The 55,319-nt window shown below is 46.8% G+C and carries 60 protein-coding genes (1 of these 60 running past the window's edge); 37 read left to right on the top strand and 23 right to left on the bottom strand.

Features of this window, described 5'->3' with window-relative positions; all coding sequences use genetic code 11:
• Window positions 1-123: 123 nt before the first annotated feature.
• A complete protein-coding gene (locus A2X74_RS07345) occupies window positions 124-951 on the bottom strand; it encodes a pyruvate, water dikinase regulatory protein (RefSeq protein ID WP_293624258.1) in 828 nt (275 codons plus the stop codon).
• Window positions 952-1,058: 107 nt separating this feature from the next.
• Here A2X74_RS07345 and ppsA point away from each other — a divergent pair, with 107 nt between their 5' ends.
• Window positions 1,059-3,461: a phosphoenolpyruvate synthase gene (gene ppsA, locus A2X74_RS07350; RefSeq protein WP_293624257.1), complete on the top strand. Its 2,403-nt coding sequence runs from the start codon at window positions 1,059-1,061 to the stop codon at window positions 3,459-3,461.
• Between the two features lie 80 nt (window positions 3,462-3,541).
• Here the strand turns inward: ppsA and A2X74_RS07355 are convergent, their stop codons facing one another.
• The 5 genes from A2X74_RS07355 to smpB form a co-directional block, all read right to left on the bottom strand.
• The gene (locus tag A2X74_RS07355; RefSeq protein ID WP_293624256.1) at window positions 3,542-4,423 is read right to left on the bottom strand and encodes a proteasome-type protease; all 882 of its coding nucleotides are present in this window, start codon (window positions 4,421-4,423) and stop codon (window positions 3,542-3,544) included.
• Window positions 4,424-4,459: 36 nt separating this feature from the next.
• The gene (locus tag A2X74_RS07360; protein ID WP_293624255.1) at window positions 4,460-5,257 is read right to left on the bottom strand and encodes a transglutaminase family protein; all 798 of its coding nucleotides are present in this window, start codon (window positions 5,255-5,257) and stop codon (window positions 4,460-4,462) included.
• A gap of 8 nt (window positions 5,258-5,265) precedes the next feature.
• Window positions 5,266-6,273 carry an alpha-E domain-containing protein gene (locus A2X74_RS07365; RefSeq protein WP_293624254.1) on the bottom strand — a complete coding sequence of 336 codons (1,008 nt, stop codon included), beginning with the start codon at window positions 6,271-6,273 and terminating at the stop codon, window positions 5,266-5,268.
• A 15-nt stretch (window positions 6,274-6,288) separates the two neighbouring features.
• Window positions 6,289-7,701 (bottom strand): circularly permuted type 2 ATP-grasp protein, encoded by a 1,413-nt coding sequence (locus A2X74_RS07370; protein ID WP_293624253.1) that lies wholly within the window; start codon window positions 7,699-7,701, stop codon window positions 6,289-6,291.
• 108 nt (window positions 7,702-7,809) lie between these two features.
• Window positions 7,810-8,262, bottom strand: coding sequence for an SsrA-binding protein SmpB (smpB, locus tag A2X74_RS07375; protein WP_015421400.1), 453 nt, complete (start codon window positions 8,260-8,262; stop codon window positions 7,810-7,812).
• Between the two features lie 26 nt (window positions 8,263-8,288).
• Here smpB and A2X74_RS07380 point away from each other — a divergent pair, with 26 nt between their 5' ends.
• The 14 genes from A2X74_RS07380 to A2X74_RS07445 all read left to right on the top strand — a co-directional run bounded on the left by A2X74_RS07380 (window position 8,289) and on the right by A2X74_RS07445 (window position 19,971).
• Complete coding sequence (locus A2X74_RS07380; protein WP_293624252.1) at window positions 8,289-8,723, top strand: type II toxin-antitoxin system RatA family toxin; 435 nt, start codon at window positions 8,289-8,291, stop codon at window positions 8,721-8,723.
• 4 nt (window positions 8,724-8,727) lie between these two features.
• Window positions 8,728-9,063, top strand: a complete 336-nt coding sequence (locus A2X74_RS07385; protein WP_293624251.1) for an RnfH family protein — start codon at window positions 8,728-8,730, stop codon at window positions 9,061-9,063.
• A gap of 26 nt (window positions 9,064-9,089) precedes the next feature.
• The gene (gene guaB, locus A2X74_RS07390; protein ID WP_293624250.1) at window positions 9,090-10,556 is read left to right on the top strand and encodes an IMP dehydrogenase; all 1,467 of its coding nucleotides are present in this window, start codon (window positions 9,090-9,092) and stop codon (window positions 10,554-10,556) included.
• A gap of 36 nt (window positions 10,557-10,592) precedes the next feature.
• Window positions 10,593-12,200: a glutamine-hydrolyzing GMP synthase gene (gene guaA, locus A2X74_RS07395; protein WP_293624249.1), complete on the top strand. Its 1,608-nt coding sequence runs from the start codon at window positions 10,593-10,595 to the stop codon at window positions 12,198-12,200.
• 5 nt (window positions 12,201-12,205) lie between these two features.
• Window positions 12,206-12,583: a hypothetical protein gene (locus tag A2X74_RS07400; protein WP_293624247.1), complete on the top strand. Its 378-nt coding sequence runs from the start codon at window positions 12,206-12,208 to the stop codon at window positions 12,581-12,583.
• Entirely contained in the window at window positions 12,583-13,434 is an 852-nt protein-coding gene (locus tag A2X74_RS07405) for a ferritin-like domain-containing protein (RefSeq protein ID WP_293624245.1), read from the top strand. The genes A2X74_RS07400 and A2X74_RS07405 overlap by 1 nt, the downstream gene beginning before the upstream one ends.
• Window positions 13,431-15,326, top strand: coding sequence for a B12-binding domain-containing radical SAM protein (locus A2X74_RS07410; RefSeq protein ID WP_293624243.1), 1,896 nt, complete (start codon window positions 13,431-13,433; stop codon window positions 15,324-15,326). The genes A2X74_RS07405 and A2X74_RS07410 overlap by 4 nt, the downstream gene beginning before the upstream one ends.
• A gap of 46 nt (window positions 15,327-15,372) precedes the next feature.
• On the top strand, window positions 15,373-16,071 hold the full coding sequence (locus A2X74_RS07415; protein WP_293624242.1) for a hypothetical protein: 699 nt from the start codon (window positions 15,373-15,375) through the stop codon (window positions 16,069-16,071).
• Window positions 16,072-16,076: 5 nt separating this feature from the next.
• The gene (locus A2X74_RS07420) at window positions 16,077-16,775 is read left to right on the top strand and encodes a hypothetical protein (protein WP_293624241.1); all 699 of its coding nucleotides are present in this window, start codon (window positions 16,077-16,079) and stop codon (window positions 16,773-16,775) included.
• A gap of 28 nt (window positions 16,776-16,803) precedes the next feature.
• Window positions 16,804-17,457, top strand: coding sequence for a 7-carboxy-7-deazaguanine synthase (gene queE / locus A2X74_RS07425; RefSeq protein ID WP_293624240.1), 654 nt, complete (start codon window positions 16,804-16,806; stop codon window positions 17,455-17,457).
• Window positions 17,458-17,498: 41 nt separating this feature from the next.
• On the top strand, window positions 17,499-17,963 hold the full coding sequence (queD, locus tag A2X74_RS07430) for a 6-carboxytetrahydropterin synthase QueD (RefSeq protein WP_293624238.1): 465 nt from the start codon (window positions 17,499-17,501) through the stop codon (window positions 17,961-17,963).
• 8 nt (window positions 17,964-17,971) lie between these two features.
• Entirely contained in the window at window positions 17,972-18,427 is a 456-nt protein-coding gene (gene tadA / locus A2X74_RS07435) for a tRNA adenosine(34) deaminase TadA (RefSeq protein WP_293624236.1), read from the top strand.
• A complete protein-coding gene (locus tag A2X74_RS07440; protein ID WP_293624234.1) occupies window positions 18,424-19,368 on the top strand; it encodes an LD-carboxypeptidase in 945 nt (314 codons plus the stop codon). Before tadA ends, A2X74_RS07440 begins: the two co-directional genes overlap by 4 nt.
• A 72-nt stretch (window positions 19,369-19,440) precedes the next feature.
• Window positions 19,441-19,971, top strand: coding sequence for a heme-binding protein (locus A2X74_RS07445; RefSeq protein ID WP_299765125.1), 531 nt, complete (start codon window positions 19,441-19,443; stop codon window positions 19,969-19,971).
• Between the two features lie 18 nt (window positions 19,972-19,989).
• Here A2X74_RS07445 and rlmJ read toward each other — a convergent pair whose 3' ends face one another.
• From rlmJ to A2X74_RS07470, 5 genes are read right to left on the bottom strand one after another with little or no spacing between them, the layout of a single operon-like run.
• Window positions 19,990-20,856, bottom strand: coding sequence for a 23S rRNA (adenine(2030)-N(6))-methyltransferase RlmJ (gene rlmJ, locus A2X74_RS07450; RefSeq protein WP_293624231.1), 867 nt, complete (start codon window positions 20,854-20,856; stop codon window positions 19,990-19,992).
• 1 nt (window position 20,857) lies between these two features.
• The gene (locus A2X74_RS07455; RefSeq protein ID WP_293624229.1) at window positions 20,858-21,655 is read right to left on the bottom strand and encodes a phosphatase PAP2 family protein; all 798 of its coding nucleotides are present in this window, start codon (window positions 21,653-21,655) and stop codon (window positions 20,858-20,860) included.
• 5 nt (window positions 21,656-21,660) lie between these two features.
• Window positions 21,661-22,920 (bottom strand): glycosyltransferase family 9 protein, encoded by a 1,260-nt coding sequence (locus A2X74_RS07460; protein ID WP_293624228.1) that lies wholly within the window; start codon window positions 22,918-22,920, stop codon window positions 21,661-21,663.
• Between the two features lie 17 nt (window positions 22,921-22,937).
• A complete protein-coding gene (locus A2X74_RS07465) occupies window positions 22,938-23,981 on the bottom strand; it encodes a lysylphosphatidylglycerol synthase transmembrane domain-containing protein (RefSeq protein WP_299765131.1) in 1,044 nt (347 codons plus the stop codon).
• Window positions 23,982-24,029: 48 nt separating this feature from the next.
• Window positions 24,030-25,526: a glycosyltransferase family 39 protein gene (locus A2X74_RS07470; protein ID WP_293624226.1), complete on the bottom strand. Its 1,497-nt coding sequence runs from the start codon at window positions 25,524-25,526 to the stop codon at window positions 24,030-24,032.
• 47 nt (window positions 25,527-25,573) lie between these two features.
• Between A2X74_RS07470 and A2X74_RS07475 the strand changes: the two genes are divergently transcribed.
• Window positions 25,574-26,380: a DUF3047 domain-containing protein gene (locus A2X74_RS07475; protein WP_293624225.1), complete on the top strand. Its 807-nt coding sequence runs from the start codon at window positions 25,574-25,576 to the stop codon at window positions 26,378-26,380.
• Here A2X74_RS07475 and A2X74_RS07480 read toward each other — a convergent pair.
• Window positions 26,373-28,670 carry a heavy metal translocating P-type ATPase gene (locus A2X74_RS07480; protein WP_293624224.1) on the bottom strand — a complete coding sequence of 766 codons (2,298 nt, stop codon included), beginning with the start codon at window positions 28,668-28,670 and terminating at the stop codon, window positions 26,373-26,375. The two genes, A2X74_RS07475 and A2X74_RS07480, sit on opposite strands and share 8 nt — an antisense overlap.
• A gap of 73 nt (window positions 28,671-28,743) precedes the next feature.
• On the opposite strand from A2X74_RS07480, the gene A2X74_RS07485 reads away from it, so the two are divergent.
• From A2X74_RS07485 to A2X74_RS07540, 12 genes are all read left to right on the top strand, one after another.
• The gene (locus tag A2X74_RS07485; RefSeq protein ID WP_293598581.1) at window positions 28,744-28,938 is read left to right on the top strand and encodes a heavy-metal-associated domain-containing protein; all 195 of its coding nucleotides are present in this window, start codon (window positions 28,744-28,746) and stop codon (window positions 28,936-28,938) included.
• Between the two features lie 127 nt (window positions 28,939-29,065).
• On the top strand, window positions 29,066-30,154 hold the full coding sequence (gene apbC, locus A2X74_RS07490) for an iron-sulfur cluster carrier protein ApbC (protein WP_293624223.1): 1,089 nt from the start codon (window positions 29,066-29,068) through the stop codon (window positions 30,152-30,154).
• 6 nt (window positions 30,155-30,160) lie between these two features.
• Window positions 30,161-30,700 carry a DUF3305 domain-containing protein gene (locus A2X74_RS07495; protein ID WP_293624222.1) on the top strand — a complete coding sequence of 180 codons (540 nt, stop codon included), beginning with the start codon at window positions 30,161-30,163 and terminating at the stop codon, window positions 30,698-30,700.
• Complete coding sequence (locus tag A2X74_RS07500; RefSeq protein ID WP_293624221.1) at window positions 30,700-31,260, top strand: DUF3306 domain-containing protein; 561 nt, start codon at window positions 30,700-30,702, stop codon at window positions 31,258-31,260. Before A2X74_RS07495 ends, A2X74_RS07500 begins: the two co-directional genes overlap by 1 nt.
• Window positions 31,261-31,270: 10 nt before the next feature.
• On the top strand, window positions 31,271-33,361 hold the full coding sequence (locus A2X74_RS07505; protein ID WP_293624220.1) for a 4Fe-4S binding protein: 2,091 nt from the start codon (window positions 31,271-31,273) through the stop codon (window positions 33,359-33,361).
• Window positions 33,358-34,002 (top strand): molecular chaperone TorD family protein, encoded by a 645-nt coding sequence (locus A2X74_RS07510; RefSeq protein WP_293624219.1) that lies wholly within the window; start codon window positions 33,358-33,360, stop codon window positions 34,000-34,002. Before A2X74_RS07505 ends, A2X74_RS07510 begins: the two co-directional genes overlap by 4 nt.
• A 115-nt stretch (window positions 34,003-34,117) precedes the next feature.
• Complete coding sequence (locus tag A2X74_RS07515; RefSeq protein ID WP_215386027.1) at window positions 34,118-34,339, top strand: formate dehydrogenase; 222 nt, start codon at window positions 34,118-34,120, stop codon at window positions 34,337-34,339.
• Between the two features lie 62 nt (window positions 34,340-34,401).
• Complete coding sequence (locus A2X74_RS07520; RefSeq protein ID WP_293624217.1) at window positions 34,402-37,386, top strand: formate dehydrogenase subunit alpha; 2,985 nt, start codon at window positions 34,402-34,404, stop codon at window positions 37,384-37,386.
• Window positions 37,387-37,413: 27 nt separating this feature from the next.
• On the top strand, window positions 37,414-38,073 hold the full coding sequence (fdh3B, locus tag A2X74_RS07525) for a formate dehydrogenase FDH3 subunit beta (protein WP_293624216.1): 660 nt from the start codon (window positions 37,414-37,416) through the stop codon (window positions 38,071-38,073).
• Window positions 38,070-38,306, top strand: coding sequence for a hypothetical protein (locus A2X74_RS07530; RefSeq protein WP_293599073.1), 237 nt, complete (start codon window positions 38,070-38,072; stop codon window positions 38,304-38,306). The genes fdh3B and A2X74_RS07530 overlap by 4 nt, the downstream gene beginning before the upstream one ends.
• Before the next feature lie 47 nt (window positions 38,307-38,353).
• Window positions 38,354-39,409, top strand: coding sequence for a formate dehydrogenase subunit gamma (locus tag A2X74_RS07535; protein ID WP_293624215.1), 1,056 nt, complete (start codon window positions 38,354-38,356; stop codon window positions 39,407-39,409).
• Between the two features lie 10 nt (window positions 39,410-39,419).
• Window positions 39,420-39,692: a hypothetical protein gene (locus A2X74_RS07540; RefSeq protein WP_293601457.1), complete on the top strand. Its 273-nt coding sequence runs from the start codon at window positions 39,420-39,422 to the stop codon at window positions 39,690-39,692.
• On the opposite strand, the gene A2X74_RS07545 is transcribed toward A2X74_RS07540, so the two are convergent.
• Together A2X74_RS07545 and A2X74_RS07550 are read right to left on the bottom strand one after the other, a co-directional pair.
• On the bottom strand, window positions 39,693-40,403 hold the full coding sequence (locus A2X74_RS07545) for an ATP-binding cassette domain-containing protein (RefSeq protein WP_293624214.1): 711 nt from the start codon (window positions 40,401-40,403) through the stop codon (window positions 39,693-39,695). It lies immediately after the preceding gene.
• Window positions 40,396-41,091: an ABC transporter permease gene (locus A2X74_RS07550; RefSeq protein WP_299765144.1), complete on the bottom strand. Its 696-nt coding sequence runs from the start codon at window positions 41,089-41,091 to the stop codon at window positions 40,396-40,398. Before A2X74_RS07550 ends, A2X74_RS07545 begins: the two co-directional genes overlap by 8 nt.
• 65 nt (window positions 41,092-41,156) lie before the next feature.
• On the opposite strand from A2X74_RS07550, the gene A2X74_RS07555 reads away from it, so the two are divergent.
• From A2X74_RS07555 to cls, 3 genes are read left to right on the top strand one after another with little or no spacing between them, the layout of a single operon-like run.
• Entirely contained in the window at window positions 41,157-41,357 is a 201-nt protein-coding gene (locus A2X74_RS07555; protein WP_293624212.1) for a (2Fe-2S)-binding protein, read from the top strand.
• The gene (locus A2X74_RS07560) at window positions 41,357-42,109 is read left to right on the top strand and encodes an endonuclease/exonuclease/phosphatase family protein (RefSeq protein WP_293624211.1); all 753 of its coding nucleotides are present in this window, start codon (window positions 41,357-41,359) and stop codon (window positions 42,107-42,109) included. Before A2X74_RS07555 ends, A2X74_RS07560 begins: the two co-directional genes overlap by 1 nt.
• Window positions 42,106-43,581 (top strand): cardiolipin synthase, encoded by a 1,476-nt coding sequence (gene cls / locus A2X74_RS07565; RefSeq protein WP_293624210.1) that lies wholly within the window; start codon window positions 42,106-42,108, stop codon window positions 43,579-43,581. Before A2X74_RS07560 ends, cls begins: the two co-directional genes overlap by 4 nt.
• Here cls and A2X74_RS07570 read toward each other — a convergent pair.
• Window positions 43,578-44,762, bottom strand: coding sequence for a CaiB/BaiF CoA-transferase family protein (locus tag A2X74_RS07570; RefSeq protein WP_293624209.1), 1,185 nt, complete (start codon window positions 44,760-44,762; stop codon window positions 43,578-43,580). The genes cls and A2X74_RS07570 overlap by 4 nt on opposite strands.
• A 45-nt stretch (window positions 44,763-44,807) precedes the next feature.
• Complete coding sequence (locus A2X74_RS07575) at window positions 44,808-45,977, bottom strand: acyl-CoA dehydrogenase family protein (RefSeq protein ID WP_215301157.1); 1,170 nt, start codon at window positions 45,975-45,977, stop codon at window positions 44,808-44,810.
• A 179-nt stretch (window positions 45,978-46,156) separates the two neighbouring features.
• On the opposite strand from A2X74_RS07575, the gene A2X74_RS07580 reads away from it, so the two are divergent.
• The 4 genes from A2X74_RS07580 to A2X74_RS07595 all read left to right on the top strand — a co-directional run bounded on the left by A2X74_RS07580 (window position 46,157) and on the right by A2X74_RS07595 (window position 48,824).
• Window positions 46,157-46,660 carry a YqaA family protein gene (locus A2X74_RS07580; protein ID WP_293624208.1) on the top strand — a complete coding sequence of 168 codons (504 nt, stop codon included), beginning with the start codon at window positions 46,157-46,159 and terminating at the stop codon, window positions 46,658-46,660.
• A 52-nt stretch (window positions 46,661-46,712) separates the two neighbouring features.
• A complete protein-coding gene (locus A2X74_RS07585) occupies window positions 46,713-47,489 on the top strand; it encodes a 3-hydroxybutyrate dehydrogenase (RefSeq protein WP_293624207.1) in 777 nt (258 codons plus the stop codon).
• 127 nt (window positions 47,490-47,616) lie between these two features.
• On the top strand, window positions 47,617-48,195 hold the full coding sequence (sodB, locus tag A2X74_RS07590; RefSeq protein WP_293624206.1) for a superoxide dismutase [Fe]: 579 nt from the start codon (window positions 47,617-47,619) through the stop codon (window positions 48,193-48,195).
• Between the two features lie 35 nt (window positions 48,196-48,230).
• Window positions 48,231-48,824: a urate hydroxylase PuuD gene (locus tag A2X74_RS07595; protein WP_293624205.1), complete on the top strand. Its 594-nt coding sequence runs from the start codon at window positions 48,231-48,233 to the stop codon at window positions 48,822-48,824.
• Between the two features lie 99 nt (window positions 48,825-48,923).
• Here the strand turns inward: A2X74_RS07595 and A2X74_RS07600 are convergent, their stop codons facing one another.
• The 3 genes from A2X74_RS07600 to A2X74_RS07610 all read right to left on the bottom strand — a co-directional run bounded on the left by A2X74_RS07600 (window position 48,924) and on the right by A2X74_RS07610 (window position 50,857).
• On the bottom strand, window positions 48,924-50,093 hold the full coding sequence (locus A2X74_RS07600) for an FAD-dependent oxidoreductase (protein ID WP_293624204.1): 1,170 nt from the start codon (window positions 50,091-50,093) through the stop codon (window positions 48,924-48,926).
• A 48-nt stretch (window positions 50,094-50,141) separates the two neighbouring features.
• Window positions 50,142-50,309: a rubredoxin gene (locus tag A2X74_RS07605; RefSeq protein ID WP_215385997.1), complete on the bottom strand. Its 168-nt coding sequence runs from the start codon at window positions 50,307-50,309 to the stop codon at window positions 50,142-50,144.
• 62 nt (window positions 50,310-50,371) lie between these two features.
• Window positions 50,372-50,857 carry a rubrerythrin family protein gene (locus tag A2X74_RS07610; RefSeq protein ID WP_293624203.1) on the bottom strand — a complete coding sequence of 162 codons (486 nt, stop codon included), beginning with the start codon at window positions 50,855-50,857 and terminating at the stop codon, window positions 50,372-50,374.
• 141 nt (window positions 50,858-50,998) lie between these two features.
• Between A2X74_RS07610 and A2X74_RS07615 the strand changes: the two genes are divergently transcribed.
• Window positions 50,999-51,946 carry a hydrogen peroxide-inducible genes activator gene (locus tag A2X74_RS07615; RefSeq protein ID WP_293624202.1) on the top strand — a complete coding sequence of 316 codons (948 nt, stop codon included), beginning with the start codon at window positions 50,999-51,001 and terminating at the stop codon, window positions 51,944-51,946.
• 77 nt (window positions 51,947-52,023) lie between these two features.
• Window positions 52,024-53,124 carry an alkene reductase gene (locus A2X74_RS07620; protein ID WP_293624200.1) on the top strand — a complete coding sequence of 367 codons (1,101 nt, stop codon included), beginning with the start codon at window positions 52,024-52,026 and terminating at the stop codon, window positions 53,122-53,124.
• A gap of 43 nt (window positions 53,125-53,167) precedes the next feature.
• Here A2X74_RS07620 and A2X74_RS07625 read toward each other — a convergent pair whose 3' ends face one another.
• From A2X74_RS07625 to A2X74_RS07640, 4 genes are all read right to left on the bottom strand, one after another.
• Window positions 53,168-53,344: a hypothetical protein gene (locus tag A2X74_RS07625; RefSeq protein WP_215385992.1), complete on the bottom strand. Its 177-nt coding sequence runs from the start codon at window positions 53,342-53,344 to the stop codon at window positions 53,168-53,170.
• Window positions 53,345-53,365: 21 nt separating this feature from the next.
• Complete coding sequence (locus tag A2X74_RS07630) at window positions 53,366-53,557, bottom strand: hypothetical protein (RefSeq protein ID WP_293624198.1); 192 nt, start codon at window positions 53,555-53,557, stop codon at window positions 53,366-53,368.
• Entirely contained in the window at window positions 53,554-54,162 is a 609-nt protein-coding gene (locus tag A2X74_RS07635; RefSeq protein ID WP_293624196.1) for a hypothetical protein, read from the bottom strand. Before A2X74_RS07635 ends, A2X74_RS07630 begins: the two co-directional genes overlap by 4 nt.
• Window positions 54,163-54,355: 193 nt before the next feature.
• Window positions 54,356-55,319, bottom strand: the 3' portion of a protein-coding gene (locus A2X74_RS07640; protein ID WP_293624195.1) for an alpha-hydroxy acid oxidase. 182 nt of this gene lie beyond the right edge of the window; 964 of the gene's 1,146 nt are visible here — the last part of the coding sequence; its start codon lies beyond the right edge, outside the window — the gene reads right to left on this strand; its stop codon occupies window positions 54,356-54,358.

The raw sequence follows: 55,319 nt of genomic DNA on the forward strand, positions 1-55,319 counted from the left end.
AGCTGTGTAATAGATTCGAGGTCGTTGTTTCATGAGCAACACTCCTTGCGCTTACGCAGTTTGTAGTGTGTTGCATCGACGGGTTGAAATCAAGGTCGAAAGCAGACCTTGAAGAATACTTTTCTAACCTAGTATTGTTTTATCCGACTTGATAGATTGCAATACAGTTGTAGCAATCTCTTCAATCGATTTGCTGGTTGTTGCCACCCAAGGAATGGATTCTTTTTTCATCATCGCGGTGGCTTCATTGATTTCGTAGCGACAGTTTTCTAGCTTGGCATAGTTACTGCCCGGGCGTCGCTCATTACGAATCTCCGATAAACGTTCAGCATCAATCATTAAGCCAAAAATCTTATTGCGATAGGGAATCAAATCTTTTGGTAATTGCCCGCGTTCAAAATCTTCAGGAATAAGGGGGTAGTTTGCGGCTTTCATGCCGTATTGCATCGCTAAATAGAGGCTGGTTGGCGTTTTGCCCACACGAGAAATGCCCACCAAAATGACATCGGCCTCAGCAAGGTTCTTGTTTGACTGACCATCATCATGGGCTAGGGAGTAGTTAATAGCCTCAATACGGTTTTTATAGGCTTCGGTATCGGCATTATGGTGAAGGCGGTTCATGGCATGAGTCGATTTGACACCTAGAGCTTGCTCCAAGGGGGCCACAAAAGTCTGGAACATGTCCAAAATCAAGCCATTGGCCTTGCCAACAATCTGATTGAGCTCGGGATTCACCAAAGTGGTGAAAACAATCGGCTGAACCTCGTATTTAGCAGCCGCCTGATTGATGCTAGAAACTGCGTCATGCGCTTTTTCAGGGCTATCCACAAAAGGTACCCGAATGTGCTTAAAAGTGGCTTCAAATTGGGCCAAAATCGACTGGCTGAAGTTCTCGGCAGTGATTCCGGTGCCATCAGAAACGATAAAAACAATACGGGCTGGGGTAGACATGAGATTGGCCTAAAAAGTCGTTGTCAGCACTACAATATGTAGTTAATGAAGTATGCCGTATTGTATTCGGCCGCCCGACCAGTTTCCTTATCTTTAGAGAGTATTTTATGTCCAACCAACAGCAACAAAATAGCAATGTAGCAAATGCCTATGTTTTGCCTTTTGAGCAGCTCCGCATGACTGACGTTGAGTCAGTCGGTGGTAAAAACGCTTCACTCGGTGAAATGATTTCTCAGTTGTCCTCCACAGGTGTTCGTGTGCCGACTGGATTTGCAACTACCTCATTAGCATTTCGTGATTTCTTAGAACACAACAATTTGACTGAGCGCATTCAGAAGCGTTTGGAGAATCTCAATATTGATGATGTTCGCGCTCTGGCTGAGGCTGGTAAAGAGATCCGTGGCTGGATTGAAACTGCCCCATTTCAGCCACGCCTTGACGAAGAGATTCGTACAGCATTTAAAAAATTAGATGATTCCGGCAAAGGCTCTTTTGCAGTGCGCTCCTCTGCAACTGCAGAAGATTTGCCTGATGCTTCATTTGCTGGGCAGCAAGAAACTTTCTTGAACGTTGAAGGTATTGACGATGTTCTGAAGAAGATTCGTGAAGTATTTGCATCCTTGTATAACGATCGTGCGATTTCCTACCGTGTTCACAAGGGCTTTGCTCACGCTGAAGTAGCCTTATCTGCTGGTATCCAGCGTATGGTTCGCTCTGACCTGGGTGCAGCTGGAGTGATGTTTACTCTGGATACTGAATCTGGCTTTGAAGATGTCGTATTCATCACCTCTAGCTACGGCTTGGGTGAGACGGTGGTGCAGGGTGCAGTAAACCCAGATGAGTTTTACGTATTCAAAACAACCTTGGCACAAGACAAGAAGGCGATTATTCGCCGCTCTTTAGGTTCTAAGTTAATTCAGATGCAATTTGCCCCAGCAGGTTCTGCTGAGAAGGTAATGACTGTGGATGTGGCTCCAGAAAAACGCAACCGTTTTTCACTGGAAGATGCTGACATTACTGAGTTGGCTAAATATGCCGTCATCATCGAGAAACACTACGGTCGTCCAATGGATATCGAGTGGGGTAAGGATGGTCAAGATGGCCGTATCTATATCCTGCAAGCGCGCCCTGAGACAGTGAAGAGTCAGGCTGCTGGCCAAGTAGAGATGCGCTACAAACTCAAGGGCACATCTAAGGTCCTTGCTAAAGGTCGTGCGATTGGTCAAAAGATTGGTGCTGGCCCGGTTCGTGTGATTCGCGATCCGAGCGAGATGGACCGTGTCCAGCCAGGCGACGTCTTGGTTGCGGACATGACTGACCCTAACTGGGAGCCGGTCATGAAGCGCGCTTCCGCGATTGTGACTAATCGCGGTGGTCGTACTTGCCACGCAGCGATTATTGCTCGTGAATTAGGCGTTCCTGCGGTAGTAGGTTGCGGTGATGCAACTGAGCATTTACAAGACGGCATGATGGTGACGGTTTCTTGCGCAGAGGGTGACGAAGGCCATATTTATGACGGCTTGATCGAAACTGAAGTGACTGAAGTATCTCGTGGCGTATTGCCAGAGATCCCAGTAAAGATCACCATGAACATTGGTAATCCTCAGTTGGCATTTGATTTCTGCCAAATCCCAAATGCGGGTGTTGGCTTGGCTCGTCTCGAGTTCATTATCAATAACTACATTGGCGTACATCCACGTGCTGTATTGGAGTACCCAAACATTGATCCCGATCTCAAGCGTGCTGTTGAAAGCGTTGCTCGTGGCTATGCTAGCCCACGTCAGTTCTATGAAGATAAATTGGTTGAGGGTGTAGCAACAATTGCTGCTGCTTTCTATCCAAAACCAGTAATCGTTCGCTTGTCCGACTTTAAGTCAAACGAGTACAAAAAACTGATTGGCGGTTCACGCTATGAGCCGGATGAAGAGAATCCAATGCTGGGTTTCCGTGGCGCATCCCGTTACGTATCAGCAGATTTCGGCGAAGCCTTTGCCTTAGAGTGCGCTGCAATGAAGCGTGTTCGTGAAGATATGGGCTTGGATAACGTTGAGATCATGGTGCCGTTTGTTCGTACCATTAAGCAAGCTGAGCGTGTGATCGACATGATGGCTAAGTTTGGTCTCAAGCGTGGTGTCAATGGCTTGCGCCTGATCATGATGTGCGAGATTCCTTCTAACGCCATCTTGGCAGATCAATTCCTCGAGCATTTTGATGGATTCTCAATCGGTTCAAACGATATGACTCAATTAACACTGGGTCTAGATCGCGACTCCGGTATGGAATTGCTGGCAATTGACTTTGATGAGCGTGATCCTGCGGTTGAGTTCATGATTGCTCGCTCCATTGAGGCTTGCCGCAAACAAAACAAATACGTTGGTATTTGCGGTCAAGGCCCATCAGACCACCCAGACTTTGCACGTTGGTTGGTAGCTAAGGGCATCACTTCAATCTCCCTCAATCCGGATAGCGTAGTGGCTACTTGGGAAATGTTGGGTAAGACAGAAGCCTAAGCTCTGAGTTGCTAATCGCTAGCAATATGCAAGAAGGCCTGGAGAAATCTAGGCCTTTCACCTTTTGAGCGCTAACCCAATTAACGCTTAGTTTTTGCAGTCACTTTCTTCTTTGGGCTAGCTTTAGCCACCGCCTTAACTGGTGCAACAACCTTTTTTACGACCTTGCTATTGCGATGGATAGGCACTGCACCCATCTTCTTGGCAGGGGATGCAATCGAGCGGGAGGGGGTTGCTCCCGACCAGCTAGGTTCCGCGATGGAATTAAATGCAGCGCGTAATTTCTCGCCCCACAATTGGTGAATCATCTGGAAGTAGGGGTTGGACTCATCCATCGTGACCAGCTTACTCGCTTGCAAAGAATTCTTTTCGTAAACCATGAGGTCTAGCGGCAGGCCAACAGAGATATTACTGTTGAGTGTTGAATCCATGGAGATGAGGGCGCACTTAGTGGCCAAGTTGAGTGGGGTATCAAAGCTAATAACCCTGTCTAAGATTGGCTTGCCATATTTGGACTCACCAATCTGGAAGTAACAAGTCTCAGGCGTGGCCTCAATAAAGTTGCCGGCTGAATAAATGTTAAAAAGTCGTGGACGCTCACCCTTAATCTGACCACCAAAGATCAGATTACAATTGAAATCAATGCCAGCCTTTTCCAGCGCCTTGTGATCCCGGTCATAAACTTGCTTTATGGCATCGCCAATGACAACGGCTGCATCGTGAGTGCTCTCCACATTCCACAAATTCTTCCCATTGAGGAGTTGGCCTTGTAATAGGATTTCTTTCACGGCTTGAGTAATGGCAAGATTGCCAGCGCTCATCAGGGTAAAAAAGCGATCCTTATCCTTCTGGAATAAAGACATCTTTCTAAATGTGCCGATCTGATCAACACCCGCATTAGTGCGAGTATCCGATAAAAATACCAAGCCATCCTTTAGGCAAAGCCCAACGCAATACGTCATCCTGCAACCCCTTTAATTATTTCTCTGGATTATCTCTTACTTGGCTTGGGTAATCGAGATGCTAGCGCTTAACTCTTCGCCACCTCCGCCGGAGCGAACCCCTTTAACCGGAGCTGCTGAGTAGTAGTCTCGGCCAATCGCTAAGCGAATATGACGTGCATCAGTAAAGCAGGCATTGGTGATATCAATACTGGTCCATAGACCTTTATCAATATCAGTACAGAAATCAATCCAGGCATGGCTTGCGAGGTTAGGCGCATCTTCAGCAAAGAAATAGCCGCTGACATAACGCGCTGGAATGCCTGAGGCACGACACAGACCCAGCATGATGTGCGCATGATCCTGGCAAACACCGGATTTCATGGCAAAGGATTGGGCAGCAGTGGTTGCAAAATTAGTTTGCCCTGGTGAGTACAGAATTGCCTCTTGTACTGAGGCGGCTAAGGCTAAAACCTGATCAATTGAGTTTTTCTTGGGAAGAGAGTCTGCAAAATACTCCAGCATTTCTGCTGTTGGTTCAGTCAGGTTGGTTTGTTGAAGTAAGTGGTAAGGCGAAACTGCCTTGGGCTCATCAATAAACTCAAAAGCATCTTGAGTATGAATATCGCCCTCAGCCTCAATCATCATGGAGGTGTATGCGTTCTCTTGAACAAAAACGCTGTAGAGGTTTCCAAATGCATCAAGTGAAGTGCTTGCCTTAATCGGTGTGCTGACTTTCCACTTATCAATTGTTTGGCCGGCCACATCGGGTGGCGTGAGGCGCAACTCTTGAATAGAGTAGCGTACCGGTGTTTCATAGCGGTATTCTGTGCGGTGACGAATCTTCAGGTGCATGGTGATCTTTAAGCTACAGCTAATGGTATGAGGTAGGCGTTACTGAATTCATCAGCAATATGATTGATGCGCTCTAAGAACTCTTCAATGAACTCTTCTAAGCCCTGCGAGAAGACCTCATCAATATCGGAGTAATCAAGACTTGCCTTGAGCTTACCAAGCAGGCGTTCAATTTCTTTGGATTGCTGGTTCTTCATCTCTGCAATCAGAGGAATAAGCTCATTGACACAGCACACCAATGAGCGTGGCATTTGCTTATTGAAAATCAAGAGTTGCGCTACTTGCTTGGGGGTTACTTGATCAGAGTAGATCTGCCGATAGATCTCAAAAGCAGAGACAGAGCGAAGTAGAGCGGCCCAGTGATAAAAATCAAAGAAGTTGCCATCTGCTCCATCGATAGCTTCTGCAACATCGCCATCAACCGCCTTACCTTTTTTATTCGCACTCAATCGCTTCAGTGCGGCTTGGCCCTCATACTTAGTTTCTAAAATACGTGCAGTGTTATCAGCTCTTTCTAGTAGGGTGCCAACATTCATAAAGTAGAAGGCTTCGTTCTTGAGCATGGTGCCATGCATAACGCCCCTAAAGAGGTGGCAGCGATGCTTCACCCATTCCAGTAATCTGCTGGGGTCAGCTTGAGTACGCGCTTCCAGAATACGTTGCAACTCTAACCAAGTCGTGTTTTGAGTCTCCCATGCTTCAGAGGTAATCTTGCCTCGAATAACGCGAGCATTTTCACGGGCGGCAAATAGACAAGACACGATGCTGGAAGGATTGCTGGTTTCATAGATCATGAAATCCAAGACATTCTCACGAGTGACTACGTCGTATTTCATCAAGAACGATTCTTCGAGCTTCGAGATGGTGAGTAGCTTCTTCCAACTTTGTTCTAAAAACTCTGCAGGCTGCGGGAGTAGGGAAGTTTGGTGATTGACGTCCAGCATACGGGCAGTATTTTCTGCTCGCTCTGTGTAGCGGGCCATCCAGTAAAGGCAATCAGCGGTGCGACTCAACATATTTACTTATCCCCTTTATTCTTCTAGAACCCAGGTGTCTTTAGTGCCGCCACCCTGTGAGGAGTTCACAACTAAAGAGCCTTCTTTGAGGGCAACACGAGTAAGACCACCCGGAACCATCTTGATTGTTTTTCCTGATAAAACAAATGGCCGTAAATCAATATGGCGTGGCGCAACACCAGACTCAACAAAAGTTGGGCAAGTGGAGAGTGCGAGGGTTGGTTGTGCAATGTATTTATCTGGATTGGCAATCAGATGACCGCGGAATTCTTCGATCTCTGCCTTGGTGGAGGCTGGTCCAACCAACATGCCATAGCCACCAGCACCATGGGTTAGCTTCACCACCAACTTGTCTAAATTAGCCAAGGTATATGCGAGATCATCTGGCTTACGACATTGAAAGGTCGGCACATTATTCAGAATCGGTTTCTCGCCCAAATAGAACTCAATCATGTCTGGTACGTAAGGGTAGATTGACTTGTCATCAGCGATGCCAGTACCAATAGCATTAGCTAAGGTTACATTGCCCGCACGATGTGCAGAGAGTAATCCGGCAACCCCCAATGTGGAGTCAGAGCGGAATGCGAGCGGATCCAAGAAATCATCATCAACGCGGCGATAAATCACATCCACACGCTCAGGACCTTGAGTAGTGCGCATAAAGACTTGCTCGTTCTTTACAAACAAATCTTTGCCTTCAACCAACTCAACGCCCATTTGCTGTGCAAGGTAGCTATGCTCAAAATAGGCGGAGTTATACATGCCCGGTGTGAGCACGACGACATTGGGTTTTTTGACATCATCGGGTTTAACGGACTTGAGACATTCCAATAGAAAATCAGGGTAGTGCTCGACGGGTGCAACTCGATATTTCTGAAATAGATCTGGGAAGAGGCGCATCATCATCTTGCGGTCTTCAACCATGTAAGAGACGCCAGATGGAACGCGTAAGTTATCTTCTAGAACGTAGAACTCGCCTTCGCCAGCGCGCACGATATCAATTCCAGCGATCTGGGCGTAGATATCTCGCGGCACACTAACGTTACGCATCTCTGGACGATATTGCGCGTTGTTATAAATTTGCTCAGCTGGAATGATCCCCGCTTTGATGATTTCTTCTTCGTGATATACGTCATAGATAAAGCGATTGAGCGCTTTAACCCGTTGACGAAGACCGGCTTCGAGCTGCTCCCATTCTTTGGCGGTAAAGATTCGGGGCACTTGATCGAAGGGAATAGTTCTCTCAGATCCAAGATCGTCTCCATAGACAGCAAAGGTAATGCCAACTCGTCGGAAGATGAGATCAGCTTCAGCGCGCTTGAGGCCCATGAGGGTATCGCTTTGCTGCTTAAGCCAGTTATGGAAAACTTGGTAATGGGGACGCGCTTTTCCGCTGGCGTCGAGCATTTCATCAAAAGGCAATTTCATAGTTACAAACTAATGCCTTCGGGGTTAACTGCTATGGTGGGAATGTGGCAGCTTGGTGCTATATGCACTTTATTGGTGCATTAATGGCTAAGTAGCCTACTCCAGGTCTTAGGCGTTCAAGTCGCCTCTAGCAATTCGTCCTTTTTGGACTTCCCATTCGCGCTCTTTGGTTGCTGCGCGTTTGTCGTGCTGTTTCTTGCCTCGAGCCAGCCCAATTTCACACTTCACATTTCCTTTGGAGAAATGCAGATTTAGTGGGACGAGGGTGTAGCCCTTTTGCTCCACTTTACCGATAAGCTTTTTAATCTCAATGGCATTTAGCAAGAGTTTGCGGGTACGGGTACTGTCGGGAACAATATGAGTGGAGGCTGATAGCAGGGGGGTAATATGGCAGCCGATTAGGAATAGCTCCGCCCGACGGATGACAACATACGCTTCTTTAATGTGGACTCGACCGGCGCGAATGGCTTTTACTTCCCAGCCTTCCAGAACCAGTCCTGCCTCGAACCGTTCCTCGATAAAATAATCGAAGAAGGCTTTTTTGTTATCGACGATACTCATATTTATTTAGCTTCTCAAGATCGATTATGGCAGACGTCTACAAGACCGTTTTAATTGGCCAATCAGCCGACCGCATGTATGGCTTAGTCACTGACGTTGCACGTTACCCAGAGTTCTTGCCCTGGTGCGGCGGCGTGGAAATTTTTGAGCAAACCGAGACTGTTTTGGATGCCAAAATCAATATCCACTTTAAGGGCATTGATCAGTACTTTCATACTCGAAACATCAACCACCGCCCTGAAACCATCGATATGGTCTTTGTAGATGGGCCATTCAAGCATTTTTCTGGGCAATGGAACTTTATCCCCCTTAAGGAGGATGCCTGTAAGGTGGAATTTAAACTCTATTGGGAGTTTAAGAGCCTCATCCTCGATAAGATCATTGGCCCAGTATTTGGCCATATAGCTGGCACCTTTGTAGATTGCTTCGTCAAACGGGCTGAAGACCTGGATGGTAAGTAAGTCTATGAAAATTTTGATTTGCGATGCGCGCCTAGGTGAGCCCAAATTAAACCCCTTTACGCTCCATTTATCGCCCTCTGAGGCTCCCACAGTGGGTCTAACCTTGGTGAAAGCCGGAATCGCTCAAGGCCCCGATGATCCTGTCTTGGCTAGAAAAGGCTGTTTTGGCGTCTTTGGCAAGCGCAAGGACTGGGATAGTCCTATTTACGACGGTGATCGTCTGGAGCTGTATTCACCTCTTCTAGTCGACCCTAAGGCTGTCCGCCGCAAGAAGGCTAACCAGAACCAAGATGCCAAATTCCAGGCTGCCGCAGCTAAAAGAAAGGCTAGGAGGCTATAATCGGTTTTTGCGACTAGGGGTTTTGCATGCGACTCATTCAAAAAGCACTCACTTTTGACGATGTGCTCCTCGTACCGGCTTATTCTTCGGTACTTCCTCGAGATGCCAGCTTGGCAAGTAAGTTAACTCGAGATATTTCACTCAATACACCATTGGTGTCCGCTGCGATGGATACCGTCACTGAAGGTCGTTTGGCTATTGCCATGGCTAGTGAGGGTGGTATTGGTATTGTTCACAAAAATCTCAAGCCCGCTGAACAGGCTAGGGAAGTGGCCAAGGTCAAGCGTTACGAATCCGGCATTTTGCGCGATCCGATTACGGTAGGTCCCGATGCCACGCTTCGTCAAGTAATCCAACTTTCTCGTGAGCATGGTTTCTCTGGATTCCCAGTGCTGACCGGTAAAGAAGTAGTGGGAATTATTACTAACCGCGACTTGCGCTTTGAAGAAGACTTAGATGCGCCAGTGAAATCCAAGATGACTGCACGTGAGCGCTTGATTACGGTTAAAGAAGGTTGCTCGCTAGAAGAAGCGAAGCGCTTAATGAGTCAGCATCGCTTAGAGCGCGTGCTAGTAGTCAACGACAAGTTTGAATTGCGCGGCCTCATCACGGTTAAAGATATTTTGAAAGCTACCGAGCATCCAAATGCTTGTAAAGATAGCGAAGGTAAATTGCGCGTTGGTGCAGCTGTTGGCGTAGGTCCTGACAACGATGAGCGAATTGAGCTTTTAGTTCGTGCAGGCGTTGATGTGATTGTGGTTGATACCGCTCATGGACATAGCCAAGGTGTTTTAGATCGCGTCAAATGGGTTAAGAAAAATTATCCTCACGTGCAAGTCATTGGCGGAAACATTGCTACTGGCGATGCCGCTAGAGCGTTGGCCGATCATGGTGCTGATGGCGTGAAGGTAGGTATTGGCCCGGGCTCTATTTGCACAACCCGAATTGTTGCAGGCGTAGGCGTTCCTCAAATTAGCGCGATTGTGAATGTGGCTGCTGCACTCAAGGGCACAGGCATTCCATTAATTGCTGACGGCGGTGTACGTTACTCTGGAGATGTTGCAAAAGCTTTAGCTGCTGGAGCAAGCTCCGTCATGATGGGTGGTATGTTTGCTGGAACTGAAGAGGCTCCTGGTGAAGTATTCTTGTATCAAGGTCGTTCATACAAGAGCTATCGCGGCATGGGTTCTTTAGGTGCGATGGCTGATGGTTCTGCAGATCGTTACTTCCAAAGTGATATCAGTGCAGCCAATGCCGAGAAGCTCGTACCTGAGGGTATTGAAGGTCAAGTGCCTTACAAAGGTAGTGTCCTTGCCATCTTGCATCAACTGACTGGTGGTATCCGTTCTTCAATGGGTTACTTGGGTTGCAAGACGATTGATGAGCTTCATGAAAAAGCGAATTTTGTGGAAATCACTTCAGCGGGTGTACGCGAGTCACACGTTCATGATGTGAAGATCACGAAGGAAGCCCCGAATTACCACATTGACTAAGAAGTAAAAGCAGGCTGAATTTAAGGTAATCCTTTCGTGCACGACAAAATACTGATTCTCGACTTTGGTTCACAAGTCACCCAATTAATTGCCAGACGAGTGCGTGATGCGCGTGTCTATTCTGAAATCCATCCCTACGATTGCGATCCAGAATTTATTCGTAAGTTCATTCAAGAGCAGGGTGGTAAAGGCATCATTCTTTCTGGTGGGCCAAGTTCCGTTACTGAAGAGGGGAGTCCTCGCGCACCACAAATCGTTTTTGAATTAGGCGTACCTGTTCTTGGTATTTGCTACGGCATGCAAACCATGGCAACCCAATTGGGTGGTGCGGTTGCTTCTGCTGAGTCCTTAGGTAAGGCCCGCGAGTTTGGTTACTCAGAGGTACGCGCTCATGGCCATACCAATTTGCTTAAAGGTATTCAAGACTTCTCTACGAGCGAGGGCCACGGCATTCTCAAAGTGTGGATGAGTCATGGTGATTCAGTTACTACACTGCCACCAGCATTTAAGTTAATGGCTTCAACAGAGTCTTGCCCTATTGCAGGTATGGCTGATGAAGAGCGCCGTTTCTATGCATTTCAGTTCCATCCAGAAGTAACTCACACCTTACAAGGCGAGGCTATTTTGAGTCGCTTTGTACATGAGATCTGTCAGTGCAAACCAGATTGGGTGATGGGTGACTACATAAGCGAAGCAGTTGAGCATATTCGCAAACAAGTTGGCGATGAAGAAGTTATTCTTGGTTTATCTGGCGGCGTTGACTCTAGCGTAGCGGCCGCATTAATCCATCGTGCGATTGGTGAGCAACTCACCTGCGTATTTGTTGATCATGGTTTGCTTCGTTTGAACGAAGGCGACATGGTGATGGAAATGTTTGCTCGTAATCTCGGTGTCAAAGTAATTCGAGTAGATGCTAAAGACAAATTTATGTCTGAGCTTGCTGGGGTTTCGGATCCAGAAGCTAAGCGCAAAATTATTGGTAAAGAATTCGTTCAGATCTTTCAAACTGAGTCTGGCAAGATTCAAAATGCCAAGTGGCTTGCTCAGGGAACTATTTATCCAGACGTGATTGAGTCTGCTGGTAAGGGCAAGAAGGGCGCGCATACGATTAAGAGCCATCACAATGTGGGTGGTCTACCTGAAGATATGCACCTCAAGCTGCTTGAGCCATTGCGCGAGCTATTTAAGGATGAAGTGCGTGAACTCGGCGTTGCTTTAGGTCTGCCACGTGAGATGGTCTATCGCCATCCATTCCCGGGGCCTGGTCTTGGCGTGCGCATCTTAGGTGAAGTTAAAGCAGAGTTCGCTAGCCTCTTGCAGCGTGCAGACGCGATCTTTATTGAAGAGCTGCGTAATACGATTGATGAAGCAAGCCAAAAATCTTGGTATGACCTTACCAGTCAAGCCTTCGCAGTGTTCTTGCCAGTGAAATCTGTTGGCGTTATGGGTGATGGCAGAACCTATGAATACGTTGTTGCGCTCAGAGCCGTTCAAACCCAAGACTTTATGACTGCGCACTGGGCTCACTTGCCTCATGATTTGCTGGGCAAGGTATCCAATCGCATTATTAACGAAGTGCGCGGCATCAATCGCGTGGTCTACGACATTAGCGGAAAACCTCCAGCAACTATCGAGTGGGAATAACGCCAATGAAGAGGATGATTTATATCTCCCTCATCATTAATGTGGTAGTCTTGATTCCCGTCTGCATTGGTCTTATTTCGAATGCATCTTGGGTTGAGCATGGCTATGGTCCGGCTAGCCCTGCAAGAGGCATTCTTTTATCTATCTACGGTTCTATATTGCTGGTATCGCTGGGCTTACTAATCAACCCTTTGCCAATGCTGGTTGCGCCTTTGCTTCTGGTTCAGGTGCTCTATAAATTAACAACGCCATTTACAGTAGGCAACTTCACAAACCCGGTAGTCATTAGCAATATCCTGGTTGCTTTAGTTCATTTATTCGCCTTGTGGCTCATCTTCAAAGTTTCACAACAGCCAGCTACTGATCGTGGCCTACTCGATTGATGGCGCCCAACACTCTACAGTCTCCTATGCTTGAGTTGCGTGAAGCCTCCCTCGCAATACTGGCAAATACCGATGTGCAGTCCAAGGTTAGCCAGTTAGCTAATTTGTTTGCTGAGCATCAAGCCGGACGTATTGCTATAACTCCTTCTAGCAAGCTTAATAGTCAAAATCATTGCCTCCCTGGACGACCTGCTAAACCAGACTTAGTTGCACCCAAATTTGTTCCCAAAAGAAAAATGGATACGGTTGAGGGCAGGGCGATTCTTTGGCACTCCTTGGCGCATATCGAATTTAATGCCATGAATTTAGCCTTAGATGCTATTTGGAGATTTCCAAATATGCCTCAGGCTTATTACGAAGATTGGCTTAGGGTCGCAAAAGAAGAGGCCTACCATTTTGGTTTGATTAATGACCATTTAAAAACCTTTGGGTTTTGCTATGGTGATTTCCCGGCTCACAATAGTTTGTGGGAGATGGTCGAGAGAACAACAGATTCAGTGATTGCGCGGATGGCCTTGGTTCCTCGAACAATGGAGGCTAGAGGTCTTGATGCGGTTCCAGAGATTCGGGATCGGTTTAAACAAATCAAAGATGAGCGCGCTGTAGAAATTCTGGAGATCATTCTCCATGATGAGATTGGGCATGTGCTTGTTGGTAATCGCTGGTTTAACTTCTTGTGTGCCAATGACAACCTATCCCCAATTGCGACTTATCGAGAGTTGGCCGAAAAATACCGTGCACCCACTTTGAGGGGGCCATTTAATTTTGATGCGCGTGAGCAAGCTGGTTTTACTTCTGAGGAGTTGGAGATATTAGAATCCCTGAGTGAGAAACGGACTCAAGCAGCATGAAGATTCTCAGCCTCATTCCACCGATGACGCAGCTTAATACGCCGTATCCATCAACTGCCTATCTCACTGGATTTCTGCGCTCACGAGGTTTTGACGCTGTTCAAGAGGATTTGGCCTTGGCCTTGGTTCTAGGCTTCTTTACTCCACAGGGCTTACTGGAGATTAAAGATCAGGCGTTGAAAGTTCCCGAAGAAAATCGTAGCGCTAGCGTCAATTTCTTTCTCGACTACTTTGCGGATTATCAAAGCACCATCACTTTAGCTATTGCATTTTTGCAAGGGCGCGATAGTACTCTTGCCCATCGCATCAACAGTCGTACTTTATTGCCTGAAGGCCCGCGATTTGCATCTCTAGATGCCTATGACGAAGAGGAGGGCGGTGATTCATTGTTCTGGGCATTTGGTGCACTGGGTTCTCAAGATCGGGCGCGTCATCTATCCACTCTCTATCTCAATGATTTATCCGATGTCCTGCGTGATGCGGTAGATGAGCGCTTTGGGTTTGTTCGCTATGCGGAATCTTTGGCAGGTAGTCAGCCTACGTTTACGCCTTTGGCGGATGCTCTAGCGGCAAGCCCAACATTGATGGATTTGCATTTGCAAGATTTAACAAAGTCCTCGATCGAAAAGCATCAACCTGGCTTGGTATTGCTTTCGGTGCCATTCCCTGGGGCAATGTACGCTGCATTAAGAATCGCCCAAACCATCAAACAGCATTACCCTAAGATCAAAATTGCTCTTGGTGGCGGCTACGTCAATACTGAATTACGTGAGCTGACTGATGCACGTATATTTGATTTCGTGGACTTCATCACCCTAGATTCTGGTGAGCGACCTTTGCTTGCTCTGCTCGAGCATTTGAATGGCAAGCGTTCGGCCGAAAGATTAGTGCGTACATTCATCCGAACGGCTAGTAATGAAGTTCGTTATATCAACTGGCAGGAGCCAGATATACCTTTTGAGGATGTCGGCACTGCTACTTGGGACGGACTGCCACTCAATTCCTATTTATCTTTACTAGATATGCTCAACCCCATGCATCGCCTATGGAGTGATGGGCGCTGGAATAAGCTCACCGTTGCTCACGGTTGCTATTGGAAAAAATGCAGCTTCTGTGATGTGAGTTTGGATTACATCTCTCGTTATGAAACTGCTTCTGCAAGTCTTTTGGTTGACCGCATTGAAGCTATCGTTGCAGAAACTGGTCAGACGGGATTTCATTTTGTGGATGAGGCGGCACCACCCAAAATATTGAAAGCCCTTGCTGAGGAATTAATACGTCGCAGGGTAGTGATTTCTTGGTGGGGGAATATTCGCTTTGAAAAGACGTTTACACCCGAGTTATGTGAGTTATTATCGCAAAGCGGTTGCATTGCAATGTCTGGAGGCCTAGAGGTTGCCTCCGACAGACTCCTGGATCTGATGAAAAAAGGTGTTTCAGTCGAGCAGGTTGCCAAAGTCACCAAAGGCTTCTCAGATGCTGGAATCCTCGTACATGCCTATCTCATGTATGGTTTCCCAACGCAAACCGTCCAAGAGACAGTTGACTCACTGGAATACGTTCGTCAGCTTTTTGAAAATGGCTGTATCCAGAGTGGCTTCTTCCATCGGTTTACTTGTACGGTTCACTCTCCTGTGGGGCTTGATCCGGCAGCCTATGGAATTGAACTTATTCCATTGCCACCTATTAGCTTTGCCAAGAATGATGTTGCCTTTATTGACCCCACTGGAGTCGATCATGATCTTCTTGGTGTTGGTCTCAAAAAGGCAATTTACAACTTTATGCATGGCGTAGGCTTTGAGGAAGATGCTCATAAGTGGTTTGATATTCGAGGCATTCCAAAGGCCTCAGTGGGGCGCAATAATATAGCCAAAGCTCTCAAGCATGTATAAACTTTATTCATTCAACTCATTTATTTAAATTACTGTGGGTAGCAATATGAATTTATCTCGTCGAACTTTTATCGTCTCAGCCGCCTTGGCTCCAGTTGCTTGCGGTGGACTTTCTTATGAGCGTGGCATTCCTGTAGCTCAACCAAAGCCGCTGCCAGTAGTTCGTCCCCCACAAATTGGGCAAGAGTGGACCTATATCAAGAAAAATATCTTTGATGGCAAAACTCTGGATGTGATTACTGAGCGCGTTTCTAATATTGGCTCCACGATTGTGCTCGATCGCATGACTGCCGATGGCGCACGCTTGCCTAGTGAAATTCAGACTTCATGGGGAATGGTTGCCACGGATACTCAGTGGTCACGCTTGCTCAACTTCAGTCCATCTTTACCGCTTTGGCCTGAGCAGCTATCGACTACCTGGGCAAAGCAGTTCAACACGAAGTACAGCATTGCTGGTTACTCGGATTCAGGAATGAACTGGCAAGAGTATATGAGCGTGCAAGGTTGGGAAAAAATTACAGTGCCTGCAGGAGAGTTTGTAGCACTGCGTTTTCAGACTCTGATTAACTATGAGAGTGAAGATCCTAATAAGGTAGATTGCATCCGCAAAGAATCAGTTTGGTTTGCTCCGCAGATTGGCCGCTGGGTTGCGCGTGAGGCTTCTGGCTCCTATCAAATCCAGGGGCAAATTGGCGCGGTCATTCTAGAAGGCAGCTATCAATGGCAACTCAGCTCTTACAAATAAGCACTATGCGAAGATTGCTTGTATTGCTAATACCAGCCTTATTAGTGGCATGTATATCTGGTCAACCATATCCTGCTTCAACACCTTTACCTCAGCCCGTTAACCCTCCGAAGGTGAGGGCGCCACAAGTAGGACAGCAGTGGGTCTACAACGTGCGCAATGTCTTCAACCAAGAGTTGGTAGATATTGTTACTGAGCGAGTGGTTTCTGTTGGGCCCCAGGTTCGGATTGAGCGTAGTGGACTAAAAGCAGGGCAGCTCCCCGATGAAATCCAACAACCTTGGGGTTATGTCCTGCAGGATCCGCACTGGAATCCTCCCCAAAAGTTTTTGAAGCCTCTCCCCTTATGGCCTGAACAACTCGTTCCAGGGTGGTCTGGTTTCTATCGCGACCGCTATCAAGTCGTGGGCTACCCAGATAACGACTATTACTGGGGATTAAATGTAACGGCACTTCAGTGGGAGGGTGTCAGCGTGCCCGCAGGCCAATTCCCTGTCTTGAAGTATCAAAATGAGGCGCCTTACTTCACCAGTAATGACTTTTCTCGCGTGGCTAACTATCGCCAGGAGGATGTGTGGTTTGCCCCAGAAATCGGCAGATGGGTTATTCGACGTGGCTATGGACGCTATTTATGGGCTGGTATGTTTTGGAACAACGCTCTCTGGGAAGATTACTTAGAGTGGGAGCTTGTGTCCTGGAAGTAAGCAAAGCGCTTAAAATCAGCACATAGCTATGTATACAGTCAAAGAACTCTTTCCAACCCTTCAGGGTGAGGGCGCCCATGCAGGGCGAGCAGCCGTATTTTGCCGTTTTGCTGGCTGCAATCTCTGGAGCGGTCGCGAAGAAGATCGAGCGACCGCAGTGTGCCAATTTTGCGATACCGACTTTGTTGGAAGTGATGGCGTCGGTGGTGGCAAGTTTGAAACCGCCCCACAATTAGCGGACGCCATAGAGGAGGTCTGGACCAGTACTTCGGCAGGACCACAGCAGCGTTATGTTGTCTTTACTGGTGGTGAGCCATTGTTGCAACTCGATACTGATTTAATCGACGCTTTACATGCCAAAGGCTTCACTGTTGCCATTGAGACCAACGGCACGATCAAGGTTCCCAAAGGCGTTGATTGGGTATGTGTCAGCCCTAAGACCGGCTCTGAGTTGATTGTTTTGCAAGCTGATGAAATTAAGCTGGTGATTCCTCAGCAGGGTCATGTTGCCATTGAGACCTTATTGGCTCGATTTGAGAAGATGGATTACCGCAATCGCTTCTTGCAGGCCATGGACGGTCCAAACCTCCAAGAAAACCTCGCACTGGCAGTTCGCCTCTGTCAAAAGCGACCTTTGTGGCGTTTGAGTGTTCAGACCCATAAAATGATCGGTATCCGATAGTAGCGTTATCAAGCAATATTTAAGTATTTAGAAAAGCAATCATGACCAACAAGCAAGAAGCCATCTCCATTACCCGTAGACTTGAGTTTGACTCGGGTCACCGCATTCCGAATCATGATGGCCAGTGCCGTCATTTGCATGGCCATCGCTATGCCATTGAAGTCACGCTGACCGGAGTGATTGCGGATCATCCAGGCAAGGCAGACGATGGCATGGTCTTAGATTTTGGAGATATCAAGCGTCTCACTAATCAATACGTAGTGGAGCCTTGGGATCACGCATTTTTGGTCGCCAAAGAAGATGCTGGATTAGTGGATTATTTAAACTCTATTCCGAATCATAAGACGGTAGTGATGGAGCATGTTCCTACTGTTGAAAACTTAGCTAGTGCAGCCTTTAGGGTTCTGCAACCTGTTTTTGAAAAAGCCTTTGATGGTCGGCTCAAGCTGGCATCCATTCGTCTTTATGAAACCCCCAATTGTTGGGCTGACGTTTCTCATTCTTAAGAAGTAATATGCAAGCAGAGCTTGATCGCCAATTTATGCAGCAAGCTTTGGATCAAGCTAAGCTCGCTGCGCTTGCTGGTGAAGTGCCGGTCGGCGCTGTATTGGTTCGTGATGGTCAGGTTATATCAACTGGTTTTAATCAACCCATTACCAATAGCGATCCTAGTGCCCATGCCGAGATGATGGCCTTGCGCGCTGCAGCCCAGGATGAATCTAATTACCGGCTACCAGGCACTACTCTGTATGTCACCTTAGAGCCTTGTACTATGTGTGCTGGAGCTATGCTGCATGCTCGGGTTGATCGTGTTGTATTTGGTGCAACTGATCCTAAAACGGGTGCCGCAGGAAGCGTGCTCAATATATTCTCAGAAAAACAGATTAATCACCAGACGCAGGTTGAAGGTGGCATCATGGGTGAAGAGTGTGGTCAGATACTGCGAGATTTTTTTAAGGAGCGGCGTTGAAGCAAATTCATTTGATTGCTCCTTCAGGGACTAGTCTAGATACTCGCAGTCCATTACAAGGAATCCAGTGGTTGCAAAAGCAGGGTATTGAAGTTCTCAATACGGCTTGTGTAGACCGTGTTGAGCAACGTTTTGCTGGCGCCGATGCTGAGCGTTTAGCTGAAATCAATCAACTCGCCAAGCTCTCTCCCGAAGTTACTGTTGTTGCTATGCGCGGTGGTTATGGATTGCATCGCCTGCTCCCAGATATTCAGTGGGATGCGATTGCCAATGCTGTCAAGAATGGTCTGCAGATTTGTGGGCACAGTGATTTCACAGTCTTCCAATTGGGTTTATTGGCAAAGACTGGCGCAGTCACTTTAGCGGGCCCTATGCTCAATTTTGATTTTGCTTGTCAGGGTGAACAGGGCAAGGGAGTTGCTCCCAATACATTCATGTGGACACATTTCCAAAAAGCCATTCATGAGCGTAAATTAGATTGCACCATTAAAACCAATCAACCCTTCTTAAAACATTCTGTCGCAGGCCAAATTTCCGGAATGCTTTGGGGTGGTAACTTAACAGTGCTGGCGGGTCTAGTAGGAACACCATACTTGCCAAGCAAAGAGCAAACTCAAGGCGGCATTTTGTTTCTAGAGGATGTCAATGAGCACCCCTACCGAATTGAGCGCATGTTGATGCAATTATTGGATGCGGGTATATTGAGCAATCAAAACGCCATACTATTAGGTGGATTCTCGGCATACCGTCTTTACGATAATGACCGTGGTTACACCCTGGAAAGTGCAATTGAGGCTATTCGTAAACGTCTTCCTGACAATATCCCGATATTGACCGGATTACCTTTTGGGCATCAAGCTGAAAAACTGACTTTGCCAGTAGGTGCGCAAGCACACATTCAATACGATAGCTCGGGTTTTACTATTCAGTCTCAGTGGTAGTTATTTCAAATTAAGGATATCTCCTTGCGAGTTTTGGTATTTCTCACCAGCATATTGATTGCGAGCGCTGCAATGGCAACCGAAGAACCAAAATACACTCTTCTAGGGAAATCTGAGCCATTTGAATTGCGTGCCTATGCACCTCAGATTGTGGCGGAAGTTAAGGTAGACGGTGATTTGGATGCCGCATCCAATCAAGGGTTTCGCTTGATTGCCGCCTTTATTTTTGGAAAAAATCAGGTATCTGAAAAAATTGCCATGACTGCTCCCGTAGGAATTGAGAGCAGCAAGTCTTCTGAAAATGCAGGCAATCAATGGACGGTATCGTTTGTCATGCCTGCAGAGTACACCTTAGCTAGCTTGCCAAAACCATTAGATCCGCAAGTCAAAATAAGAGAGTTGCCCGCAGAAAATAAGGCAGTAATTGCTTTTTCTGGCTTTTATAACGAAGAGAAGGTCAAAGAAAAAACTCAAGCACTGCGAGACTGGATGCAGACCAAGAATTTAAAGCCAAGAGGAGAGCCGCAGTTTGCACGCTACAACCCGCCTTGGACTTTACCTTTTATGCGTCGCAATGAAGTGATGATTCAAGTCCAGGAGTAATGCCCTGAGGTTTAAGACTTAAGCCTCAAAACTCTTTAAAACAAATCCAGCGCCACCATCTTGCCCCAGCGCTTTAACCAGAATGGGCAGACTTTCAGCCAATTGCTTTTCTAAGGTCCATGGTGGGTTGATGATGAACATGCCACTAGCCTGAAGTCGACGTTCTTTAGGTGCATTCTCGACCCGCAACTCAACATGCAACCAAGAGCGTTTATGGGCTGCCGCAATCTTTTTCATGTGATCGGGTAGGGCTGCTGATTCTCGTCTAGAGAGACATGGATACCAGATTGCATAACATCCAGTGGCAAAGCGATGTAGCGCTTCTTCCATCGTAGTTTCGAGATAACGGTAGTCTTGCTTATCCTCGTAAGAGGGGTCAATCAAAACAAGTCCACGCCTACTAGGTGGCGGCATCAATCCTTTTAATCTCGCAAAACTGTCATCTGCAAAGATATCAATTTGCCTTGATTGCTTAAGCTCGCTGATATTGTGGCGCAAGATATCAATCTCTTTGGGATGCAACTCAAAAAGCTTCAAGCGGTCTTGTGTTCTCAGTAATCGTGCCAAAATAAATGGGGAGCCTGGATAGATCGTGATCTCATCGCCAGCATTCTCGGCCCGAATACACTCGAGATAATTGGTAATGCCTGGACTTACAGGATTAGTCTCTGCAAATTTGGCTAAGCGATAAATGCCTTGATATGCTTCTTTGCTAACTGCCGCAAACCCGTCAATCAGACTATAGATACCAGCACCAGCATGGGTGTCGACAATGGTCAGGGCGCCTGGTTTTTCTTGTAGATACTCCACCAAATGCATCATCACAAGATGTTTCAGGATATCGGCATGACTACCCGCATGAAAAGCATGGCGATAACTAAACATCTTAGATAGCCCTAGGTTTTTGCGCTTTAATAAATAAAGCTAGAGTAATACTGATTAATGCTACGCAAGCGTATTGCAAGGATTGATTGAGCTCTGAGTCTAGAGTTTGGGTGAGAAGTACATAGATCGTGGCAAGCCCACCAATAGCAAGTAGGCGTGGCCCGATTTGATTGGCGGCTAGTTTCGCCTCTGGAATTAATCTGGCCAGCCCCGCCCCAAGCATTCCAGACCATAGTCCAATAGCGGAACCCGCCAAGACATCAGTTAGCCAGTGAGCGCCAAGCGCATTTCGAGATAAGCCAGCAAAGCCAGCAATGATAAAGATCCACCATAAAGAAGACCTGTTATTTCGATCGCTGGCAAAGTAGATTCCAGAAACAACTGCAAAAGCAGTAATCGTGTGACCTGATGGCATTGCTCTATGCAGTAAAGGCTCACCTATGCGATAAAAATCTTCTAAAGCCAAGACTCCGGCAGGACGAGGAAGCGCTAAAAAAGGTTTGATGATTTGACTAAAAGCACCACCAATGAGAGATGCTAGTAGTCCGGCGTAGAGCAATCGAGGTGCTAGTACCAAGAGAGGGAAGCACAAAGCAAAAATACCCCAGCCATTACCAATAAAGGTAAGCCAAGACCATAGGGTGTCAGGCAGAAGCTGGGTATAGCGATTGACAAATAAAAACGTGGGAGTTTGCAGCTCACCAAAGTAAATGGCAATTGCTAGGCCAAGCGGCAGAATTGGAATGCACCAAACCCAAATGGATGCGATAGCAAAAATCGATTTGCGCTGCTCAACCATTCTAATTAGCGTGCTCGCTCTTGATCAGCTTCATTGAGCTGATGGACCATTTTTTCTACTACTTGAGCTACAGTAATTGCTTGCATGCACACGTTGTCATGGCATGGTGTCTTGCGATGATTGGCGGCACTGACGCAGGGTGAGCACGCTAGGTTGGCCGTGATTGCAATTGACTTGCCAACAGAGCCATAGAGTGCTGGAGTTTCTGGTCCAAACAGGACGACTGTGCGCAGTGGAGTAACCGCAGAGAAATGACCGGGCCCAGAATCATTGGTCACCATCACATCTGACAGTGTGTAGAGCGGTGGCAGTTCTGCGAAGCTCACTTGGCCAGCAAAGTTCAGTGCATTTTTAACGTTAGCAACTGCGCGGACTTTTTCAACATACTCAAATTCGGCAGGAGAGCCCGTGATCAAAATAAGATCATTGGGATAAAGCTGATTCAAGCTTTGAATTAGTTCCGAGAAGCGCTGTTGTGCCCAGCGTCTTTGTGGCAATAAATCGCTGGCATTGGGATTGACCAAAATCAGACGTTGCCCACCTTGCTTAAATTGAATACCAAAAGTTTCACTGAGCTTCTCAATACGCTCACGAACCTTGCTCAATGCTGTCGAATCAATCACTGCTTGTTCTAAGCGGACCTCTGAATCTGCAATATGTATTTTGCTAAAAGGCACTTCAATCTCTTTGGCAAATGCAGCATGAATGAGGGAGAGGAAATTCTTGGTAATGTGGATGTGTGGGTTGTAATGAACTTTGCGAGTCAGCATGAAGCCACGCCACAAACCTTCACCATGAAAGATGTGATAACCCACGCGACGACGAGCACCACAAAGGCCGGTAAGTAGTGCAGTAAAGCGAGAGAAAAGCTCTAAATCAATCACCGTATCAATACGATGCTTGCGAGCCACCAGTAAAAATTTGAGCGTGTCTTTAATTAATCCGCCCAAGCTTGAAGAGTCAATCGTAAAAATATTCTCTGGTTTGACGGTATTTAGTAATGTGAGGCTGGCACGATTGCTTTTAAAGATGAGGAAAAATAATTCAGCACCACGAGCCTGTGCATTGCGCATGGCTGGGTCAACTAAGATTGCGCTACCCATCTCGGATAACTCAATAAAGAGTAATTTACGCGGCTCACTTGGACCGCGGCTAAATATATTCTTGATGCCATCAATCAGAGCAACTACTGGGCTCGCTACTGCGCAAAGTGGCACACCAACCCAATGGTCAATGGCGCGCATGGTGTTGACGCTAATACTCATAGTCTGACTCTAAAAAATTACTTCCGTTTTAATAAAAAGTAAGCACCGGGCAATACTGATAAAACAGTAATGGCGCCGTAGCTAATGGATGCTAATACAGTCATAGATGGGCTAACACCCCACAATGCCAGTACTGAAGAGAGTGTGGCTTCCCGCAAGCCCCAGCCTGAGATGCTAATCGGTAGCATTAAAAGGAGGCTAAGTGCAGGCAAGCCAATCATGAGCGCTTCAATGGGGGCATCAACTCCATAGGCCTTGAGACAGAAGAGCAGCGTCAAGATTGTGAAAGCATGAATGCCAATTGCAAATATCGCTTGAGCGATATTCATGGGCCAAGAAAAAGCGAACTTAATTCCGGGCAGAGCATGGCTCATTTTTAGGCGGTCTAATAATTTTTGCAGCAAGTTGCAGCTCGGACCCCAGGCCAAAACTACAGCAATAAATACACCGGCAAAAATCATGATGCCAGTGACGGCGTAACCTAAGTCTGTTCCCCAAGCGGCCAGGGTAGCGCCACCCAAAATGAGACCCAGTCCACCCAATAAATTGTTTCCTGCCAAGCCAAGTAGGCGATCAACTAGAACCATAGAAAAACTCAGACGCAATTTAGGGGTTGCATGCTCTAAGTCAACCGAGTGATGAAGCTCCTCATTCAAGTCTTTTTCTTCAGTCAATTTGCCGCTGCTATTCAAATGAGTGGCGGTAATGGCGCGATAGCTGTCACCACCAAGCGTGCTTGGCAATCCCTGATTGATCAGTCCACCAGCAAAATAGAGGGCTACAAAGTTTGTGAGACTTCCTTGGAATCCAACTTTGCGCATTAGAAATCCCCAGCGCAGTCCACCGCAAATAAACGCTGATAGCATCATCAAAAACGCAGCCAAAAACCACCAAGGCTGCATTCGGATTTCGGAATTGAATAGGGTATGCCAATCAATTCCACTCGTAGCTTTCCAGAGTAGGGCAACTGACAAAACAACGCGAATGGTAGGCCAAGCCCGTTTGAGGATTGCTTTCCACCCAGATGTGGCTTTTGGGGTGGCTTGGGGTTGTGAACTCATAGGCATAAGGATAATGCCTATGGCTCCTAAGGTCTTGAATTTGGGGAATTAACGTGCCGTACCAGCGTCCTGCCAGTTGCGGCAAAGACTATAGTCAAATTTAGATAAAACCTGCCCAAAACGGATGATTTCTAGGCTATCCAGGGGCTCGCAGAGCTCAAAGCCGGGATTTCCGCCAACTGGCGGCTTAAATGTCATGCCCGACCAATTGATTAGTAGCACGTTTGCACCAGCTGGTAATTGCCCAAACCAGAGGTCAAACTGATCCTGTCGCTGGTCCAATACAAAGACTGGTACTGGTTGAGCATACCAAGCGGCGCGACTACCCAATGTCCAGTTTTGTACTGCAATACCGTTTGCCTTGGTAGCTTGCGCCAATTGAGACGCTTTTTCGCCTGCAATCTTCCATCCGTAGAGGTCAGCAATTGGATTGGACTTTAGGGCTGCTGTATTCATGCCTCCCGATAGAACGTAGCCAAAGCCTATTAAGCAAACGAGCAGTTGCCCTACAAACAAGATGCGGATTGCCATGCGATGTTGCATGGCCCATGCCTTTGCTAGCCCAATACCGGCAAATGGCGCTAGACAAAACCAGGCGGGTGTAGTCCAGTGGGGAAGACTGCCGCCTCCAGAAAGTGAAGCAAAAATCATGAAAGGGATCATGAAGAAGCTCAGCAAGGCAATAAGAACGAGCTTCTGGGAGTGAAGGCAATGCTTAATAAATGTATAGCCGCCTAAAAGTAATAGAGGTCCAAAGCAGGCAATCTGAATGCCAATGAAGGCGCCAACTCTACGCCACGCCCAAGTGCCACCGCTACCATGGGCAATTTGATATTTGAATGAGATCCAATCATTGATCCAGTTCCAATACAGCACTGGGCTAATCACAATTAAGGCAACTGCTGCCGCAATCCAGAAGCCCGCTTTAGTAATCCAAGGTTTCTTTGGTAAGGCCAAGAAAACAAAGAGCAGGGCAAATGCAGTAAATGCGGCGGTGTATTTGCTCAGACCTGCTAGGCCCAGTAGCAAGCCAGTAATCATCCAGTCAGAAACAGTGAAGTAATCATTTTGGATCCAGCGCAAAGCCGTCAATATTAAACCCAGACTTAAGGGTGCGAGCAAGGTGTCAGGCAAAAGACCGATTGCTAAAACATGCGGTAGTGGGGCTGCAATGATTGCTAACACAGCCATCAATCCACATAGATTGGCAGAAGGTAGGGCGGTGGTTAGGTAACCCGCATTACGTCCCTGCATGAGGTGATGAATTTCAATAGTTACCTGATATACCAAGCAAGCAGAAAGTACCCAAAGTAATTCTGGAATGAGGCGAATGATCCCCTCGGATGAAGTGAGAGCAACTAATGGCCACTGGATCCAGCCAACTAATGGTGGATGATCAAAGTAACTCCAGGCGAGATGCTTTGCGTATAAAGCGTAATGTGCTTCATCAACAGAGAACTCAATCGAGAAGCCGAGGGCAAGGTGAGCCACCGCAGCAATACAGATGCTGATAGCGGCCCAGCTTGAGGGGGATTGATGGCGCATCACGCAATTTTAGACTTAGCACTCCATTCTTTGGGACAATTCAAGGAATGCCTACAAAAAACTGCTTTCGATCCCTACTGCTGTTGACTGCCATTTCAATCTCTTTGGCAGGTTGCGCGGGCTTCACAGGGAATTCAATTGAGAATGAGGCAGGCCAAGCATTTAATGCCGATCAGTTGCCAGCTCAAGAAGATCTGCCGAAATTTTCTGTGGAGAAGCCGAAAGATGGGATGCCAAGTGGTTGGCATTTTTATCGCATAGCACCCTATAAAAAGCACACGATTTACAGGCTTGAGAATTATCAAGGTCGTACGGTGCTTGCTGCCAACTCTAAAACATCAGCATCTGGTCTTGCGGTAAAGCTTCGACCACGTTCAGCGCAAAACCTATGGCTGCAGTGGGAGTGGAAGGCGGTAGGAGCAATTCCTCAAGCAGACAATGCGGAAAGCCAGAATGACGATGCACCGCTACGTATTTTGGTGGCCTTTGATGGTAATAAATCCAAACTCCCTTTAAAAGAGAAGCTCACCTTTGAGATGGCTAACTTGATTAGTGGTCAAGAGATGCCATATGCCACAGTGATGTATATCTGGTCAGGAAAGAATCCAGTCAATACGGTTTTGAATAACGCTCACACCTCTCGTGTGAAGATGATTGTGGTCGACTCTGGCTGGAATGGCTTGGGGGAGTGGAGCAAGCACGAGCGAGACTTGGCTGCAGACTACAAGTTGGCCTATGGTGAGGCACCAGGCAATGTGATTGGTATCGCACTTCTGACTGATACCGATAACACCAAGTCAGAAACCCGTGCCCTTTACGGCGATATTGAATTAGTTCGCAAGAATCTTAAATAACTTCAGACTGCATAGGGCGCCAACGCTTGAGCAGTAGGGCATTACTCAAGACGCAGAAGCTGGAGAGTGCCATGGCACTACCAGCCAGCATGGGTGATAAATAACCCAAAGCTGCCATCGGTATGCCAATCGTATTAAAAGCAAACGCCCAAAATAAATTTTGACGAATCTTGCCCCAAGTTTTTTTGGAGATATCAATTGCAGCTGCTACTAGTGTTGGGTCTCCGCGCATGAGAGTAATTCCAGCTGCCTGCATTGCCACGTCAGTTCCGGTTGACATCGCCATACCCACATCGGCCATTGCCAATGCTGGGGCATCATTCACACCATCACCAACCATTGCCACGAAATGTTTTTTGCCTTCAGAGTTACTCTGCAGATCTCGAATGATTTCTGCCTTATTGCTTGGCATGATTTGGGCAAAGACTTCGTCAATGCCAATAGTCTTTCCTACGCGGTTTGCAGCCGCTAAGTTATCACCAGAGAGCATCACCGTCCGAATATGTAATGCATGAAGTGCAGCGACTGCTGATTTCGCATTAGGCTTTAGCTCATCACCAAACGCAATCACAGCAATTGGCTTTGACGCTTGCTCATCCTGACCACTCACGCTCATCAAGACGGAAACAGTTTGACCCTGCTCAAAACAGCCCTGAGCCTTTTGCAAAACGATATCGTGTTGCAGACTTCCTTCAAGTGAGGCTACGCTTTGTAGGCGAAGCGTTTCGCCTACAAAGGGGCCGGAGCTTGGCACGCCTTCAATCCCAATACCAGGCAAGCCCTTGCTTGATGAGGTAGCAATTGGTGTTATACCTTTTTCTTTGGATGCGTCCAGCAGTGCTTTAGCCAAAGGATGTTCGCTCCCCAGTTGTAAGCCTGCGGCTGTAGCGAGAATGCCTTCAGTATCGGCAGATGATTGATCAAAAGGGAGTAGGGCTAGCATGCGTGGCTTGCCAATAGTGAGTGTCCCGGTCTTATCAAACGCGACGATATTGAGTTTGTGCGCCAACTCCAATACTTGAGGATCCTTAATCAAAATGCCAAAGCGTGCGGCGATACCAGTGCCCGCCATGATCGCAGCTGGAGTAGCAAGTCCAAGTGCGCAAGGGCAGGCAATTACAAGGACGGCGACAGCCCGCAAGATTGCGATCGATACGGAGTCAAAGTAGAGCCAGTTCCCAATACCGGTAGTCAGCGCAAGAATAATCACAGTGGGCACAAATATTGCGCTCACCTGATCAACTAACTTTTGAATAGGCGCCTTTTGTGTTTGAGCTTCCTCTACTAAATTAATAATTTGCGAGAGCACGCTTTCAACACCAACTGCTTGAGCAGTCACTATCAGTACGCCTTCACCATTTAAGGCGCCACCAATGACCTTCGATCCAACTAATTTTTTAATTGGCTCGCTTTCACCAGTGAGCAGGGATTCATCGACATGGCTAGACCCAGAAATAATCACGCCATCTACTGGGATGCGTTCACCGGGAAGTATCAATATCCGATCCCCTGGCAGCACTTGATCAAGGGGTAAGTCACGGCGTTGATCTTCGCCTACACCTGTATTGCCTTGAGGCTCAGCATCCGCGTTTAACACTTTCGCATGCTCGGGCCAAAGTTTTTGCAGGGCGCGAATCGCTTCGCTGGTTTGTTTCTTGGCACGCGACTCTAGCCATTTGCCTAATAAGACCATGCAGATAATGACCGCAGATCCTTCAAAGTAGAGTTCATGCGTATGGTTTGAGGCGAACAAGAGGTACAGGCTAAGTCCATAGGCAGCACTGGTGCCTAGAGCAACCAGTAAGTCCATATTGCCAGCACCAGCCATCAAAGATTTATAGCCTGCCACGTAGAAGCGCCAACCTAAAATGAACTGCACTGGTGTGGCCAGAGCTAGCTGCCACCAGCCCGATAGAGACCAGTGAATGCCAAAAGGCATGAAGAACATGGGTAAGAAGAGTGGGGCGGAAAGCAGGAAACTCAGAATCACCCGACCTAAACCATCATCAGCCCAAAAGGACTTGCTCGCGTTCTTGTCTAAATTGCCTTGTGGAGAGCTTTCTTTGGCCTCATAACCCGTCTTTTTAACAAGTGCGATGATGTCTGCGAGGGTGGAGGAGCCGCGTTTTACCCTAACCCTGGCCTGCTCAGTCGCTAAATTGACGGTAGCTGCCTCAACTCCAGGAATCTTGTCCAAAGCCTTTTCTACACGACTAACGCAAGAGGCGCAGGTCATCCCGCCTATATCTAGGGTATAAAACTCTGAATTGCTCGTTTCTGTGGAGTGCATGTAGAAGATAATCTACCGTAAGGTGAAAAAAGGCCATCAACAACCGTATTTTGACAGTTTTTAAGGGATAACTATGTTTACGCTGAAGGTATCAGGAATGACTTGTGGCGGCTGTATTAATGCTGTTACTCGAGCTGTGCAGGCTCAAGATCCTCAAGCCCAAGTTCAGGCGGACTTGGCGACCCAGATAGTGACGCTGGAAACAACCCTCACTCCAGAGCTGGCTGCCGAGCTCATAACAGATGCCGGATTTCCAGTTTCACAATAGAGATTGGTCCGGCTTTAGCAATTTTTTGCATGTGCGGTTAATCTACCCACTATTCCATTATTTGTAATACATCTCAATAAACCCTATTGAGATTCCCTTGTGGGAATGTTTATCTTAGGAGAAGTCGGTGGCGCTTACTGTAGAGGCTGTGCAAGCAGCATTAAAGAATTTAGTTGACCCAAATACGCAAATTGATTTTGTGTCGGCAAAGAGCGTCAAAAATCTAAAAGTAGACGGCGGCGATATTAGCTTAGACATCGTTCTCGGATATCCAGCCAAAAGTCAGTTTGATGCGATTCGTAAATCTGTTATTGCTGTTCTTCGAGAATTACCTGATGTCAAGAATGTCAGCGTCAATGTCAGCAGTCAAATCGTGGCACATTCTGTTCAGCGTGGAGTGAAGTTACTACCTAATGTAAAAAATATTATTGCTGTAGCCAGCGGTAAAGGTGGAGTAGGAAAATCCACCACAGCAGTAAATCTAGCTTTAGCCTTGGCTGCGGAAGGTGCGCAAGTAGGCATGTTGGATGCAGACATCTACGGACCGAGTCAACCGATGATGCTCGGTATTACTGGCAGGCCAACTTCGATTGAAGAAAATACGATGGAGCCTATGGAAGGCCATGGCCTTCAAGCGAGCTCTATTGGCTTTTTAATCGATGATGATGCGCCCATGGTGTGGCGCGGTCCAATGGTAACTTCAGCCCTCGAGCAATTGCTTCGTCAGACACGTTGGCGTGATCTTGATTACCTGATTGTGGACATGCCGCCAGGTACCGGGGATATTCAGTTAACGCTTGCTCAGAAGGTGCCTGTCACCGGCGCAGTCATCGTGACCACTCCTCAAGATGTTGCCTTACTGGATGCGCGTAAGGGCTTAAAGATGTTTGAGAAGGTTGGCGTTCCGATTGTAGGGATCATTGAAAACATGAGCACTTATGTTTGCCCAAGTTGTGGTCATGAGGAGCATGTGTTTGGTACCGGTGGTGGCCAAAAGATGTGCAAAGAATATGGGGTTGATTTCTTGGGTGACTTACCGCTCAATTTATCGATTCGTGAGCAGGCTGATGCAGGGCGCCCAACTGTAGTGGCTGATCCTGATGGCGCTATCAGTGCAATCTATAAGACGATTGCAAGACGAGTTGCCATTAAAGTAGCGGCGCTTTCAAAAGATATGAGCAGTAAATTCCCTAACATCGTGGTTCAAAACACCTGAGGTCTTATGCGTTTTGCAGTTCTCATGCGTAAGCAGTTCGTTGATAACCCCTGGATTTCCTATCGTTGGGAGCCTCGGGAGGTATTGCCGGATTTTGGGGAATTTAATAATGCAACTGCCGATGAGGGAAAAATTATTGGGCAGTTCTTAGGGCGCGATGATCAAGGTGAGTCTTGGTTATTTACCGGATATGAGCTCAATTTGTTTCCGGATGAGGCTGAAGGTTATTACCTCAACTTATCAGCCCCTCAGCCTTGCTGGTTTGTGATGTGGCGCTTAGAGGAAGATATTGAACGCTACATTGATACTCAGTCAATCGAGTTAGCTAAATCAGAGATAACGATTGCTGTTCCGCATCGTATTAGCGTGAGCTATAACGAAGCAGGCCGCTTACTGGATGGTGGCGAATCAGTCGATAACATTCCCTTATCTTCGGAGCATGCCTCTTGGTTACAGGAGTATGTGAACGAGCATTACCGTCCTGAACCCAAAAAGCGACATCGTCCCGAATCATTTAAAGGTGCTAACCGCGGGGTGGAGGATTAATGCCCGGGGGATTTCTAAATCGATGGTCACGCCTCAAGTCTGGGGAGCAAGTCGAGCCCGAGAAAAAACCAGCCGATCAGACTAAGCAAGAGTTAACAAATCCTTCTGAAATACAGCAGGATTCCGCTGATACCAAAGAAGCTCTCCCGTCAGCTACTTTGGACGATGTAGAGAAGATCGATCGTTTTGCTCCTGACTTCTCTTCTTTTATGAAGCCGGATGTGGATCCTGCAGTTCAGCAAGCGGCGATGAAAAAGATGTTCTCAGACCCCCATTTCAATGTCATGGATGGTTTGGATATTTATATCGATGATTATTCCAAGCCAGATCCCATTCCACTGGAAATGCTCAAGCGAATGGTGCAATCTGACATGCTCAACATTTTCCGCAAAGATAGTGATGAGGAGACCCCGGTTACACAAGCTGTCGATAACAAAGCCTCTGAACCGAAAGAGCAGGCTTTACCCCTAGCGCCCCAGACTGATTTAACATCCACACCAGTACCTATTCAGGAAGAGGGGGATAAAGACCCATTGCCCGTGGATAAGAAAACCAGTTAAGAAGAAATCAATGAGTCAAAAATTAGTTTGTAATTGCAATGGAACCATGCCTTTGGATGGTAAGGCTTTGGGTCTTACTATGCACACCTCCTTATGTAGGCAGGAGATTGGCTCAGTCATCAAGGCATTCGATGGTAGCGACGCTATCGTCATTGCCTGTACTCAGGAGCGTGCTTTATTTGGTGAGCTTGCTGAGCAATCTACAAAACCTTTGGTAGCCCCATTACGCTTTGTCAATATTCGTGAAGTGGCTGGGTGGACTCAAGAGGCTAAAACTTCTACACCGAAGATTGCTGCATTACTTGCTCTGGCAGAGATGCCTGAAGCAGATCCAGTCCCGGTCGTCAATTATGAAAGTCAGGGTCGCTTATTGATTGTTGGCTCTGGAGATCAGGCTTTGCCTTGGGCTGAAAAACTGAGCGATTCTCTTGATGTCTCGGTTCTCTGTGCGGAACCGGGCGCATTGCCACTCGCAAGAAATTTCCCGATCTACACCGGCGACGTAATTAAATTAGATGGATATTTAGGTAACTTTTCAGTTGATTGGAGTTTGCAAAACCCAATCGATCCAGAGATGTGTACACGCTGTGGAGCTTGTGTTGAGGTTTGTCCCGAAGGTGCAATTGACGATTCCTTCCAAATTGATTTAGATAAATGCAAATCCCACCGAGCTTGCATCACAGCCTGCGCTGGTATTGGTGCAATTAATTTTGATCGCGTCGACCGTCAACGTAATGCCGAGTTTGATTTGATCATGGATCTACGTGCTGATCCCAAGATGCGAATGAGTCAAACTCCACAAGGCTACTTTGCCCCCGGAAAAGATCCGCTTGAGCAAGCTTTAGTGGCAAACGAATTATTAGGTTTAATTGGTGAGTTTGAGAAACCTAAATACTTTGCCTATAACGAAAAGATTTGTGCTCACGGGCGCAACGGCAAAGTAGGCTGCAGCGCTTGTATCGATGTGTGTTCAACAGGCGCCATTTCCTCCTTATTCAAAAGCGGGCAGGGCACTGTAGAAGTCAATCCTAATTTATGTATGGGTTGCGGAGCTTGCTCGACGGTGTGTCCATCAGGTGCAATGCGCTATAACTATCCAAGCGTGTCTCATCAGGGTAAAGAGATTAAAACGCTTGCTAATGTGTTTGCTGCTGAGAGTGCTAAGGCAAAACAATCACAAGCGCCTGCTTTACTGTTGCATTCCCTTAAATCTGGCACTCAAGCTTTAGATTCTCTTGGGCGCTTGGCTCACTTAAGACCAAAGCAATTTGAGGCATTGCCATCCTTTGTTCTGCCATTTGGAGTCGAGCACATTGCCTCCACCGGTTTAGATTTGTGGCTCGGCGCTCTTAGCTATGGTTTTGGTGAAGTCATTCTGCTACTCACGGGTGATGAAGACCCTGCTTATCGCGCCGCACTTGAAACCCAAACAGATTTGGGTAATGCGATTTTGGCTGCCTATGGATTTGATGCCAGACTATCGCTGATACAGATTAGCTCTGCTGATGATCTGCAGCCTGCATCCGCTGCAATGGGCAAGTTGCGTCAACGTGGTTCTTTGCCAGCAATTTGTTCGCCTGCCAGTTTTGGTTTGGGTAACCAGAAGCGCGAAACTGTTGAAATGGTTTTGGAGCACTTGCAAAAGCAAGCTAAAACCCCGCTTTCTGCAGGTGGTACTGCTTTACCAAAATCATCCTTCTTAGGCGGCTTAAATATCAATAAGGATGCCTGCACACTTTGCATGTCATGTGTGGGTAGTTGTCCAGAAGGTGCTTTGCTGGATAACCTGGATGAACCTAAACTTTCTTTCATAGAAAAGCAATGCGTTCAATGTGGCATTTGTGTTCAAACTTGCCCAGAACAAGCACTGTCTTTAGCCCCGCGTTTACAAACTGTGGAGGAGCGCAAGCAAAGAGTGGAGCTCAACGAGACCAAGCCCTTCCATTGCATCAGCTGCGGTAAGGTCTTTGGAACCGCGAAGATGGTTGATCTGATGTTGGTGAAGTTGGGGGCTCATGGTGCTTTTGCGGGAGCTGGCCTAGATAGGCTAAAGATGTGTGGTGATTGTCGTGTGGTTGATATGGTGAAGAAAGAGTTATGAGTGAGCAAATAAAAGCAGGCGCCTCGACTGAGGTTGGTGATGTGGGTTTGCCTGAGGATCTGGCTAGAGCAGATTTATATGGCTTGATTGCCAGACTCTTTCATCAGCCGCCTGATCAAGAGTTACTGGATCAAATCGCTGCTTCGATTCCAGATGGCCAGGAAGTCCAGGCTGATGACGCGCCGCTAGCCAAGGTGTGGGATAGCGTGGTGGAGGTTGCCAAAAATAATCCAGCCAAAGCTTGGCATGAGGAATTTGATCGCAATTTCATTAGCGTTGGCCGTCCCAATGTGATTCTGAACGGCTCCTTCTATATGGCTGGACACTTAAATGAAAAGCCCTTAGTTGATATTCGTCGCGCTTTAGATACCTTTGGCCTGGTATCCGCCGAAGAGGTTACCGAGACTGAGGATCACTTGTCTGCCTTGTGTGAAGTAATGAGATATCTCATAGCGGGGGATGACGTAGAGATATCTAACCTGACCAATCAGCGCGTTTTCTTCAATGACCATATTCGCCCTTGGTATGACGAATTGTGCGATGCAATAGAAAATATTCCAGACATGCATCTTTACCATCCGGTTGCTGCATTGACTCGGGAATTTCTTGCTATCGAAGGGCAGAGTTTTGACATGATTTGATGTTGCGTTGCACAAGAGGAAAGCACCTAAAAATATATTAATTCCAAATATGCAAAAAATACAATTACCAATTACACTTGATCTATATCAAATTTGCACTAACTAGGAGCATGCGATGACTACCAAATCCGCAACTGCAGTAAATGAAGAAAATAAGCCTTCACGCAGAAAGTTTTTCATCGGAGCAGGTGCCACAGTTGGCGCCGTTGCTGTTGCTTCGCAAACCTCAATTGGTAAGGCGGTGATTCAAGAAATTGGAAGCACTGTTAAGGGTAAAGATGACGGTTATCAGTTGTCTGCGCACATTCGTAAGTACTACGAAACCACAATGCTTTAAATCTAGTTGTTAATGAAGTCGTTTCCAAATAATTAAATAAAAATATTTTTCAGGGACAACATATGAGTCTGACTCGTAAATCCAATACCCCACAGAGTGGCCGCTCTACACCTGCATCACGTCTCATCGGTAGCTTGTCACGCGGACTCCAATCTGCAGTGCCAACGATGGATCGTCGTACCTTCCTCAAGCGCTCCGGCGTCGGTGTTGGTGCTGGTATCGCGGCAAGCCAATTAACATTGGTGCAGAAGGCATCTGCCGAGCAAAGCAAGGCAATGCTCGATGGCAAGGGCAAGATCGAAGTTAAGAGAACGATTTGTACTCACTGCTCAGTAGGTTGCGCAACTGACGCTACTGTTGAGAACGGTGTTTGGGTTCGTCAAGACTCTGCATTTGATTCCCCAATTAACTTGGGTGCTTACTGCGCGAAGGGCGCATCCCTGCGTGAGCATGGGCATGGAGATTTCCGCTTACGTTACCCAATGAAGTTGGTTGATGGTAAGTATCAAAGAATCTCATGGGATCAGGCTTTGACTGAAATCACTGCGCAGATGAAAGATTTGCGTAGCAAGTACAGCCCAGATTCTTTGTTCTTTATTGGCTCCTCAAAGCATAACAACGAACAGTCTTATTTAATGCGCAAGTGGGTTTCTTTATTCGGAACCAACAATACAGACCATCAAGCCCGTATTTGCCACTCCACTACAGTTGCCGGTGTTGCCAACACCTGGGGCTATGGTGCGATGACCAATAGCTATAACGACATGATGAATGCCAAGGCGGCTTTGTATATTGGTTCAAACGCTGCAGAAGCGCATCCAGTGTCAATGCTCAGCTTGTTGCATGCAAAAGAAAATGGTTGCAAGGTCATCGTAGTTGACCCACGTTACACCCGTACTGCAGCAAAGTCTGATCAGTATGTCCGCATTCGTTCAGGTACTGATATTCCATTCTTGTTTGGTGTTCTGTATCACATCTTCAACAATGGTTGGGAAGATAAGAAGTACATCAATGACCGCGTGTACGGTATGGATGAGATCCGCAAAGAAGTTATGGAAAAGTGGACTCCAAAGAATGTAGAAGAAGCATGTGGAGTTCCAGAAGCACAGATGTACAAAGTTGCTGAAACTATGGCGAAGAATCGTCCAAGCACTTTGGTCTGGTGTATGGGGCAAACTCAGCACACCATTGGTAATGCTATGGTTCGTGCCTCTTGTATTCTGCAGTTAGCTTTGGGCAACATCGGTAAGTCCGGTGGTGGCGCTAACATTTTCCGCGGTCACGATAACGTTCAAGGTGCAACTGACGTTGGCCCTAACCCAGATTCACTGCCAGGCTACTACGGCCTTGCAGCAGGTTCATGGAAGCACTACGCCACTGTATGGGGTGTGGACTACGAGTGGATCAAAGGTCGTTACGCTCCAAACATGATGGAGAAATCAGGTACTACGGTTTCTCGTTGGGTCGATGCGGTGCTCGAGAAAAATGACATGATCGATCAACAAACCAGCGTTAAAGGTTTGTTCTTCTGGGGTCATGCACCAAACTCACAAACTCGCGGACTTGACATGAAGCGCGCGATGGATAAGTTGGATTTGTTAGTAGTGGTTGATCCATATCCAAGTGCGACTGCGGCAATGGCAGCAATGCCTCCTGCAGAGGGTGATGTTGTCAATAAGAATCGCAACGTGTATTTATTGCCAGCTACGACACAGTTCGAAACAACAGGTTCTGCTACAGCATCAAATCGTTCGCTGCAGTGGCGTGAGAAAGTAATTGATCCGTTGTTTGAGTCTGTTCCTGACCACGTGATCATGCAAGCATTTGCTGATCGCCTTGGTTTTGGTCAAGAGTTATCAGTTAACTACAAGATGTTGAGCTCGAAATATGCAGGTAAGCAGTGGAGAGAGCCTGAAATTGAATCCATCTTGCGAGAAATTAATCGTGGTGTTTGGACGATTGGTTACACCGGCCAAACTCCTGAGCGCTTGAAGGCTCACATGAGAATGGCAGGCGTATTTGATCCGAAGACATTGAAGTCACGCGGTGGTGTTGATCCAGTAACGGGCTACGACACAGCAGGCGATTACTATGGCTTGCCTTGGCCTTGCTACGGAACTGCGGCTATCAAGCATCCTGGCTCACCAAACCTCTATGACACCAGTAAGAGTGTCATGGAAGGTGGCGGTAATTTCCGCGCAAACTTTGGCGTTGAAAAAGACGGTAAGAATTTGTTGGCTGAAGATGGCTCTTACTCTAAGGGTTCAGCGATTAAAACTGGATACCCAGAGTTTGATCACGTCTTTATGAAGAAACTGGGCTGGTGGAGTCAGTTGACTGAGGAAGAGCAAAAGGCAGCTGAAGGTAAGAACTGGAAGACTGACTTATCTGGTGGTATTCAACGCGTTGTCATGAAGAATGGTTGCCATCCATTTGGCAATGCAAAAGCACGTGCAGTCGTATGGAACTTCCCAGATGCCATTCCAGTGCACCGTGAAGCTCTCTACAGTACTAACGAGCCAATGATGCGCAAGTACCCAACTTCTGCAGATAAGAAGAATTTCTGGCGCTTGCCAACCCTTTTCAAAACAGTTCAGGATAAGAACTTGAATGAGAAGCTCTACGAAAAGTTCCCAATCATTTTGACTTCTGGTCGTTTGGTTGAGTACGAAGGTGGAGGAGACGAAACTCGTTCCAACCCATGGTTGGCTGAGTTGCAACAAGAGAACTTTGTGGAGATCAATCCTAAGGCTGCAGAAGCTCGCGGCATTAAGAATTGGGATTACGTATGGGTGAAGTCACCAACCGGCGCCAAGATCAAAGTGCGTGCATTGGTAACCCCACGCGTTGACCAAGGTACCGCATTCGTACCATTCCACTTTGCAGGCTGGTGGCAAGGCAATGACTTGCGCAAATATTACCCAGAGGGCGCTGCCCCAGTAGTTTTAGGTGAGGCAGTGAATACTGCAACAACCTATGGCTATGACCAGGTAACGATGATGCAAGAAACCAAAACCACTATGTGCCAAATCGAAAAATTTGCCTAAGTTAAAAAATAAAGTCAGGAGAACATCATGGCAAGAATGAAATTTATCTGCGATACAGAGCGTTGCATTGAGTGCAACGGCTGTGTCACAGCTTGTAAAAACGATAACGAAGTGCCTTGGGGTATCAATCGTCGCCGAGTTGTTACGGTAAATGACGGTATTGTTGGCCAGGAAAAGTCTGTTTCAGTTGCTTGTATGCACTGCTCGGATGCACCTTGTATGGCAGTTTGCCCAGTAGATTGCTTCTACCGCACCGATGAGGGTGTAGTGCTGCATGACAAGGACATTTGCATTGGTTGCGGCTATTGCTCTTTTGCATGCCCATTTGGCGCACCTCAATTCTTAAGTCAGGGTGCCTTCGGTTCCCGTAGCAAGATGGACAAGTGCACCTTCTGTAGCGGTGGCCCAGAAGTGAACGGTAGCGTTGCTGAATTTGAGAAGTATGGTCGTAACCGCTTAGCCGAAGGCAAATTACCTTTGTGTGCTGAGATGTGTTCAACCAAGGCTTTGATTGGTGGCGATGACGAAGTAATTTCTTCCATCTACGCTAAGCGTGTATCAGTTCGTGAAGCTAATGGTCGTTATCCAAGTACCGATATTTTTGGTTGGTCTACTGCTTATGGTCCTTCGGGATCACCTGCACCGAAGCCGACACCCGCTGACAAAATTCCAGGAGCAAAGTCATGAAATTGAATTTCAAAACTCTCGGCTTGTGTTTGGCTGCTGGTACTTTGTTGGCGGCATGTTCCGAGCCACCAGAAATTGCAGCGAAAGCTGCCAAGCGTCCTGATGTAGCCCCTTACATGGGTGCTGATAATGGATTCATGACAAAGGGCTGGACTCCGGGTAATCAAGCTAGTTGGGCGGAGGCGATTAACAAGCGCAATCAGAAGCAATCTGAGTATTCACGCGCTAAGTGATCAGTTAAACAACAATAAATAAAACGAAAACGTTTAAGGATATTTGTATGAATCGATCATTTTCAAGTGTTAGTCGCTCCTGGGTCTTGGCTCTGGGCGTTTCACTGAGTTTGTTAAGCGGGGTTGCTCTGGCAGATCGTGCGCCAATGCAACCTTTGCCATCGCCAAGTGGAATTGATTTCCCTAAGAATCTCAATACGATTCCCGACGGAACTCAAGCGCAATCTCAGCCGGCGAATACCGCCCCAAAAGAGGGTGCTATTTGGGATACAGCCAACAGTGCTCCTTATAACTACGTCAGCATTCCAGACAAAGAGGCGAGCGTATTAATTCAACGCTCAGGTCAGCAATGGCGCCTAATTCGTAATGGCGTGATCACTGTTTATGGTGGCTGGCTCCTAGCCCTTGCATTTTTTGGTGTGATTGCGATGTACACCCTCAAGGGCTCAATCAAGTTACATGAGCCTCTATCAGGCGTGAAGATCAAGCGCTTTAGCGGCTTTGATCGCCTCACGCATTGGACCATGGCATTTAGCTTTATTGCTCTTGCATTGACTGGCCTGTTAATTTTGTACGGCAAGTTCTTTGCGATGCCATTGATGGGCGGCGCTGCGTATGGTTCTTTCTTGATGGTTTGCAAGAACATCCATAACTTTGTTGGGCCACTCTTTACTTTAAGTATTGTGATTTTCTTCTTCCTCTTTGTTCGCAAGAACGTCTTTGGGGAAGGTGACATGGCTTGGTTAATGTCTTTTGGTGGACTCTTCTCTGGTAAGCATGTGCCAGCAGGTTTCTTCAACTTTGGTGAGAAGTTCTGGTTCTGGTTCGGCATGGTTTTCCTAGGCCTGATTATTTCAGCTTCAGGATTTGTGCTCGACATGATCGTGCCATTCATGGACATCCAATACTTGCGTGGAACTATGCAATTGGCCAATATCATCCACAGTTCTGCAGCTATTTTGATGACAGCAATGGCAATGGGCCACATTTACATCGGTACGATTGGTATGCAGGGTTCAATCGACGGTATGAAGACTGGCTATGTTGATGCTACTTGGGCTAAAGAGCACCATGAGCTCTGGTATGACAAGATTAATAAATAAGGACATGGCCATGAAAAAAATCATTGCTTTTACACTCTGCTCATTTGTAAGTGCTTTTGCTTTCGCAGCCTTACCCCCACTATCGCCTGAAGCTCAGGCAGAGGCTGATCTAAAGAAGGCTAAAACGGCTTATGCTGGTAAGGTTGGAGCTTTCAAGCTTTGCCAAGTGCAAAATAAGATTGCCGACCAATACAAGGTTTCCGGTACTCCAGCACCAGCAGCCTGTGTAGCGCCACCTCCATTTGTTGCACCGGTTGCTGCTGCAGCGCCAGCTGCAAAGTAATTAGTCGGAGAGTAACTCTTGATGTAAGTAGCGCTTTGCTGCTTGTGTCTGAGGATTGGCAAAGAAAGGACCTACGGGTCCTTTTTCTTTTATCTGGCCCTGATCAATGAAGATAATGTACTCGGCTAGTCTTTGTACTTGTGCCAGCTGGTGGGAGGTAAAGATGACATCTGATCCATGAAGCTTAAATTGGCGGATGATTTCTTCTACTTGCTCTGTAGTATTTGGATCTAGATTGGCGGTGGGTTCATCTAGCAATACCAAATTGGGTTTTTGCAATATGACTCGACCTAAGCATAGCTTTTGTCTTTCTCCTGCTGAGAGTTTATGAGCAGGACTATTCGCAAGACGGCTTAAACCGATCTGCTCTATGACGGCATCAATAGCCCTCGACTCAATAGAAGGATCAGAGTCTTGGACCATCGCAATATTAGTTCTAGCGGAGGCCTTAATCATTGGCGTATGGTGCAATACCAAGGATGATTTGATGGATCTTCTTGAGTGCGTGATCGTGCCTGAATTCGGTGTGATCAAACCATCAATTAACTTGAGGAATGTGGTTTTTCCGGCGCCATTGGGCCCAATACAGGCGCTAATTCGATCTGCAGGAATGAGTGCGTGGGGGATATCCAATATAGTCCGACCATCACTTTTAACAATGATGTCCTGTAGCTCGATGTATTGCTGAAATTGTTCGGAGGGATTAACCATAGCGTCGCTCCGCAATTTGGCGAACTACAAATGTGAAAAGGTTGGCTAGTAACACAATGCCCAGTAAGACAATTCCTAAGGCAAGCGCAAGAGGGAGGTCGCCCTTGCTTGTTTCTAAGGCAATCGCAGTGGTCATGGTTCGAGTGGATTGATCAATGTTCCCGCCCACGATCATGACGGCTCCAACCTCGGATATTGCTCTAGCTAGTCCAGCTAGGACGGCAATAGTCAGTGAGAAGCGACAGTCCCAAATCAGCCATTTGAGGGAGGCCATTCTGGGTAAGCGAAGGGCCATAAATGAATCCCGATGAATTCTCCAGGAATCTTCCAAAATTTGGCGGCTTAGAGCCGCAATTAAAGGGGTTGTGAGCAGTGTTTGGGCAAGGATCATGCCCTTGGGTGTAAAAAGCCATCCCCATACGCCTAAAGGCCCTGTGCGCGAGAGTAAGAGGTAGACCACAACGCCAACAATGACTGTTGGGACGCCCATGAGTGTATTCAGGGTAACTGTAATCGTTTGTTTACCCCGAAATTCTTCGGTGGCCAATAGAGCACCAATCGGCAGCCCAATCAGGGTACCTAAAAGGAGTGCCGTCAAGCTGACCTGAAGAGAGACGAGAACAATGCCCATTACTCCTGCATCCAAATGTGCAAGGAGTCTAAAAGCATCCTGAAAGGTCATCAACATGGACATGATTCTAGCAAGGGGGTGGCAAAATGGCAGAAATGCAAACAATTTCCCTTTTTTAACTCATGGCTGAAGTCATTTGCCTCTGTAATGAGGTTCTCGATGCTGATCTTCGAGAATATCTTGATGCCCATCCAATCGACTCTATTGAGGAGTTGCGTGAGCAAGCCTCCATTTGCAATAAGTGCATGCAGTGTCAGGATTTAGTTGAGGGTGAAATTTATTTGGCACGTGTTCGACGGCAGCGTGCTGCAGGACAGTTTTAATGACGCAAAGTAAGTTGGGCCGCTTTAGCGTCATGACCATGAATGTGCATAAGGGGCTATCACCCTTGCACAGGAAGTCGACTATCTACGAGCTACGTCAGAAAATGCGTAGCCATCATCCAGATTTGCTTTTTCTGCAAGAGCTTCAGCAGGAACATCGAGGGCGAATTCGGCGCTTTGGTCAATGGCCTTTAACAGAGCTCACCCACTTTTTATCCGAAGACTTTTGGCATGATTGGCATTACGGTAAAAATGTGGAATATCCAGATGGGCATCATGGCAATGCAATTCTGTCTAAGAGGCCTTTGCATAAGGGTGAAAATTACGACATCTCGGCTTATCGATTTGAACGGCGCGGATTGCTTCATAGCGTCACCCAGCTCGAGGGTGTAGCAACACCGATCCATTGTTTTTGCGTTCACTTGGCCTTATTTGAAGGCGGGAGAGAGCGTCAGTTAAATGAAATTATTCGTTACATTGATTCACTGGCGAATGGTGGTCCCACTATTGTGGCTGGTGACTTTAACGATTGGCGCAACCGCGTGAGTGCGCCGATGCAGGCTGCCGGTTTTAATGAGGTATTTGAAGTACTTACTGGAGCCCCGGCAAAAACCTTTCCTAGTGTGAAGCCTATGCTTCCAATGGATCGAATTTATGTGCGGGGCTTAAAAATCCATTCTGCGGAAGTGATGCATGAATGGTTGAAACTATCCGATCACTTAGGTATTGCAGCGGAACTTGAAATTTTATGAACATTATTAATTTTTTACTAGGATCTATTTTTGGTGAATCCTTTATTTGGGTCCCAATAGCCCACATCATTATTGTGATTCTGTTTGGATTTAGATTAATTTCAGTGAGAAGGCCGGTTGGCGTTGTTCTGGCCTGGTTTCTGATTGTGGTTCTATTCCCCTTAATTGGTATTAGCCTCTATATCCTCATTGGCGAGCGTCCCGTTGGTCGAAAGCTCACTCGAAAAATTATTCGCATGGATAAAGAGTACGCTGCCATCACCGAAGCGATGCGCAAACGCTATCAGGCTGATAAACAACTTCTGCCAATTGAAGGCAGGGCCCTGAGTCTCTTGGCAGAGGCTAAAAATGGTTCACCAGTAATCGCTGGCAATCAGATTGAACTCTTTACGAATTCTCTGGAAATCTTGCAATACTTTATTGATGAGATTAATCAGGCTAAGAAAACATTGCATTTGGAATTCTATATATGGGCTTTAGGTGGTGATGCAGATCGTGTTGGCGAAGCTTTAATCGCTGCGGCTAAGCGTGGCGTAGCTTGTAAAGTGCTATTGGATTCTTTAGGTAGTAAAGACTGGTTTAAATCGACTTGGCCTAAGCGCTTCAGAAAAGCGGGTATTAAAGTAACTGAGGCATTACCTATTCAAGTTGGCCGCTTTCAATTTCGTCGTGCTGACTTAAGGCTGCATCGCAAGATATTTGTGATCGATAACACCATCGTTTGGACTGGCAGTATGAATATGGTCGACCCACGTACTTTTAAACAAGATTCAGGTGTGGGCGAATGGGTAGATGCAATGGTCAGAATTGAAGGGCCTGTAGCATCTCAGTTTGAGCTGACATTCTCGTTTGACTGGAGTGTTGACAATCCCAGAGTTACGCACTTTAGCAATGTAGTGCCGGCTGCCAGCCCACTAGAAGGGAAGGTATTGGCTCAAGAGTTTTCCTCCGGGCCGGTATACCGCGACGATATCTTGTACCAAGTATTGCTTTCAGCCATCATGGATGCCCGTGAAGAGCTCACCATCACTACGCCTTACTTTGGTCCTGACGATGGTTTGATTCAGGCGCTGATGGCAGCAGCTGGTCGTGGCGTGAAGGTGACTCTGATTGTTCCCAAGTTAAATGACTCGACATTGGTTGCTTGGAGTAGTCGCAGCTTCTACTCTGATCTCATGAGTGCCGGTGTGAATATCGCTGAGTTCCATGGCGGCCTATTGCATACGAAGAGCATGCTGATAGACAAGCGTGTTGCCATTTTTGGTTCAGTCAATTTTGATCAGCGCAGCTTGCGTCTCAATTTTGAAATTAGCTTAATCGTATACAACGATGAATTCTGCGCCAAGCTCGAAACCTTGATCGAGTCTTACTTGGCTAAATCAGATATGGTAAATCCAGCAACTTGGGCTAAGAGACCGCATTGGCATGTTCTGCTGGAGAATGCAGCCCACCTGACATCACCCTTGCTTTAAATGGAGCCCTGACCCCGCATCTTTGCAATCTCATCAGCAGAAATGCCAAGCTCAGTCAGGATGGCTTCCGTATGTTGGCCCACTGCAGGTATCTCATCCATGCGGTAGTCAAAGCTGTCATTGCTGCCTGGGGGTAGCATCGCTGGAATAGGGCCCACCGGTGATCCTACTTGTACCCAGCGATCCCTTGCTTTGAGTTGATCATGATTCCATAAGCCCTGCATATCATTTAGGCGGGCATTGGCGATTTGCGCTTGATCTAGTTTTGCAATCACTTGCTGGGTAGTAAGTTTGCTAAAACAGGCATCAATGATGGAGAGGAGCTCATCTCGCTTTTCATTACGCTTGAAGTTTTTATCAAAGCGCTCATCTTTAGCTAGCGCTTGATTCTCAAGCACTACCTCACAGAATAAAACCCACTCACGATCATTTTGCAGACCCAGCATCACAGTGCCACCATCTCCCGCCTTAAATGGCCCATAAGGATAGATCGTGGCATGAGATGCGCCATTGCGAGGAGGGGGTGCAGCTCCCTCATAGGCGTAATAGAGCGGGTAGCTCATCCATTCACCCAAAGACTCCAGCATAGAAACATCGATAGTGGATCCTTTGCCGGTCTTCCCCCTCTGGAGAAGTGCTGCCAAAACATTGGTGTAGGCATACATGCCTGCAGCAATATCTGCAATCGAATTGCCTGCCTTGCTAGGTGTCTCAGGTGTGCCGGTAACCGACAAGAATCCAGCTTCACTTTGAATCAGTAAGTCATAGGCTTTTTTGTCACGATAAGGCCCATTATTTCCATAGCCTGAGATGTCGCACAAGATTAAGCCGGGATTATCTTTTTGCAATAGCTCTGCAGTAAGGCCCATGCGCGCTGCGGCACCAGGGGCTAAGTTCTGTACCAGCACATCCGCTGTTTTGAGGAGCTTCTTTAGTGCTGCCAAGGCCGATTCTTGTTTGAGATCTAGGGTGAGACTTTCTTTAGAGCGATTTACCCAAGTGAAATGAGATGACATGCCATTGACCCGTTCATCATAGGCGCGGGCAAAGTCTCCGGCACCAGGCCGTTCGACCTTGATGACTCGTGCACCTAAGTCGGCCAATTGGCGAGTACAAAACGGAGCAGCAATGGCATGCTCTAACGAAACCACAGTGATGCCATCTAGGGGGCGAATGCTCATGAGATTGCTTATCCAAACACTAAATTAATTAACAGGTCTACAGAATTAGAAAGAGCGGGGGAGGCCCAATACATGCTCAGCGATATAGGAATAGATTAAGTTAGTCGAGATTGGCGCTACTTGGTAAAGGCGTGTCTCTCTGAATTTACGCTCAACATCATATTCATTGGCAAAGCCAAATCCTCCATGAGTTTGCAGGCAAACGTTAGCGGCTTCCCAAGAGGCTTTGGCAGCTAAGTACTTAGCCATGTTGGATTCGGCACCGCAGGCTTGTTTAGCATCAAATAGTTCACAAGCTTTAAAGCGCATTAGATTGGCAGCTTCTGTTTCGATATAAGAATCTGCAATTGGAAACTGAATACCTTGATTCTTACCAATCGGACGATCAAATACCACACGTTCATTGGCATAGCGGCGGGCCTTATCTACAAACCAATAAGCATCTCCAATACACTCGGCAGCAATGAGGACACGCTCCGCATTGAGGCCGTCAAGAATGTATTTAAATCCTTGGCCTTCTTCGCCAATTAAATTCTCAGCAGGAATTTCTAAGTTATCAAAGAAGACTTCATTGGTTTCATGGTTCACCATATTGGCAATAGGTTGAATCTCCATGCCTTTGCCAATCGCATCCTTGAGATTGACGATAAAGATTGACATGCCTTCTGATTTTTTCTTTACCTCTGCAAGCGGAGTAGTGCGCGCTAAAAGAATCATTAAATCGGAATGCTGAATACGAGAAATCCAAACCTTCTGACCATTCACTACATACTTGTCACCCTTTTTAACGGCGGTAGTTTTGAGTTTGGTGGTATCGGTGCCTGTAGTCGGTTCGGTCACAGCCATACTTTGGAGGCGTAATTCTCCGGTAGCAATCTTAGGAAGGTATAGCTTCTTTTGAGCATCTGAACCATGGCGCAATAGAGTGCCCATGTTGTACATCTGACCATGGCATGAGCCGGCATTACCACCTGAGAGATTAATTTCTTCCATGATGACGGAAGCCTCAGCCAATCCCAAACCTGAGCCACCATATTCTTCTGGAATAAGGGCGGCCAGCCAGCCCGCTTGCGCCATAGCATCGACAAAAGCTTCAGGGTAGGCGCGCTCATGATCTACTTTTTGCCAGTATGCGGAGTCAAAGCTTCCACAGAGGTCGCGCAAGGCTTCGCGCATATCTTGATATTGGTCTGGCTTGGGAATAGGGTGGTTCATTTAGCTGCCTAAAAAAGTTAAGAAATAATTGAATCCCCACAGTTTAAGCAAGAATTCAAGATTGTGGGCGACGCAAAATCTGACCCCAATCCCAGCGATTGTTGAGTCTGATGGCGCTTGGGGCATACTTGGGACATGATCAAAACCCCGCTTTCCAAACGATCTGGAGCCCTTGCCTAATGGAGCAAATGCTAGGCCAGTTTTTTGACTACTTTGGTATGCCGTCGGTTGGTTTGCCGGCGGTATTTATTAGTGCCTTTATTTCCGCAACTTTATTGCCTGTAGGTTCAGAGCCAATCTTGTTTGGGTATGTTTCGGTTAACCCGCACTTATATTGGGTTGCCATTATTGTTGCCACAATTGGTAACACCTTGGGGGGTATGTTCGATTGGTGGCTTGGGCTGCTGAGTCGCAATAGCTTTGAGTCCTTAAAAGGCCCTTCAAACAACCGAATGCAGCGCTGGTTGGAGGAGCGGGGCCCTAAGATGCTGCTGCTATCTTGGCTGCCTGGGTTTGGTGACCCCCTGTGTTTGGCCGCTGGCTGGCTCAGATTGCCCTGGCTACCCTGTTTAGTCTATATGTGTATCGGAAAGCTACTGCGCTATCTCACAATGACTTGGCTTCTAACTTTGGTGCCTACGAGCGTTTGGCATCAATTGGGTCACTGGCTGCATCTGATCTAATTTCTTCCGTTGTATCCTATGTTTTTATTGTCAATTTCTCTAGAGGGCATTCATGTCTCAATTAAAAGGTAAAACGGCACTGGTCACTGGTTCTACTAGCGGTATCGGTTTGGCGATGGCTATTGGATTGGCGAAGCAGGGCGTCAATATCATGGTCAACGGTTTTGGTGAAAAAGATGCTGCTATCGCTGCGATCAAAGAGTGCGGAGTAGAAGTGGATTATCACGGTGCTGACATGAGTAAGCCTGCTGAGATTGAAGATCTGATTAAGCAAACTGAAACACGTTTTGGATCACTTGATATCTTGGTGAACAATGCAGGTATTCAGTACACAGCTAATGTAGAAGATTTTCCGGCGGATAAATGGGAATCCATTATTGCTATTAATCTTAGTTCAGCTTTTTATACCTCTCACCATGCTTTGCCTGGAATGAAGAAGCGTAACTGGGGTCGCATTATCAATATTGCATCTGTACATGGTTTGGTGGGTTCAGTTCAAAAGTCTGCTTATGTAGCTGCTAAGCATGGCATTGTTGGCCTAACTAAAGTGACTGCTCTTGAGAATGCTAAAACCGGAATCACCTGCAATGCAATTTGCCCGGGATGGGTCCTTACACCCTTGGTTCAAAAACAAGTGGATGCCCGTGCAGAGCGTGATGGGGTTTCAAATGAAGAGGCTAAAAAAGCTTTGGTTTCGGAGAAGCAGCCCTCCGGTGAATTTGTGGCTCCAGAGCAATTGGCCGCATTAGCAATCTTCCTTTGCGGTCCCGACGCCTCAGAGGTGCGTGGAGTGGCTTGGAATATGGATGGTGGCTGGACAGCCCAGTAATCCTTGGGTGGGGCTGATAGAGTCAGCCCCATTTTTTCACGCTCAAACAAAATCGCCAGAATCGTCTATAGTTAGGTCGAATATGGCCTTATAGCTATTTATTAACACGTCTTTAAAGGAAAAAATGATGGAACACACATTACCTCAGTTACCTTACGCATTGGATGCGCTTTCCCCATTCATTTCTAAAGAAACGCTAGAGTTTCACTACGGTAAGCACCACCAAACTTATGTCACCAATCTCAATAACTTGATTAAAGGTACTGAGTTTGAAAATGCATCCTTAGAAGATATTGTTAAAAAATCTGCTGGCGGTGTATTTAATAATGCAGCTCAAGTATGGAACCATACCTTTTACTGGAATAGCATGAAGCCAAATGGTGGCGGTGCTTCGACTGGTCCTTTGGCTGATGCAATTAATGCCAAGTGGGGTTCTTTTGATAAATTCAAAGAAGAGTTTGCAAAATGTGCAATTGGCACTTTTGGATCTGGTTGGGCATGGTTAGTGAAGAAGGCTGACGGCTCTTTGGATTTAGTTTCAACTAGCAATGCTGCTACACCGCTGACTACTGATGCAAAGCCGCTCATGACCTGCGATGTATGGGAGCATGCTTATTACATTGATACACGCAATGCACGTCCAAAGTACTTGGAGAACTTCTGGAATGTAGTGAATTGGGATTTTGCTAGCAAGAATTTTGCTTAATCTCACTTAACTACTGTTTATTGCGAAAGTTTTTAATGGCATCTATCTTTAACTCATTAGGGCGCACAGTTTTAGCTGGGTTTGTTCTCCTTGCTTTAATTGTTTTGGGCTTAGGTGCCAACTTTAGCTCCATCGAGTTACCATTTTTATTCCGCTGGATTCACGTGATGGTTGGCGTGATGTGGGTTGGTTTGCTGTGGTACTTCAATTTTGTGCAGATTCCCTCGATGCCAAAAATTCCTGATGAGCAAAAGCCAGCTATTGGGAAGGTGATTGCTCCAACGGCGTTATTTTGGTTCCGTTGGGCAGCTTTGTTTACTGTTATTAGTGGGATGCTTTTGGCCGTTGTAAATGGCTATGCGCACCAGGCATTTACTTTGCAAGCACCATTTCGCGCAATCGGTTTAGGTATGTGGATTGCTTTGGTAATGGCTTTCAATGTTTGGTTCATTATTTGGCCGCTTCAGAAACGCGCCTTGGGTATTGTTGCGGTTGAGCCAGATGTGAAGGCGAAGTCTGCGCGTGTTGCGATGCTGGTTTCACGTTTCAACACGATGCTTTCTATCCCAATGTTGTTCTTGATGGTCGCTCAATCGCATAACGCAACTTGGTTTGTCGCACTTGCTTAAGTAAGTCGGAGTAGTTCATTAAAAGGGCCCGCAATTGCGGGCCTTTTCTTAATCTAGGAGACTACTCAAAAAATTGATTGAGTAATAAAAAATTACTGCTTATTGCAATATTGGCGGCAACTCTTTTGTCAGTGCACCTCGTTGTGCTGTAGCTGATCCAAGAAGTGCGAAGCCTAACAGCTTGCCATCACCTGACTCAAATCGCGCCTCAAGGCCACCTTCGATAGCATTAATTTTCCAATCGCCAACTGCATCTTTAGCTGGTGGAGAAACTATCGTTGGTAGTGCTGGAGTCTTCACCATTACTGGCATAGCAGGGTAGGTCAGGGCGGTAGGCTGCCCAAGGAGGTTTGGCGCCAAAGCGCGTGCCGCCTGCATAATTGGCATGACATAAGGCAGAACTAAGCCATCGACTTCAGCGCAGTCACCGATGGCATAGACATTCTTTGCGCTTGTCTCTAGCTGGCGATTAACCATAATTCCTGCGCCTGTTTTAATGCCAGCCGCTTTAGCCAAATCCAGTCGTGGCTTTAAGCCTACTGCTGATAGAAATACGTCACTAGTGATCACCGTTCCATTGGCGAGAGTGATGGTGAGAGAGTCATCATGGCGATCAATCGATTGCACGGTAGTCCCAAAGTGCCAGCAAACTCCAGCTTCACTTAACTTTGCTTGCAGAGCTTGGGCTGCCGCTGCGGGTAGCAGTCGACCCAGGGCCTGAGGAGCCAAATCAATCACATCCACTTCGTAAGAGCCAAGTAGCAAGTCATTTGCAAACTCACAGCCAATGAGGCCTGCTCCCAGTATGGCAATTCGTTTCTTGCCTTCAATAGATTTTCGAAATTGACCGTACTCTTCAAGATCATTTACTGTAATCACTTCTTGAGCAGCATTACCCTGCAAAGGAAGTCTAATCTGATCAGCACCCAAACCAAGCACTAGCTTGCCATAAGAAATATTTCCTTTGGAGGTTTCAATGGTCTGAGCAGCGGTGTCAATAGCCAGTACATCAGCCTCTCCTAAAATCGTAATCTCCAATTGAGTCGCCATACCCTCAGCATTAGTAGAGACCAATTGCTCTGCAGACTTATTGCTGGCTAGTGCAGTAGAGAGCATCGGCTTTGAGTAAAAGTAGCCCGGCTCGCGAGTCACCAGAGTGATCGGCACTGCTTTATCAAGCTTGCGCAATTCGCGAATAACTGTAAAGCCAGCTAAGCCGCTACCAATGATGACAATTCCTGATGGAGATGATTGATTCTGATGATCCAAAGCTGGACTCCCTAGTAATGCAGTTAACTGAGTGATGTAAGGCTTGAATTAAGAAACTTGAACCATTTCAAAATCAGACTTTGCTACTCCGCAGTCTGGGCACTCCCAATCTTCTGGAATGTCAGCCCAAGCAGTGCCTGCTGGAATGCCGTCTTCCGGTAAGCCTTTTGCTTCGTCATAAATAAAGCCACATACGATACATTGCCAAGATTTCATGATAATTCCTTTAAGATAATTTAATCAGTTTAAATTTAATTCTGTTTTATTTCCGAGCTGGCTCAGGCAGCCGCAAAATCCTTCGCTTTTTCTAAGGCTTTTTTATAGTGGTTAGCATGGCGCTCCTCTACATTAGCCAAGGCTGCAAAGCGTTTTGCTGCTTTTGCCAACATGGCTTGAAACTGCTCTGCATGCTCTTTTGATTCAGCAATTTGCTCATCAATCTCCATTACCGCTGCTGTATTGCCTTCATCTACCGCTGTTTTGCGGAAGGTTGGGTACATTTCGGTGTATTCGTATGTCTCACCCTCGATAGCGATCTCTAAGGCGCGAGTAGGGGTAATGGTGTTAGCAGGGTAGAGTAAATCGAGGTGACCAAAGGCATGCATGACTTCTTGATCTGCAGTTGCCTCAAAGATTTCAGCAGTTTCAATATCGCCAGCAGCACGTGCTAATTTTGCAAAATAACGATACTTGATATGCGCCATAGATTCACCTGCAAAAGCAGACTCTAAGTTTTGGATGGTTTTAATTTCTGGACGTGCCATTTTTTCATTCCTTTTCATATTGATTGGTAAAAGGTGTTTAAACACCATGGAATGAATTCTGAACCTCAAAAGATAATCAGTCCAATAAATAATAATGATATTATTTATCTAATAAATCGATTATAAGGAGTTTTGCAACCTATGACTGCCTTACCTTCATTACGTCAGTTGCGCTATTTTGTAGCCATTGCTCAAGAGCTGAACTTTACTAGGGCTGCAGAGGCCTGTTTCGTTGGCCAGTCAACCTTAAGTGCAGGGTTAAAGGAGCTCGAGGATCGTCTAGGTGTGCGCTTGGTGGAGCGAGATCGCCAAAACGTGGCCATTACTCCAATTGGAATGGAGATTCTGGAGAGGGCGAAGATGATCTTGGCCTCCTCTCAAGATTTAGTGGAATATGCGGATGCTGCTGGCAAGCCGATGTCAGGAACAATTCGTCTTGGCGTGATTCCAACCATCGCACCATTTTTGTTGCCAAATGTTTTGCCTGATATTCGGGAACATTATCCTGATCTAAAAGTTGCCTTGCGCGAAGATTTAACGGCTAATTTATTGTCGCGCTTAGTTGATCATCAGCTGGACTTTGCATTAATTGCTTTGCCATATGACACGGCCGGCTTGCTGGTAAAAGAACTCTTTATCGATGAATTTTGGGTGGTAGCCAGAGAAGACGACCCAGCCCTCAAGGGTAAGGAAATTCATTTGCCTGCAAAAATGGCTGAACGCTTATTGTTGTTAGAGGAAGGCCACTGCCTTCGCGATCACACTATGCAGGCCTGTAAGCGCTCTGATATTCGGAATGCAGATGGTGTGGAAGCAACGAGTTTGCTGACTTTGTTGCAAATGGTGGAGTCCGGTATGGGCATTGCACTATTGCCTGAGATGGCGATTAAAGGAGGGCTTTTAAATGGCACGACATTGGTTGCTCGTCCATTGGCTCCGCCTGCCCCTAAGAGGGTGATCGCACTGGTTGCTCGAGCTTCTACCGCACATCTTGAGGAGTTTCAGGCGCTGGCTGAGGGTATAGAGGCTAGATTTAAATCTAGCCCAAGAATTAGTCGTGGCAGTCGAAAGAGTTTTCAAAAGGTCTAGCAGGGCGACTGCAGGACTCTGTTATCCCTGCTAAAGTTGTCCTTCAATTGACGTATCCAATTAAAAGGAAGTAGTTCATGTCTGGAAAAGAAATGATGTTTACCCCCGTCAAACTTGGCGCTATTGAATTAAAAAATCGCCTGGTGATGGCGCCGCTTACTAGAATGCGCGCTATCGAAGGGGATGTGCCAAGCCCTTTAGCAAAAACATACTATGCACAAAGAGCAAGTGCTGGTCTGATCATCAGTGAAGCAACGCAAATTTCTGCTATCGGCAAGGGCTATCCAGGAACCCCCGGAATTTATTCCGCCGAGCAAACAGCTGCTTGGAAAGAGATTGTGAGTGCGGTACATGCCAAGGGTGGCAAGATGGTTGCTCAACTATGGCATGTGGGTCGTATTTCCCATTCCTCATTGCATCCTGAGCAGGGTATCCCTGAGGCTCCATCTGCTATTGCGCCTGCAGGTCAAACTTACGGTGCTGACTGGAAGTTGCACGATTACGAAACTCCGAAGGCAATGACGACTGTGGATATTGCTCGCCTATTAAAAGATTTTGAATTGGCTGCTGCCAATGCCAAAGCAGCAGGTTTTGATGGTGTGGAAATTCACTCTGCCAATGGCTATTTGTTGGATCAGTTTTTACAAGATAAAACCAATCAACGTAATGATGGGTATGGCGGCTCAATTGAAAATCGTCTTCGTTTGCTAGGCGAAGTGATCGAATCTGTTGCCAAAGTCTTTTCAAGTGATCGTATTGGCATTCGTTTGTCACCATACGGTAGCTTTAATGATATTGCTGATAGCGATCCAATTGCCTTGTTCAATGCAGTGATTCAAAAGCTCAATGCTTATCAGTTGTCCTATGTTCATATGATTGAGCCGCGATCTACTACCGCTGGCGGTAATGACCATGTGAACTCTGAGGCACCAATTACTTCAGAGATTTTCCGGGCTGCATATCAAGGCCAATTCATTAGTGCTGGCGGATATGATCAAGCCATGGGCGAAGCTGTTTTAGAGGCTGGCTTGGCAGACGCTGTAGCTTATGGTCGTTTGTATATTGCCAATCCAGATTTGGCTGAGCGTTTCCAGCAGGGCGCAGCCCTGAATGCTTATGACCGTGCAACGTTTTACGGTGGGGCGGAAGTCGGATACACAGACTACCCAACGCTGTAGTCTTAAAAAGACCAATCAGGGCCTCTATCGAAAGATGGGGGCCTTACTTTTTGTCTTCAGGATCTTTCAGCAGATCGTAGTGGTTCGCAACAAGTAGTAGCGCAATTGAAGCGCAACCCATGGCAAAGAATTCCCATTGATGCAGCATGGCAGTGCCGATAACGGTCATCAAAATTGTCCATCCAACTGCCATCTTGGCTTTTTTACTTAAGGGTTTCATATATCAGAGTCGAAGTGAAATTTATCGAACGGAGAGTCTAGCTTTAGCGCTGAGCTCATTCAGTGTTCCGCGCTTATCAAGTTGAGAAAGTCTGAGAGCTTCTTGCTCAAAGTCAATTTGAGCAGGATGAAATTCAACATTACCAAGGTGAATGACATAAGTCCAAACTAGTTCACGGCCTCTATCTTTATATACATCTACAACACGTTTCATTTTTTACCACCTATGCTAGATGCGGGACTCGACACTGTGTTTATGTTGTGTTTTAAGTCAATTAAATTTCGTGGGTCAATTCGGATTACGCCGCCACGAGGACTATCAATATCGGATATCAAAAAGAATGCAATAGATATCACCATTGGAAAAATCATAAATAGGCCGATATTGCGCTTAAAGTTCCTCGCGCCAAAGCCTACCAATGCATTTGCGCATATTGCAATTGCTGCCATCAGCCACCAAGCAGCAGTTGGTATACGATTCCACCAAGCAGCCTGGGTGTAACCATGGGCGTTAATAACATCGTTTAGACCAGAGATAACGAGCGCCATATTGGGGGATGGTTGGCTGCGCGCAACCGGGAGAAGTTCGCTCCACATGGCATTTTCTATGGCAATAGTGCGTTGTGTAATTTGTTTGGCGGTCTCTCGATCTTGTTTGGAGTAGAACAAGATGCGCTGATCCAGATAATCGTTCAAAAACCCTTTGATAGTTTCTGCAGTTTTGCTAGGCAAGAGATCGGCCCTTAAAAACTCTGTACCAATGGCATTTGCCTCGGCTTCCTCATAAGTCTGCCTCAAGTCATAACGTGCAATAGCCATGGAAAAGGTAAAGCCAATGATCAAAGCAAGCAGGGTGAGGGTTGCAGTCTGGATAATTCCTAGGTCTGCAGAGGTCTCAGTATCTTTTGTGCGGTACTTACTCAGTACGGAATAGCCAAACCATACTGAGCCGGAGAGGGCTACAGTAGAGATGACAAATACTAATCCGGGGTAATTTGCGAGGTGTGGAATATTAAAAAGTTCCTGGATACAAAATATCTTTAGTCACATTTTGAATGTCGCGATGCCCAGTGAAGGCCATTGTGATATCCAGTTCCTTATGAATGATCTCAAGACACTTAGTCACACCAGCCTCACCCATGGCACCCAAGCCATAGAGGAAGGGGCGACCGATCATGGTGCCACGTGCACCGAGTGCCCAAGCCTTCAATACATCTTGACCAGATCGAATACCACCATCCATCCAAACCTCAATGTCATTGCCAACTGCATTGACGATCTCTGGTAAAGCTTTAATGCTGGAGATAGCACCGTCTAACTGACGTCCACCATGATTGGAGACAATCAAGGCATCTGCGCCGGAGTTAACCGCTAAGCGAGCATCCTCTTCATCCAAAATCCCTTTAATGATGAGCTTGCCACCCCAGAGTTTTTTAATCCACTCCACATCATCCCAGCTCAGGCCAGGGTCAAACTGCTCAGCTGTCCAGGAGGAGAGGGAGGACATATTGCCAACACCAGTTGCGTGACCAACAATATTGCGAAAGGTTCTGCGCGGGGTCATAGCCATGCCCATGCACCAGCGTGGCTTCGTCATCATATCCATGATGTTGGTAAGCGTCAGCTTTGGAGGTGCGGACAAACCATTTTTTAAATCTTTGTGACGTTGTCCTAGAATTTGTAAATCCAGAGTGAGAACAAGGGCGGAGCATTTGGCTGCTTTGGCGCGTTCGATTAGGCGCTCAATGAAGCCACGGTCTTTCATAACGTAGAGCTGAAACCAAAAAGGTTTAGTGGTTCGTTCTGCGACATCTTCTATAGAGCAAATACTCATGGTGGATAAGCAGAAAGGAACACCAAATTTTTCTGCAGCGCGGGCAGCCAGGATTTCACCATCGGCATATTGCATGCCAGTTAATCCGGTTGGAGCCAATGCAACTGGCATTGCCACCTCTTGACCCACCATCGTGGTTTTG

The organism is Polynucleobacter sp. GWA2_45_21 (genome assembly GCF_001830325.1).
GTDB lineage: Bacteria > Pseudomonadota > Gammaproteobacteria > Burkholderiales > Burkholderiaceae > Polynucleobacter.

What these genes read in the sequence shown, in the direction of transcription:
- A2X74_RS07345 (WP_293624258.1), bottom strand. Translation starts at nt 951, where the DNA reads ATGTCTACCCCAGCCCGTATTGTTTTTATCGTTTCTGATGGCACCGGA.
- ppsA (WP_293624257.1), top strand. Translation starts at nt 1,059, where the DNA reads ATGTCCAACCAACAGCAACAAAATAGCAATGTAGCAAATGCCTATGTT.
- A2X74_RS07355 (WP_293624256.1), bottom strand. Translation starts at nt 4,423, where the DNA reads ATGACGTATTGCGTTGGGCTTTGCCTAAAGGATGGCTTGGTATTTTTA.
- A2X74_RS07360 (WP_293624255.1), bottom strand. Translation starts at nt 5,257, where the DNA reads ATGCACCTGAAGATTCGTCACCGCACAGAATACCGCTATGAAACACCG.
- A2X74_RS07365 (WP_293624254.1), bottom strand. Translation starts at nt 6,273, where the DNA reads ATGTTGAGTCGCACCGCTGATTGCCTTTACTGGATGGCCCGCTACACA.
- A2X74_RS07370 (WP_293624253.1), bottom strand. Translation starts at nt 7,701, where the DNA reads ATGAAATTGCCTTTTGATGAAATGCTCGACGCCAGCGGAAAAGCGCGT.
- smpB (WP_015421400.1), bottom strand. Translation starts at nt 8,262, where the DNA reads ATGAGTATCGTCGATAACAAAAAAGCCTTCTTCGATTATTTTATCGAG.
- A2X74_RS07380 (WP_293624252.1), top strand. Translation starts at nt 8,289, where the DNA reads ATGGCAGACGTCTACAAGACCGTTTTAATTGGCCAATCAGCCGACCGC.
- A2X74_RS07385 (WP_293624251.1), top strand. Translation starts at nt 8,728, where the DNA reads ATGAAAATTTTGATTTGCGATGCGCGCCTAGGTGAGCCCAAATTAAAC.
- guaB (WP_293624250.1), top strand. Translation starts at nt 9,090, where the DNA reads ATGCGACTCATTCAAAAAGCACTCACTTTTGACGATGTGCTCCTCGTA.
- A2X74_RS07400 (WP_293624247.1), top strand. Translation starts at nt 12,206, where the DNA reads ATGAAGAGGATGATTTATATCTCCCTCATCATTAATGTGGTAGTCTTG.
- A2X74_RS07405 (WP_293624245.1), top strand. Translation starts at nt 12,583, where the DNA reads ATGGCGCCCAACACTCTACAGTCTCCTATGCTTGAGTTGCGTGAAGCC.
- A2X74_RS07410 (WP_293624243.1), top strand. Translation starts at nt 13,431, where the DNA reads ATGAAGATTCTCAGCCTCATTCCACCGATGACGCAGCTTAATACGCCG.
- A2X74_RS07415 (WP_293624242.1), top strand. Translation starts at nt 15,373, where the DNA reads ATGAATTTATCTCGTCGAACTTTTATCGTCTCAGCCGCCTTGGCTCCA.
- A2X74_RS07420 (WP_293624241.1), top strand. Translation starts at nt 16,077, where the DNA reads ATGCGAAGATTGCTTGTATTGCTAATACCAGCCTTATTAGTGGCATGT.
- queE (WP_293624240.1), top strand. Translation starts at nt 16,804, where the DNA reads ATGTATACAGTCAAAGAACTCTTTCCAACCCTTCAGGGTGAGGGCGCC.
- queD (WP_293624238.1), top strand. Translation starts at nt 17,499, where the DNA reads ATGACCAACAAGCAAGAAGCCATCTCCATTACCCGTAGACTTGAGTTT.
- tadA (WP_293624236.1), top strand. Translation starts at nt 17,972, where the DNA reads ATGCAAGCAGAGCTTGATCGCCAATTTATGCAGCAAGCTTTGGATCAA.
- A2X74_RS07445 (WP_299765125.1), top strand. Translation starts at nt 19,441, where the DNA reads ATGGCAACCGAAGAACCAAAATACACTCTTCTAGGGAAATCTGAGCCA.
- rlmJ (WP_293624231.1), bottom strand. Translation starts at nt 20,856, where the DNA reads ATGTTTAGTTATCGCCATGCTTTTCATGCGGGTAGTCATGCCGATATC.
- A2X74_RS07455 (WP_293624229.1), bottom strand. Translation starts at nt 21,655, where the DNA reads ATGGTTGAGCAGCGCAAATCGATTTTTGCTATCGCATCCATTTGGGTT.
- A2X74_RS07460 (WP_293624228.1), bottom strand. Translation starts at nt 22,920, where the DNA reads ATGAGTATTAGCGTCAACACCATGCGCGCCATTGACCATTGGGTTGGT.
- A2X74_RS07465 (WP_299765131.1), bottom strand. Translation starts at nt 23,981, where the DNA reads ATGAGTTCACAACCCCAAGCCACCCCAAAAGCCACATCTGGGTGGAAA.
- A2X74_RS07470 (WP_293624226.1), bottom strand. Translation starts at nt 25,526, where the DNA reads ATGCGCCATCAATCCCCCTCAAGCTGGGCCGCTATCAGCATCTGTATT.
- A2X74_RS07475 (WP_293624225.1), top strand. Translation starts at nt 25,574, where the DNA reads ATGCCTACAAAAAACTGCTTTCGATCCCTACTGCTGTTGACTGCCATT.
- A2X74_RS07480 (WP_293624224.1), bottom strand. Translation starts at nt 28,670, where the DNA reads ATGCACTCCACAGAAACGAGCAATTCAGAGTTTTATACCCTAGATATA.
- A2X74_RS07485 (WP_293598581.1), top strand. Translation starts at nt 28,744, where the DNA reads ATGTTTACGCTGAAGGTATCAGGAATGACTTGTGGCGGCTGTATTAAT.
- A2X74_RS07495 (WP_293624222.1), top strand. Translation starts at nt 30,161, where the DNA reads ATGCGTTTTGCAGTTCTCATGCGTAAGCAGTTCGTTGATAACCCCTGG.
- A2X74_RS07500 (WP_293624221.1), top strand. Translation starts at nt 30,700, where the DNA reads ATGCCCGGGGGATTTCTAAATCGATGGTCACGCCTCAAGTCTGGGGAG.
- A2X74_RS07505 (WP_293624220.1), top strand. Translation starts at nt 31,271, where the DNA reads ATGAGTCAAAAATTAGTTTGTAATTGCAATGGAACCATGCCTTTGGAT.
- A2X74_RS07510 (WP_293624219.1), top strand. Translation starts at nt 33,358, where the DNA reads ATGAGTGAGCAAATAAAAGCAGGCGCCTCGACTGAGGTTGGTGATGTG.
- A2X74_RS07515 (WP_215386027.1), top strand. Translation starts at nt 34,118, where the DNA reads ATGACTACCAAATCCGCAACTGCAGTAAATGAAGAAAATAAGCCTTCA.
- A2X74_RS07520 (WP_293624217.1), top strand. Translation starts at nt 34,402, where the DNA reads ATGAGTCTGACTCGTAAATCCAATACCCCACAGAGTGGCCGCTCTACA.
- fdh3B (WP_293624216.1), top strand. Translation starts at nt 37,414, where the DNA reads ATGGCAAGAATGAAATTTATCTGCGATACAGAGCGTTGCATTGAGTGC.
- A2X74_RS07530 (WP_293599073.1), top strand. Translation starts at nt 38,070, where the DNA reads ATGAAATTGAATTTCAAAACTCTCGGCTTGTGTTTGGCTGCTGGTACT.
- A2X74_RS07535 (WP_293624215.1), top strand. Translation starts at nt 38,354, where the DNA reads ATGAATCGATCATTTTCAAGTGTTAGTCGCTCCTGGGTCTTGGCTCTG.
- A2X74_RS07540 (WP_293601457.1), top strand. Translation starts at nt 39,420, where the DNA reads ATGAAAAAAATCATTGCTTTTACACTCTGCTCATTTGTAAGTGCTTTT.
- A2X74_RS07545 (WP_293624214.1), bottom strand. Translation starts at nt 40,403, where the DNA reads ATGGTTAATCCCTCCGAACAATTTCAGCAATACATCGAGCTACAGGAC.
- A2X74_RS07550 (WP_299765144.1), bottom strand. Translation starts at nt 41,091, where the DNA reads ATGTTGATGACCTTTCAGGATGCTTTTAGACTCCTTGCACATTTGGAT.
- A2X74_RS07555 (WP_293624212.1), top strand. Translation starts at nt 41,157, where the DNA reads ATGGCTGAAGTCATTTGCCTCTGTAATGAGGTTCTCGATGCTGATCTT.
- A2X74_RS07560 (WP_293624211.1), top strand. Translation starts at nt 41,357, where the DNA reads ATGACGCAAAGTAAGTTGGGCCGCTTTAGCGTCATGACCATGAATGTG.
- cls (WP_293624210.1), top strand. Translation starts at nt 42,106, where the DNA reads ATGAACATTATTAATTTTTTACTAGGATCTATTTTTGGTGAATCCTTT.
- A2X74_RS07570 (WP_293624209.1), bottom strand. Translation starts at nt 44,762, where the DNA reads ATGAGCATTCGCCCCCTAGATGGCATCACTGTGGTTTCGTTAGAGCAT.
- A2X74_RS07575 (WP_215301157.1), bottom strand. Translation starts at nt 45,977, where the DNA reads ATGAACCACCCTATTCCCAAGCCAGACCAATATCAAGATATGCGCGAA.
- A2X74_RS07580 (WP_293624208.1), top strand. Translation starts at nt 46,157, where the DNA reads ATGGAGCAAATGCTAGGCCAGTTTTTTGACTACTTTGGTATGCCGTCG.
- A2X74_RS07585 (WP_293624207.1), top strand. Translation starts at nt 46,713, where the DNA reads ATGTCTCAATTAAAAGGTAAAACGGCACTGGTCACTGGTTCTACTAGC.
- sodB (WP_293624206.1), top strand. Translation starts at nt 47,617, where the DNA reads ATGGAACACACATTACCTCAGTTACCTTACGCATTGGATGCGCTTTCC.
- A2X74_RS07595 (WP_293624205.1), top strand. Translation starts at nt 48,231, where the DNA reads ATGGCATCTATCTTTAACTCATTAGGGCGCACAGTTTTAGCTGGGTTT.
- A2X74_RS07605 (WP_215385997.1), bottom strand. Translation starts at nt 50,309, where the DNA reads ATGAAATCTTGGCAATGTATCGTATGTGGCTTTATTTATGACGAAGCA.
- A2X74_RS07610 (WP_293624203.1), bottom strand. Translation starts at nt 50,857, where the DNA reads ATGGCACGTCCAGAAATTAAAACCATCCAAAACTTAGAGTCTGCTTTT.
- A2X74_RS07615 (WP_293624202.1), top strand. Translation starts at nt 50,999, where the DNA reads ATGACTGCCTTACCTTCATTACGTCAGTTGCGCTATTTTGTAGCCATT.
- A2X74_RS07620 (WP_293624200.1), top strand. Translation starts at nt 52,024, where the DNA reads ATGTCTGGAAAAGAAATGATGTTTACCCCCGTCAAACTTGGCGCTATT.
- A2X74_RS07625 (WP_215385992.1), bottom strand. Translation starts at nt 53,344, where the DNA reads ATGAAACCCTTAAGTAAAAAAGCCAAGATGGCAGTTGGATGGACAATT.
- A2X74_RS07630 (WP_293624198.1), bottom strand. Translation starts at nt 53,557, where the DNA reads ATGAAACGTGTTGTAGATGTATATAAAGATAGAGGCCGTGAACTAGTT.
- A2X74_RS07635 (WP_293624196.1), bottom strand. Translation starts at nt 54,162, where the DNA reads ATGGCTATTGCACGTTATGACTTGAGGCAGACTTATGAGGAAGCCGAG.